This window comes from Nonomuraea sp. MTCD27 (assembly GCF_041950495.1).
Lineage (GTDB): Bacteria > Actinomycetota > Actinomycetes > Streptosporangiales > Streptosporangiaceae > Nonomuraea.
Genome location: NZ_JBGNUW010000025.1, coordinates 54,784 through 111,499, shown reverse-complemented (window position 1 = coordinate 111,499; position 56,716 = coordinate 54,784). Strand labels below are relative to the sequence as shown.

The window sequence follows — 56,716 nt, the reverse complement described above, 5'->3', positions numbered from 1 at the left end:
CCTGTTCGACTTCGCCAAGGGCGAGAGCGAGACGTTCGCCGACGGCGTCGGGGAGTTCGAGCTGGGCCGTGACCACAAGACGCTGCTGTACCGGGCGGGGAGCCGGCTGCGGGTGGTCAAGGCGGGCGAGGTGCCCGGCGACGAGGAGGGGCCGGGGCGCGAGAGCGGCTGGGTCGACCTGTCGCGCATCAAGGTGTCGGTCTGCCCGGAGGCGGAGTGGCGGCAGATGTTCCGCGAGGCGTGGCGGCTGCAGCGGGAGAATTTCTGGACCGAGGACATGGCGGGCGTGGACTGGCCGGCCGTCTACGACCGCTACCAGCCGCTGGTGGACCGGGTGACGACCCGGGGCGAGTTCTCCGACCTGCTGTGGGAGCTGCACGGCGAGCTGGCCACCAGCCACGCGTACGAGAGCGGCGGCGAATACCGTCCCGGCCCCGACTACAGCCAGGGCAAGCTGGGCGTGGACTGGCAGCTGCGCGACGGGGTCTACCACATCGGCGCCATCGTCACGGGTGACCCATGGGACCCGCGGGCGACCTCGCCGCTGAACCGGCTCGGGCTCGACGTCCGTACGGGTGACGCCGTCCTGGCCATCAACGGCGCGCCCATCGGCATGGGGGTGGCGACCCCGAACGAGCGGCTGGTCAACCAGGCGGGCGAGGAGGTGGAGCTGACGCTGCGCCGGGAGCAGCGGGTCTTCACCGTCACCGTGCGCGCCCTGGCCGACGAGCAGCCGGCCCGCTACCGCGACTGGGTCAACCTCAACCGCGCCCAGTGCCACCAGCGCTCCGGCGGCCGGGTCGGCTACCTGCACGTGCCGGACATGAGCGCGGACGGGTTCGGGGAGTTCCACCGGGGGTTCCTGGCCGAGTACGACCGGCACGCGCTGGTCGTGGACGTGCGCTTCAACGGCGGTGGCCACGTCTCGGCGCTGCTGCTGGAGAAGCTGGCCAGGCGGCGGCTCGGCTACGACTACCCGAGGTGGGGGGATCCGGAGCCGTACCCGCCGGAGTCGCCGCGCGGGCCGCTGGTGGCCATCACCAACGAGTGGGCGGGCTCCGACGGCGACATCTTCAGCCACACCTTCAAGCTGCTCAAGCTGGGCCCGCTGGTCGGCCGGCGCACGTGGGGCGGCGTGATCGGGATCTGGCCGCGCCACCAGCTCGCCGACGGGACGGTGACCACGCAGCCGGAGTTCTCCTTCGCCTTCGACGACGTCGGCTGGCAGGTGGAGAACTACGGCACCGATCCCGACATCGAGGTGGACATCACCCCGCAGGACTACGCCAGGGGTGTGGACACGCAGCTGGAGCGGGCCATCGACGTCGCGCTGGACCTGCTGGCCGAGCGCCCGCCGCACACTCCTGATCCCCGGCACCGGCCGCGCATGCAACCTTAGGCACCTGTCCGGCGTCTAAAGATCATAGGTGGGGATAGCGCACAGGGGATGAACACCGTGCACTCCATCGACCGCAGGACAATGGGCCGGTGGTGAGGCGACAACCCTCACCTCCGGCCACGTGTGTTGAGACTTCTTCCGCGACTAAGGGGGATCCGACAGGTGCGCGCACTGGCACGCAAGGGCAAGTCGGCGATGGTCCGGCTCTACCGGGGATACAACCGGCGCAAGGTACGGAACGCGCCGCCTCCCTCGACCCGGCAGGTACGCATCCTGCTGCTGCACGCCTACGGGATGGGCGGCACGATCAGGACGGTGTTCAACCTGGCCAGCTACCTGGCCGAGGAGCACGACGTGGAGATCGTGAGCATCCTGAAGGAGGCCGAGGAGCCGTTCTTCCCCATTGACCCCCGTGTGCGGTTCCGCTTCCTGGACGACCGGCTCAACCCCGGCCCCGACCCGGTGCGCGCGATGTTGTCGAAGCTGCCGAGCAGGCTCATCCCCAAGGAGGAGACGGCCTACCACCGCTTCAACATGTGGACCGACCTGAAGCTGGCCCGCTACATCCGCTCGCTCGACACCGGTGTGCTGATCGCCACCCGCCCGGGGCTCAACCTCGCGATGGCCCAGTTAGCCCTGCCCGGCGTCATCACCATCGGGCAGGAACACGTGGCCCTGCGCACGCAGGCCGAACCGATCCAGGAGCTGATCAAGTGGCGCTACCGGCGCCTGGACGCCCTGGTCACGCTGACGAAGGCCGACCTGGGCGACTACCGCGACACGCTGCCGAAGAAGCCGCGCAAGCTGGTCCGCATCCCCAACGCCGTGCCGCCGATGACCGGTGACGTCTCCAAGCTCGACGCCAAGGTGGCCGTCGCCGTCGGCCGGATGACCCGCATCAAGGGCTTCCACCGGCTGATCACCGCCTGGGAGACGGTCGCCGCCGCCCATCCCGACTGGAAGCTGCGCATCTACGGCGCCGGGCCGCAGGAGGAGAACCTCGCCCAGCAGATCGTGGACGCGGGCCTGGAGGGCAAGGTCGAGCTGCCGGGGCCGACCGCCGACGTGGGCGGCGAGCTGGAGAAGGCGTCGATCTACGTGCTCAGCTCCCGTCACGAGGGCTTCCCGATGACGATCCTGGAGGCCATGGCCAAGGGGCTGGCCATCGTCAGCTTCAACAGCCCGCACGGCCCCAAGGAGATGATCACGAACGAGGTGGACGGGCTGCTGGTCAAGCCGCGTACCAACGCCAACCTCGCCGCCTCCATCATCCGGGTCATCGAGGACGAGCAGCTGCGCCGCGACCTGGCCGCGGGCGCGCTGGAGACCGCGCACACCTACGACGTGGACGTCATCGGGCAGAAGTGGGACGCGCTGCTGGCCGACCTGCTGGCCAGGCGCGAGGGCAAGACCCGCCCGGCCGGCGCCCCGGCGGACCTCACACCCCCGTGCCCGTGAGCTCCACCGGCTCGGCGATGACGTCGACGAGCGCGCCGTTGCGGTAGACGGTGATCGGCAGCGGCTGCCCGATCGCGTCGGCGAACATCAGCCGCTGCAGGCTCTGCGCGTCGCCCACCGGGTTGCGGCCCGCGCTCAGCACCAGGTCGCCGGCGTGCAGCCCGGCCCGGTGCGCCGGCGAGCCGGGCACCACCTCGACCACCCGCAGCGCGCCGTCCTGCCCCGTGCGCCGGCGCAGCTGCTCGGGCAGCGGCGCCGGGGAGGTCACCAGGCCCAGGAACGCCCGCCTGACCCGGCCGTGCCTGATCAGCGCGGCGATGATGGACCGGGTCGTGCCGTTCATCGGCACGGCCAGCCCGACCCCGACCCCGGCCACGGCCGTGCTGATCCCGACCACCCGCGCCCGCGAGTCGGCCAGCGCCCCGCCGGAGTTGCCCGGGTTGAGCGCGGCGTCGGTCTGGATGACGTCCTCGATCAGCCGCATGTTGGCGCCGCTGCGCGCGGGCAGCGACCGGCCGAGCCCGGAGACCACCCCGGCGGTCACCGACCCGGTCAGCCCGAGCGGGTTGCCCACGGCCACCACGAGCTGCCCGACCACCAGCTCGTCGCTGTCGCCGAGCTCGGCGGGCGGGGGCGTGGCCGTCCGCGCCCTGATCACCGCCAGGTCCGACAGCGGGTCACGGCCGACCACCTCGAAGTCGCCGGAGGTGCCGTCGGCGAAGGCGACGGCACCTCCGCGGGAGGAGCCGACCACGTGGGCGTTGGTCAGCAGGAACCCGTCGGCGGTGAACACCACCGCGGACCCGCTGCCCCGGCCGGCCCGCACGGCGGCCACCTTCGGCAGTAACTCGGCCGCCACGGAAGACACGACGCTGGAGTAGGCGTCGAGGGGATCCGCCATTACGTGCCCTCCTTTGCTTACAGGATTACACGCTAGCTCCGTTGGCGGGGACTCGCGCGTCGAGCCCGGCGGGCAGCAGGTCGGCGGCCAGCAGGCCGCGCTGCATCAGCCAGCGGCCGAGCGCCACGTAGGCGTCCACGTCGCGGGCGCGCAGGAACTGGTTCACCGTCGAGTGGCACGGGAAGGCGCCCCGGTCGGCGGCCAGCGCGACCAGGTCGCTCGGCATGTCGTCGCTGATGTGGGTACGCACGAGGACCAGGTAGTTCGCCGGGCTGTCCGGCGTGTCGTCCGGGTAGGCGAAGCGGATCCGCTCCACCGGCTCCTTGGAGGTCAGCAGCCGGCCGTCGGCCTCGAACTCCACGCCCAGCTCGGTCCGGGCCAGCGAGATCACCCGCAGCAGGTTGCCCACCCGGTGCACGTCCACCGCCGCGTCCACGGCGAAGATCGTGCGGCAGCGCCGCCTCAGCAGCTCGACGACGCCCGAGTTGTCCCAGTGGCCGCCGTCGGAGACGAAGACGTAGCGGTGGCGTACCGACAGGTTGCCCAGCGCCTCGCGCCAGGTCGTGAGCGGGCCCGGCCGGTGCCAGCGGCGGACGAACCACTGCGGCGCGTGCGAGGTCAGCCGCCCGGGCGGGCGCCCGCCCACCGGGTTGGGCAGCCACAGGCCCAGCCGCAGGTTGATCAGGGCCAGCGCCATCCGGCTGGCCCGGTTGGTGTAGCGGCCCATGTTGGGCGCGACCGCGGCGCCCGAGGCGGCCACCAGCGAGGCCGCGTCCGGCACCGCCGCGCGCGCCTGCGGCGGCGCCTCGCCGATCGCGGCGCCGCCGACGTAGTCGGGCGCGAACACGAACGAGGCGCACCCCTCCCCCGCGGCGGACTCGTCCTCGCGCAGGTTCACCGACGCGCACAGCAGCAGGTACGGCAGCCCGTCGGCGTGCATGTCGGCCAGGTGCACCTGCGAAAGCCGCAGCATCCCCTCGTCGCCGCGCTCGCCGAGACCGGTGCGGACCACGTAGGCCCGGTTGAGCCGGCGCGAGTACGGGTCGTGCAGCGAGGTGTCGTTGGCGTGCACGGTCATGGCGAACACCCCCAGCACCGCCACCGCCGTCACCGCGATCACGGCCGTGGCCACCGGGCTGAGCTGGGTGACCTGCGCCGCCAGCAGCAGCGTCGGCAGGATCAGCACCGCCGCCATCGCGGTGGAGAACAGCAGCCGCAGCAGCCGGCGCAGCAGCTGGCGCGGGCCGCTGAAGGACAGCAGCCACTGGGAGCGGAAGACGTACACGGCGATGACCGCCAGCACCACCACCAGCCCGGCCAGGCGGGTGGTCGCCGAGAGGTCGAACATGCGGCTGTCCAGCACCCGGGTGCTGACGGCGATGACGTCGGGCAGCACCAGCGCGGTCACCGTGGCCAGCGCCAGGCGGCGGGTCAGCAGCTCGGCGGCGCGGCTGCGCACGCGCATCTCCAGCAGCACCGCGATCACCGCGACGGCGGCGGCCAGCGCCCACCGCTGCCCGATGAAGCGCCCCGCCAGCACGTCGTGGTCCACGGCCAGCACCCGCGTCACGCTGTAGGCGCCGCCCAGCACCGCCCCGGCCAGCGCGATCGCGGCCACGAACGGCACCAGGTTCACCAGCATCCCCAGCGCGTACCTGGCACCGGACAGGAAGATGTCCGACCAGTCCTCGCCGAGGTAGCGCAGGTTCCTGCGCAGGTGCGCCTCCTCCGGCGAGCCCTTGCTCCACGGCGGCACCGCGCCCGGCGGCAGCGGGCTGCGGCGCGTCTCGGCGCGGGCGGCCATGAACGCGGCGGCGGTGTAGCTGCCGCCGGACACGGCCGACACGTAGCGGGTACGGGCCAGCACGCCGGACTCCTCGGTCACCTGGAGCGCGCCCAGCCCGAGGCAGGCGGCCCGCACGCCGCCGCCGCTCAGCGCGAGGCCGATCTGGTCGAGCCCGGCCGGCTCGGCCAGGTAGCGGTAGCGGGAGGTGTGGGCGGTCATGACGGCTCCGGCGTTCCCGAGGGGTAGACGGGCTTGGACGCGGGCGAGGAGACCCTGCCGCGCGCGTTGTACTCGCGGACGAACAGGGGGTGCAGGCAGTACTCCTCGTCGGGCGAGAGGATCATCTGGCCCTCCGCCGCGTAGGCGAACTCGGCCTTCAGGTACCGCTCGCTCTCACCGGTGAGGCGGCCGATGATGCCCACGTCGGTGAACATCTCGCGCACCTCGCGGTAGTCGAGCCCGAACTCGCGCCGGATGCCCGCCTGGTTGCACATCCGGTGCAGGAAGGCGTCGTCGAAGCGGAAGGGCAGGTACGGGATCAGCCGCCGGGCCACGTCGTGGGCCTTGGGATGGCGGAAGTGGTGGGCCGAGAAGACCTCGGGGCACAGCGTGGCCTCGGCCTCGGTCACCGTCTCCAGGATGTGGTTGCCGTCCACGACGGGGCGGCCGGTCGTGGCGATGGCGCGGTGCAGGGCCTCGTTGAAGATGTACAGGACCTGGCGGGGCAGGAGCTGGGTGTGCCGCAGCACGTACGCGACCGACCGCTCGGGCAGGCCGGCCCGGTTCTTCAGCTCGGGCACGATCACCCGGTCGAGCAGCGTCAGGTAGCCGTCGTCCGGCAGGCCGCGCAGCAGCTCGGGATAGTGCCGGGTGAGGAACATGTGCAACCGCGCCCCGACCGTCCGCAGCAGGTCCTGCCAGGTCCAGCGCAGCACCATGCGCCCGCTGAAGTCCTTGATCGGGTTGGCCGAGACCCGGTCGAGCACCGGCCACAGCTCGCTGGGGAAGCAGCACTGGATGCGGAAGTAGGTCCGGTCGATGCGCAGGCCGAGCCGTCCGACCAGGTGGAACAGCCCGCGCAGGACGCCCTCGATGCGCTCGATGTGGTCGCCGATGTTCTCCAGCGAGTCGATCAGCACGAAGACCGGGGTGTCGCGGGCGTCGAGCACGCTCTTGGCCGCCTCGATCGTCTCCTTCCACGGGCGGCGCGACAGGCGGAAGTCGCGGCTCAGCTTCTCCAGGCTCACGACGTTGTCGAACTGGTCGACGTGCTCGATCAGGCGCGTGGTGACGAAGTCGAGCGCCGCGTCGTCCCGGCTGTCGGAACCGGCCACGTCCTGGCGCAGCGCGGCGGTCTCCTCCCACAGCACCTGGAAGGCCCGGTCGGGGTCGCAGTCGTGCCGCTCCGCGACCAGCCGGCCGATGATCGGCGCCCACAGCAGCGTCTCCCAGAGCTCCGCCACCCCCTCCACGCTGAGGACGAGCGGGATGGCGAGCAACTCGGTGGCCGCCTGCAGCCGCGAGAACACGCCGTGGGCGCTGAGCCGGACCACGAGGTTGCGCGGCTCGAACTCGCGCGACAGCAGCAGCGCCGTCTTCCCCGAGCCCCGCCGTCCGACGATGAACGTGGGCGGGTTGTCCTTCGATCGCAGGTGCAGGTGGACCCGCGTGTCGTAGATGGCCCTCAGCACCGGGATGCTCACCCGGTCGGACACGACACTGGGCCCGAGCGGGTTCCTCGGGGTGAACAGGGTCTCAGCGGGGTTTCTCGCGGCCTTCATGGGCGACTCTCGGGCACTCGGCGGGGATGTCACCGATATCGGAGCGGCATGCGGCTTTCCTGATACACCTCACGCCAGGGCTTGTGCGAGCGCCAGGCCGCAGTAGGCCGCTCCCAGCCCGGCCACCACGCTGGCCACGGCGTTGGCGGCCGCGTGGAAGCGCGCCCCCTCCTCCAGCAGCCGCACCGTCTCGTAGCCGAACGTCGAGTACGTCGTCAGCGCCCCGCAGAAACCGGTGCCCGCCAGCGCCATCACCCCGCCCTCGGCGGGCAGCGCGGCCAGGAAGCCCAGCAGCGCCGACCCGGCCACGTTGACCGCCAGCGTCCCCCAGGGGAACACCGTGTCGTGCCGCGCCTGCACCGCCCGGTCCGCCAGGTAGCGCAGCGGCGCCCCCACCGCCGCGCCCAGCACGATCAGCAGCACGGTCACCCGGTCACCCGCGCCCCGGCCAGCCGCCTGGTCAGCCACATGCCCCCGGCCACCGCCAGCAGCGCCGCCACCATCGTCGCGGCCAGATAGACCAGCCCAATCACCGGCGCCCCCGCCGCGACCGCCCGCTGCACGTCCACCGCGTACGCCGAGAACGTGGTGTAGCCGCCCAGCACCCCCACCCCGAGGAACGGCCGCACCAGCCGGTGGGCCGGCCGCACCTCCGTGATCACCACCATGAGCACCCCGATGAGCAGGCACCCCGACACGTTGACCAGGAAGGTCGCCCACGGGAAGCCGGCCGGCCCGTTGGGCAGCGCCACCTGCGCGCCGTGGCGGGCCAGCGCGCCCAGCGCCCCGCCGGCCGCGATCACCGCGAGGACCGGCCAGTGCAGCTCGGCGCGCTGCGCGGGGACATGGAGATCGACATCCGGATCGATCGGCCGATCAGTCACATAACCCTCCCCGTGTCGAAACTGACGATGCCGGGAATTTCTCTAGACAACCTGGAGTGCACGGAGGCCTGGTTGAGCACGAAGGACGCGGTCGCCCTTCTCGCAGGAGCCGTCATCGTCGTTTCCTTCATCGGCAACACCAAGATCCCGCCGGCCACGGCAGCCAGCCCGCTGGGCAACGTCAGCGGGACGCTGCCGGGTCTGGCCCCCATCATCTCCGACGCCGAGAAGTCGGAGGCACGCGGCCTCATCCAGCGCCTGCGCGTCAAGGGCTACGGACCCAACACCGGCTACCGGCGCACCCGGTACGGCGAGAACTGGGCCGACAGCGCCACCGGCGTGCCGTACGCGCGCAACGGCTGCCGCACCCGCGACGACCTGCTGGCCCGCGACGGGCAGAACGTGAAATACCGGGCGGGTTCGAGCTGCGAGGTCGTCTCGATGGAACTGACCGACCCCTACACCGGCCGGCTCATCCACTGGCACAAGGACAACGCCGACGAGGTGCAGGTCGATCACGTGGTGCCGCTCAACTACGGCTGGCGCATGGGGGCGCCGCGCTGGCCGATGTCCAAGCGGGTCGACTTCGCCAACGACCCGCTCAACCTGCTGCCCGTGGACGGCGAGGCCAACGAGCAGAAGGACGCCTCGGGCCCGGCGAGCTGGCTGCCGCCGCGGCGCGGCGTCCGCTGCGCCTACGTCACCCGCTTCGCGCAGGTCGCACTCAAGTACGACCTGCCCGTCACCGCGCCCGACAAGAAGGTCATGCTGGCCCAGTGCCGCTGACCGGTGCGGCCTACCGCGGGTCGATCCAGTCGAAGCCGCGCCGGAACGTCTGCTCGGCCAGCACCCGCTGCCCGGCCACGTTGGGGTGGAAGAAGTCCCACTTGCTGACGTGGTCGAGGGTGAACGGGAAGGAGAACACCGCTCCCCCGTCGGTGCGGCAGCCGGGACCGTACGCGGCGCACGCCTCGGCCGCGGCCCGGTTGTAGGCGATCACCCGCGCCCGCACCCGGTCCCGGCGCTCGGCGTCGGCCCGCCGGGTGGAGGTGGGCTTGGCCAGCATGGCCTGGCAGATGCGGCCCGCCGTCCAGAACGTTCGGGCCAGCGGGTTGCCCCTGCCGACCTGCCACAGCCGCCGCAGGTCGGGGATGCTCGCGATGAACACCCTGGCCCGCGGCATGCCGGCGCGCAGCTCGGTCAGCGCCGCGTCGAGCCGCCGCCGGTAGGTCTGGACGGGGGTCATCGCCTGCTCGGTGCGCACGCAGGCGTCCTGGGCGCCTATGAGAATCGTCACGTAGTCGGCCTTGGCCGCGACCGCCTTCTTCACCTGCCCGAGCAGGTCGGCGCTGGTCGAGCCGGGCACGGCGAAGTTGAGGTTGTGCTTCTGGAGCGTTCCAGAGAGCTTCGACAGGCGCAGGTAGTGGCTGCTCACCTCGCCGTGGTCGCCCGCCGACCAGGAGCGCGAGGTGCAGGAGACGTACCAGCCGCAGGCGTTGAAGCCGGTGGAGATGGAGTCGCCGAGCGCGGCCATGACCTCGGGCACCTGCTGGGCGGGCGCGGCCTGGGCCGGGCCCGAAGCGGACAGGACGACGACGGCGGCCAGGGCGGGCCCCAGGTGACGAGCGATCATGGGCACCAAGGTAAGGAGCCGATCACCGACTCACTATGGCCTGGCGGCAAGGTCTGTCAGTTCAGGACCGACTTCATATCACCGCTTGACAGGCCGGACCCAAACTGGTTGCACCCAATCCCTACGAGCATCCGGTTTTTTCCGGGTTCTTTGCCCGTAACCTTGCATTCACGGGGGTCCGAGTCGAACGTGTTCAGTTCCCGCATAGAGTGTCTTGGGTGAGTGTCGCGCTCGGAACAACCCGCCCGCTGCCGGTTCGCACCACCCCTGTTGGCGACCCCGGTGACCTGCTGGCTTCCCTTCCCAGGACGGCCCCTTACGCCTGGATCAGGAACGGAGAGGGCCTCGTCGGCTGGGGACAGGCCGCCCGGGTGGCCGTGCCCCCGGGGCCCGGCAGGTTCGCCTGGGCCCGCCAGTGGCTGGCCACCGTCCTCGGCGACGCGAACGTCGACGACGGCGTGCGCACCCCCGGCTCCGGCCCGGTCGCCTTCGGCAGCTTCACCTTCGACGAGGACGCCCACGGCTCGGTCCTCGTCGTCCCCCAGGCCGTGCTGGCCCGCCGCGGCGGCCGCGCCTGGCTGACGACGATCGGCGAGGCGCCGCTGGAGACGTTCACGCCGATCCGCGATCCCGGGCGGATCAGCTACGGCGACGGCAGCCTGACCGCCCCCGAGTGGGAGCACGTCGTGGCCCGCGCCGCTCGGCGCATCCGCGACGGCGAGCTGGAGAAGGTGGTGCTGGCCCGCGACCTGGTCGCCACCGCCGAGCGGCCGATCGACGTGCGGCTGCTGCTGTCCCGGCTGGCCAGGCGCTACCCGGAGTGCTACACGTTCTCGGTCGCGGGGCTGGTCGGCGCCACGCCCGAGCTGCTCATCCGGCGCACGGGCCAGGAGATCGAGTCGCTGGTGCTGGCCGGCACCACCGCGCGCGGCACCGGCCCGGCCGACGACCTCGCGCGGGGCGCGGCGCTGCTCGCCTCGGCGAAGGACCGCCACGAGCACGAGTGCGCGATCGCCTCCGTACGCCAGACGCTGGCCCCGCTGTGCTCCTCGCTCACCACTCCCGACGAGCCGGAGCTGCTGGTGCTGCCCAACGTGCAACACCTGGCCAGCCACGTCACCGGGCGGCTGGCCGACGGGGCCTCGGTGCTGGACGTGGTGGCGGCGATGCACCCGACGGCGGCCGTCGGCGGCACCCCCACCGCGACCGCGATCAAGGTCATCCGCGAGCTGGAGGGCATGGACCGGGCCGGGTACGCCGGTCCGGTCGGCTGGATCGACGCCCACGGCGACGGCGAGTGGGGCATCGCGCTGCGCTCGGGGCTGGTGGAGGGGCGGCGGGCCCGGCTGTTCGCGGGCGGCGGCATCATGGGCGACTCCGACCCGGCCGCCGAACTGGCCGAGGCCCAGGCGAAGTTCCGGGTCATGCAGTACGCCCTCGAAGGGTGACACCGAGGCTGAGGGTGGGGCGCGTGGCGGTCAGGCGGGGACGTGGAGGTCGCCGCCCATCGTGACGCGCGCCCGCCCGGCGGTCAGCGTGGCCACCCAGTCGGCGAACGCGGCCACCTCGTCGTCCCCCACCGCGACGCCGAAGGTGACCTCGCCCGCGTAGGCCACCTCGCGCACCGCGTGCCGGGAGGCGCGCAGGTCGTTCTCCACCCGGCCGGCCTGGTCGTGCGCGACCGCGACGCGCACGAGCTTGGCCGGGACCATGCGTACGGGCTCGGCCCGGTCGAGGGTCTCGGTCACCGCCGAGCCGTAGGCGCGCACCAGGCCGCCCGCGCCCAGCAGGGTGCCGCCGAAATAGCGCGTCACCACCGCCACGACGTCGCTGAACCCCCTGCCCACCAGCGCCTGCACCATCGGTGTGCCCGCCGTGCCGCCCGGCTCGCCGTCGTCGTCGCCCTTCTGAACGCGCTCGCCGATCACGTAGGCCGTGCAGTTGTGGCTGGCGCCGGGATGCTTCTGGCGGCGCTCGGCGATGAAGGCCGCCGCCTCCTCGACGGTGCGCGCCGGGGCCAGGGCACAGACGAAGCGCGAGCGCCGCGCCTCGGTCTCGTGCTCGACGACAGTGGTGAGAGTGAGATACGGCGCAGGCACATTCGACAGGGTATGCCCTTGCCGCGGGGACTCAGCGAGCTACCATCTCGTCATTCCATAAGGACCTACGGGAGGGTCTCATGGACACGGCGAACAACGTCATGCCCTTTGTCACGGCGGCGATCGACGCGTACGGCACCGGGGTGCTGGCCAAGACCAGCGAATTGGCCGCGGACACGGAGGTGGCCCGCGGCTCGCGCATCCTGCAGCGGGTCTTCGGCCGGGGCGACGCGCACTCCAGGCAGGTGATCGGGCAGGTGGCCGGGGCCAAACCGGACGACGAGCCGAGCAGGGCCGCGTTGAAGCTGGCGCTCATGGAGGCGTTCCGGACGGACCCGATCCTGGCCCGCGAGGTTGCCGCCATGCTGCCCCGGGTGGCGGTGACTGCCGCCGGGGAGCGGCCGGTGGCGGTGGGGGGCGGTAACAGCGGCGTGATCGTCACGGGGGACGGCGACCGGCTGGAGTCGCCCCGCTGACGCTGCGGGATGCCCTGCCGCCCGTCGGCTCCTGTGCGGCCCGCACAGGCGGGCGGGGCCCGGCGCACCATACGGTTGCGCCCATGAGCTATCGCGTCGCCATGGACATCGGCGGCACCTTCACCGACGTCGTCTGCTACGACGAGCGGTCGGGGGCCGTGACGGCCTCGAAGGCGCCCACCACGCCGGGAGACCTGGCCGAGGGCGTCTTCGCCGCGCTCGGGCGGGTGGTGGACGATCCCGCGGACATCTCGTTCTTCGTGCACGGCACCACGCAGGGCCTCAACGCGCTGCTGGAGCGCAAGGGCGCCCGCGTGCTGCTGCTGGCGAGCACGGGCGGCCGGGACGTCTACCAGATCGCCAGGGGCAACCGGGACCGCATGTTCGACCTGCGTTACCGCAAGCCCGCGCCGCTGGTGCCGCGCCAGGACGTCATGGAGGCGGGCGGGCGGCTGGACTATCTGGGGCGGGAGCTGGTGCCGCTCGACGAGGAGTCGGTGCGGGCGGCGGCGCGGCGGGCGCGCGAGGAGGGCTTCGACGCGGTCGCGGTGTGCCTGCTGTTCTCCTACGCCGACCCGGCGCACGAGGTCCGGGCGGGCGAGATCCTGCGGGCCGAGCTGGGCGAGGACGTGCTGGTGGTGCTCTCGCACGAGGTGGCGCGGGAGTGGCGGGAGTACGAGCGCAGCTCCTCGGCGGTGCTGGAGGCGTACACCGGGCCGGTGGTGCGCCGCTACCTGGCCAGGATCGAGCGGCGCTTCGCCGAGCGGGGGCTGGCCGTGCCGGTGCACGTGATGCAGTCGTCGGGCGGGCTGGTGAACGCCTCGTACGCGATGCGCCGGCCGCTGCAGACGCTGCTGTCCGGGCCGGTCGGCGGGACGATGGGCGGCGTCGCGGCCGCCAGGCTGCTGGGCGGCGGGGGCGGGGCCGCGGCGGGGAACGCGATCTGCATCGACATGGGCGGCACGTCGTTCGACGTGTCGCTCGTCGTGAACGGCCGCCCCGACGTCAGCGCCGAGGCGCGCATCGAGGGCTACCCGGTGCTGATGCCGATCGTGAACCTGCACACGATCGGCGCGGGCGGCGGCTCCATCGCCTACGCCGAGGCGGGCGCGCTGCGCGTCGGCCCCGAGTCGGCCGGGGCCGTGCCGGGGCCCGCCTGCTACGGCCGGGGCGGCACCCGGCCCACCGTCACGGACGCCAACGTGGTGCTCGGGCGGGTGGATCCGGCGTGGTTCGCGGGCGGGCTGATGGCGCTGGACGTCGACGCGGCCGGCGCCGCGGTGGCCGAGCTGGCCGGGGAGCTGGACCTCGATCCGCTGCTGCTGGCCGAGGGGATCTGCGACGTGGCCAACGCCAAGATGGCGCAGGCCATCCGCACGCTGACGGTGGAGCACGGGGTGGAGCCGCGGGAGTTCGCGCTGGTGGCGTTCGGGGGCGCGGGGGCGATGCACGCCGCGTTCATCGCGCGGGAGCTGGGGATCTCCGAGGTGGTGGTGCCGCGGTTCCCGGGGGCGTTCTCGGCCTGGGGGATGCTGGAGGCGGACGTGCGCCGGGATCTGACGTTCCCGTACTTCCGGGCGCAGGACACGCTCGACGGCGCCGACATGTCCGGAAATCTCATGATTTTGCAGGAGGAAGCGCTCGACGCGCTCGCCGGGCAGGGCGTGCCGGAGGAGCGGCGGCGGGTGGAGCACGCCGTGGACATGCGGTACGAGGGCCAGGACTACACGCTCACCATCCCGCTGCGCGACGCCGCCGAACCGGCGGAACCCGGCTTCCCTGCGCGCATCGCCGCCCGTTACGCCGAGGCGCACACCAGCCGGTACGGGCACGCCACGCCGGAGGCGCCGGTGGAGTTCGTCATGCTGCGCAGCACCGGGTTCGGCTCGTTCCCGCGTACCGCCGCCCCGGCCCCCGGCGCGCCCGGCCGCACGGCGCCGGACGTACGGGATGTGATCTTCGACGGGGCGGTGCACCGCACGCCCGTCCTGCGCCGCTCCGCCCTCGACGGCGAGCTGGCCGGGCCCGCGATCGTGGTGGAGGAGACCGCGACCACGGTCGTCCCGCCCGGCTGCCTGGCCACCGTGGACGACAACGGCTTCCTCATCGTGAAGGTGGACAAGTGATCGACCCCGTCACCACCGAGATCATCCGCTGCGCGCTGCTGCAGGCGGCGGAGGACATGAACACCACCCTCATCCGCAGCTCCTACACCCCCGTCATCTACGAGGCCAAGGACTGCGCGGTCGCGCTGCTCGACCGCGACCACAACGTGCTGGGCCAGTCGTCCGGCCTGCCGATCTTCCTGGGCAACCTGGAGGTGTGCACCCGCGAGACCGAGCGCCTGTACGGGCGGGAGGTGTGGCGGGAGGGCGACGTGTGGGTGCTCAACGACTCCTACATCGGCGGCACGCACCTCAACGACGTCACCGTCTACGGGCCGATCTTCGCCGGCGGGGAGCTGGCCGGGTTCGCGGCCTCACGGGCGCACTGGCTGGACGTCGGCTCCAAGGACCCCGGCGGCTCGATGGACTCCACGTCGATCTTCCAGGAGGGCCTGCGGATGGGCCCGGTGAAGGTGTACGCGGACGGCGCGCCCTGCCGCGACCTGCACGAGTTGATCGCCCGCAACGTACGTTTCCCGCACGCCACGCTCGGCGACATGCGGGCCCAGGTGAGCTGCGCCATGACCGGGCAGCGGCGGCTGAAGGAGATCGTCGACCGGTGGGGCCTGGAGACCGTGATGGCGGCCCGCGACCAGATCTTCGCCCAGACGGAGCGGATGGAGCGGGCGGCCATCGCGGAAATCCCCGACGGGGTCTACGAGGCGTCCGGGTTCCTCGACAACGACGGCATCGACCTGGACACCCCGCTGCCGGTGAACGTGACGATCTCGGTCTCGGGCGAGTCGATGCACGTGGACCTGACCGACTGCGCCGACCAGGCTCTCGGGCCGGTCAACTGCGGGGCGGCGCAGGCGGTGGCGGCGGTGCGGGTCGGGTACAAGCTGCTGGTCTCCGGTGACGTGCCGCTGAACGGGGGCTCGTTCCGGCCGCTGTCGGTGGAGACGCGGCCCGGGTCGATGCTGGCCGCCGAGTCGCCGGCCGCCTGCCAGTACTACTACTCGCACCTGGGGCTGCTCATCGACCTGGTGGTCAGGGCCCTGGCGCCGGTGCTGCCGGACAAGGCGGCCGCGGCGTCGTACGGGGACTCGATGATCGTGCAGTTCACCGGCACGGACCCGCGGACCGGCAAGCTGTACGTCTCCCAGGAGGCCACCGTCGGCGGCTGGGGCGCGTGGGAGGGCGGCGACGGCGAGACCTGCCTGATCAACAACGTCAACGGGTCGCTGCGGGACATGCCGATCGAGGTGCTGGAGACGCTCTTCCCAGTGCGCGTCACCCGCTACGAGGTGCGGCCGGACACCGGCGGGGCCGGGCGGTGGCGGGGCGGGAACGGGGTGGTGCGCGAGTACGAGTTCTGCGGCGACACCTCGCTGTCGCTGTGGTTCGAGCGCTCGGTCACCCCGGCGTGGGGGCTGGCGGGCGGCGCGGCCGGCGCTCCCCCGCGCGTCACGCTCAACCCCGGGACTGCCGGGGAGCGGGAGATGCTCAAGGTCAACGCGCTGCCGGTCAAGGCCGGGGACGTGCTGCGGTGCGAGTCGGGCGGGGGTGGCGGCTACGGCCCGCCCGAGCTCCGCGAGCCCCGGGCCACGGCCGCCGACCTGGCCCAGGGCATGATCACCCGCTGACCCCGCCCCCGCCACCGGCCCTGCCTTCGCATGGGGACCGCCCACCCCGTGAGAGCCGCCCGTCCCGTGGAGGCCGCCCGCCATGTGAGAGCCGCCCGCCCCCTGGAGGCCGCCCGCCATATGAGAGTCGTCCGCCCTGTGGGGGGCGACCGCCCTGTCGGGGGCGCCCGCCACGCGAGAGCCACCCGCTGCCCCGGGGGCTACCGCGGTCCCGGGGGCTTCCCCATCCCGGGGGCTACCGCGGTCCCGGGAGTCCTCGCAGTCCTGGAGTCTCCCGCCGTCCCGGCGCTTTCCCCTGGCGGCGGGGCGGCGGCGCGGTGGCGCGGGCGGTCCATCTCGCGCCACTCGGGGCGCACGGCGGCCAGGCCGGTGGTGAGGGCGTAGGCGGCGCCGCAGGCCAGCAGCACCGGCGCCAGCCCGGCCGCCGTCACCGCCAGCCCGGCCAGCAGCCCGCCCAGCGGGACCCCTGCCCAGGACAGCGAGGTCTGCAGCCCGCCCACCCGGCCCAGCAGGTGGCGCGGCACCCGCTCGTACGAGATCGCCCCCAGGATCGGGTTCAGGAACCCACCGCCGAACCCGCTCACCGCGAACACCGCCACGATCGCCCACACCGGCAGGTCGCCGGCCAGGATCAGGAACCTCGGCGGCCCGGCGACCAGGAACGCCGCGAAGAACACCACCCGGCGCGGCATCCGATGCCCCACCGCCGCCGCGACCAGCCCGCCGCCGACCGCCGTCAGCCCCATCACGCTGCTGTTCAGCCCGAGCAGGACGGTCCCGTGGCCGGACTCCTTGGCCCACACCGGCGCGAGCACCTGGTTGAAGGCGGTGTCGAGCAGGTTCGTGACGGCGACCACGGCCATCAGCGCGAGCAGCAGCGACTGCCCGCGCAGGAACGCCAGCCCCTGCCCCAGCCGCCGCCAGTAGCCCTCCTCCTCCCCCTCGGACGCCGCCGCGCGGTGCCCCATGCCGCGCGGCAGCGCCCACGCCACCGCCAGGGAGCCGAGCGCGAAGCAGCCGGCGCTGAGAACCAGGCTGGGCAGCGGCCCGATGACCGCGACCAGCGCGCCGCCGACGGCCGGCCCCACCATCTGCGCCAGCCGCTCCGTGACGCCCATCAGGCCGGTGGCCCGCTCCAGCGGCAGGCCGGCGTGCCCCGCCGCCTCGGGAACCATGGTCTCCTTGGCCAGGTCGCCCGGCCCGCGAGCGGCGCCGATCACCACGACCAGGGCGATCAGCGCGCCCATCGGCAGCGCGCCCAGCGCGTGCAGCAGGACGACGGCACCGGCGGCCGAGGCGCTCAGCACGTCGGCGGCCCACGAGATCCGGCGTGGCCCCGCCCGGTCGACCAGCGGCCCGGTCAGGGCCCTGACCACCACGTACGGGACCATCTCGGCGAACGCCACCACCCCCGTCCACATCGCGCTGTCCGTGCTGCCCAGCACGAACCAGGGCAGCGCGATGGCCGAAACCCGGGTCCCGGTCAGCGCCACCGCCATGGCCGCCAGCACCCCGGCCATCGGCCGTAAGGAGAGCCCGGTCACGGCTCCTCCTGCGGCTCCGGCAGGACCTGCGTGATGAGCGAGACCCGCGCCGCGCCGTCGGGCGCCGCCTCGCCGGGCACGTCCTGGCGGTAGCGCGCGATCACCTCGCCCAGCTCCTCACGCAACCGCCACGTCTCCTCCGGGGTCAGGCGCAACGCGAACGAGCTGAGGTCCAGCACCCGTCCCCACTCCCCCGGCATGGTCTGCATCTCGTTCACCGCCCGCTGGGTGCGCAGGTTGTACAGGGCGGCGATGGACTGCATGTACGCCAGCACCGCCTCGGGCTCCCGGTCGGCCAGCTCCGCGTCGTTGAGCCGGGTGGACAGGTGCACCGAGCGCCACCAGCGTTCGCGCGCGTTGCCCCGCTCGGCGTCCTCCTCCACGAACCCGGCCGCGCCGAGCCTGCGCAGGTGGTAGCTGGCGGTGCCGGAGTTCACGCCGAGGCGCTCGGCCAGGCGGGTGGCGGTGGACGGGCCGTGCTTGCGCAGCAGGTCCACGAGCTGCACCCGGATGGGGTGGGCCAGCGCCCGCAGCCCCTTGGCATCGAGGACGACGACGTTCTTGTCGGGGTCGGTCATGCCTCGAATCCTAGACCGCAAACAGTTCTTCGCAAAGACTTCTTCGCGAAGAACTGTTTGCAATCAGCCGTCCGCCTCAGAAGCCCGCGCTGAGGGAGCGAGCAGCCACACCGGCCGCCATGATCGGCACCCTCGGCGCTCTCCCTTTCGCATGATGAGGGCGGGACGAATATCAGCAGAGCGAAGGCCATATTTCGCGAAACGCGAGGCTCTTTCCCGTCTGCTACGCGAGGATGGGGAGGTGGTACTGCGACGTATGGTCTTATTGGTGACATGTCTGATCGTGGCCGGATTTGCGATCTTTCTTGTGCTTCTCACCTGGGAAGACGCCAACAAAATCGCGACAGCGGTGTCCGCTACGGCGGGACTCGCAGCGGTCGGTGTGGCCGTTTGGGCGGCATTGCCGAGTAGCGCCAAGAGAGTGCGCGTTTCTGGCACCGGAAAGGCGACGGCACGCGCGGGCGGCGTCGCCGTTTCCGGTCTTACCGGTCCCCTCACCGCCTCCGGCGGGGTTCTGGAGGTGAACCGGACCGGAGACGCCGAGGCGTCCGGCGGGAAGGCGACCAGCGGGGTCAGCTTGAGCTGACCGGCCGGCCGCTGACAACGGCGCGCGTGGTGACGACATGGACCGCCTCAACAGCACGACGAAACGTACCGGCGCGGCCACGGCGGGCCCCGGCGGCGTAGCCGTCACCGGATCGGTGCACGGCGGGATCAGCATGGGCGCCCCGCTGGTGGCACGGTCCGCCTACCGGCAGCAGGTCCGGCGCATCGCTCCCGAGCGGCTCCTGGACCGCGACGCGGAGCTCGCCGAGCTCGCGGAGTTCTGCCACTCCGGCGGAGGGTTGCCCTACCTGTGGTGGCAGGCTCCGGCGTGGGCCGGCAAGTCAGCGTTGATGTCCTGGTTCGCGCTCAACTCCCCGGACACCGTCACGGTCGTCTCCTTCTTCATCACCGCGCGGTTCGCCGGCCACAACGATCGCATGGCGTTCGTGGACGTGGTGCTCGAACAGCTCAGCGCGGTCGCGGGCGAGCCCCTGCCCGGCTTCCTGACCGAGGCCACGAAGGAGGCGCACCTGCTGGACATGCTGGACGCCGCGGCCGCGGCCTGCGCGCGGCAAGGCCGGCGGCTGGTGCTCGTCGTGGACGGCCTGGACGAGGATCTGGGGGTGACCGTCGGCCCCGACGCGTACAGCGTCGCCGCGCTCCTGCCCGTCCAGCCTCCGGCGAATGTCCGGATCGTGGTCACCGGGCGTCCTCATCCACCTGTTCCATCCGACGTACCGGACAACCACCCGCTGCGGGAGGCCGCCATCGTCCGCCGGCTGGAGATCTCCCCGCACGCCCAGGTGATCATGACGGACGCCGAACGCGAGCTGAAGCGCCTCCTGCACGGCCGGCCCGCGGAGCAGGACCTGCTCGGCCTCGTCGCAGCGGCCGGCGGCGGCCTCAGCGCCGAGGACCTGGCCCAGCTCACCGGCTGGGGCAAATGGGAGGTCGAGCAGCACATGCGGGCGGTGTCCGGCCGCACCTTCGCGCGCCGCGCCAACCGCTGGCAGCCGGGGACCGGCCCGGACGTGTACGTCCTGGCGCACGAGGAGCTGCAGAGCAAGGCCGTGGAGTGCCTCGGCCCGGCCCGGCTGACGGACTACCGGGAGCGCCTGCACAAGTGGGCCGATGGCTACCGGACGCACGCCTGGCCCGCCGACACCCCCGAGTACCTGCTCCGTGGCTACTTCCTGCTCCTGCAGGCCATCGGTGCCCACGACCTGATGCTCGCCTGCGCCCTGGACCAGGTACGCCACGACCGCATGCTGGACGTCACCGGCGGGGACGCCGCGGCGCTGGCCGAGATCGTCACCGTCCAGCACCTCATGCGCGACGCCGAGCCCGACCTGGCCGCGCTGCTCCGGCTGGCCGTGGCACGCGAGCGGCTGACCTCCCGCAACGCCCATCTCCCGGTCGGGCTGCCCGCCTTGTGGGCACGGCTCGGCGACCTCAGGCGCGCCGAGGCGCTGGCCCGCTCCATCGTCGAGCCGGGGCGGCAGGCGGAGGCGTTCAGCCTGCTGCTGCGGGCCGCCGCGGGCGGGCAGGACACCGCCCGGCTGGCCCAGCAGGGCGAGGCCGCGGCCCACCTGGTGACCGACCCCTACCGGCAGGCACAGGCGATGGTGCAGCTGGTGGGGGCGGTGGCCGCGAGCGGCGACTTCGACCGGGCGGAGCGGCTCGTCCATGCCATCGACGACTCCAGCCGGCGGCCCCAGGCCCTGCTGGCGCTCGTACGGGCCGTCGCCACCAGCGGGGACCTCGGCCGGGCGGAGAAGCTGGCCCGTTCCCTCTCCGATCCGGTCTGGCGGACGCGTGCCCTGGTCGACCTGGTGGCGAGCGCCGGCCGAAGCCGGCTGCCACTGATCGTCGAGGAGTCGGAGGCGGCCGTGGCCGCCCTCGGCGACGGCCGGCGGTTCGAGGAGTGGGTACGGCTCACGGCGGCGCTGTCCGCCACCGGTGACATCGAGGCGGCCGAGGCGTTCGCGCGGCGCGCCACCTCCCTCCACCTGCACGTGGCGAGCCTCGTCGCGGTGCTCCACGCCGCACCCGGCGACGACCGGGACCGGCTGGACGGGCTGGCGGACCGGGCCATGCGGCTGGCCGAGGTCGATCCCGGCGCGCAGTGGACGCAGCTGCCCGTGACCATCTCCAGCATGGATCGCTACGCGACGACGCCGGCCGTGAACGCGAACAGCGCGGAGTGGCGAGCCCGGGAGCTGGCCGATCTGGCCGTCGCGGCGGCCGGACGGTGCTCCGCCGACCTGGTACGGAAGATCGCCGGCAGCGCCGAGGCCGTCACCGCCGTCACCGGCACCCCGCTGCAGGAGGAGGAACGGGCCGACCTGGCGGTCGCGCTGGCCCGCATCGGAGACCACGATCGCGCGGCAGCGCTGCTGGGCTCCGTCCACGATCCCGGCACGCGGGCCGGCGTCCTGATGCGGCAGCTCATCGCCGGGGGGCAGGTGGACCCGCGCACAGTGGAGCGGGCGGAGGAGCTGATCGCCGGCGTCCCCGACGGGGCCCGGCAGGCGCGGCTGCTGGTCGAGCTCGCCGGCGCTGCGATCCTGGGCGGGCGGCGGGATCACGCGCGGCGGCTGGCCGAGCGGGCCGAGTCCGTCGCGCGTTCCATCGCGGTGACCGACTGGCACGCCAAGGAACGCGTCGAACGAGCCCTTGTCCGGGCCGCGCTGGCGACGAGGGACTTCCGCCGTGCGGCCGCGCTCGCCGGGTCCGCGTCGTCCGTCCGGCCCAGGGACGCGCTGCTCGCCGAAGTGGCGGCTGCCACGGCTCGCGGCGGAGATCTCGCCCTGGCCGAAGAGATCGCTCTGCGCATCGCGACCGCGCGGAGCCGCGGGCGCGCCCTCATCGAGCTGCTCAGGGCGGACACCGGCGACCGCCCCGCCGACGGTGCCGGGGCCGGCGACGGTGGCACGCCGGAGCGGCTGGCCGAGGAGGCCGAGAAGCTGGCCCGTTCCCTGGTCGACCCCCAGCAGCAGGCCGAGATGCTGAGCGCGCTCATGCAGGCGCTGGCGGAGAAGGGCGCGACCGAGCGGGCCCTCGCGGTCACGCGCTGGTTCGCCGATCCGCAGGCGCAGGCACAGGCGCTCACGGCGTTGCTGAACCTGGTGCTCGCCCGCGGCGACCAGCAGATCGTCCGCGCAGTGGTGTCGCACGGCGTGGCCGCCACCCGCTCCATCTCCTCGACGGAGCAGCGGGTCGACGCGCTGATCGAGATCGTACGCGCGGCGGTCCGCTCCGGGGACGCCTACTGGACGGGCGAACTCGCCTGGCAAGCCGAGCAAATGACGCGCTGGATCATCGAGCCCGACCAGCGGGCCAGGTCGCTGACGGCGCTCGTCCGGGTGGTCGCCACCAGCGGGGAGCACACGCTGACCGGCCGGTTGACGGCGCGGGTGGAAGCGGCCATAGAGCTCGTCGAAGGCCCGCCCCGCATGGCCCGCGCCCTGATCGAGCTGACGGCGGCGCTCGCCGCCTGCGGGAGCCCGCAGGAGGCGAACCGCCTCGCGGCGAGGGCCGAGTCGGCCCTCGGCTCCGTCGCCGACGCCTACCAGCGGGCCTGCCTGCAAGTCGACCTGATGGAGGCCCTCGCCACCACCACCTGTCAGGCGACGCTCCTCGCGCGGATCGGCCTCGACCCGGAGGGCGCGGCCGGGCCCGGTGCCGGTTCGGCGGTGGTGTCGCCGTGGCGGATCGTCCACCCCGATCAGCGGGCGCGGGCGCTGGCGGCGCTGGCGCGGGCCGCCGCCGCACGGGGACACACCGACGCCGCCGTGCGGATCGCCGGCGCCGTCACCGACCCGTACGAGCGGGACCGGGCGCTGACCGGCGCCGCCAGGGCCGCCGCGGCCGGCGGGGACCTCGAACGGGCCGCCGCCTTCACCCGCCACATCAGCGCCGAGAGCCGCGCCGCGCTGCTGCTCGACCTCATGCGGGACGACCCTGCCCGAGCCGGCCGCCTCGCGGGCCGGGCCATGGCCGCCATCCTCGACCTCGCCGACCCCGACCACCGGGCCGAGCTGCTCACGATGTACGCGCAGGCGCTGGCCGCGGCCGGCGACCACGACGGGGCCGAGGCGGCCGCCCGGACGATCCCCGATGTGCCCACCCGGGCGCGGGCGTTGGCCGGCATCGCCACGCGCGCGGAGCCGGCCGGCGCCCGCCGCCTGGCCGCCGAGATACTCGGCACCGAGGCGTGGACCACGTCCCTGGGCGTGCTCGCGCGGCTGGAGCCGACGATGCTGACCGGGGCCGCCGACGACCTCCTGCGCCCGCGTTGACCGCATGTCCCGCGCGCCGGCCGGGCTTGAGCCGGCACCGCACCGATCACTAGTCTCGTTCGCAGGACCTCGGTGCCGTCTCGCTCGGAGGTACGGTGACACCGGATTCGACCCCCGCCATCGATCGCATCTCAGCCGGATACCACCCGGATCCCGCGCTGTCGATGTCCCTGCACGCCGATGCCTACACGGATCCGGCGTGGTTCGGCGTCGACCAACGGGCGATCTTCGCGCGCACGTGGCAGTGGCTGTGCCACGTGGAGAAGCTGCGCGAGCCGGGAGGCTACGTGACCGGCACGGTGGCCGGCATGCCGATCGTCGCCATCCGGGACGAGGCCGGGACGCTGCGGGCGTTCTACAACGTGTGTAAGCACCGGGCGCATGAGCTGCTGTCCGGCTCCGGTGTCCGGCGCGGCATCGTGTGCCCGTACCACGCCTGGAGCTTCGACCTGACCGGCCGGTTGCGGCGGGCGCGCAACACCGGCGGCATGCCCGGCTTCGACGCCTCCGCCGTGTGCCTGGACCGGATCCAGGTCACCGAGTTCGGCGGCATGGTCTACGTCAACCTCGACCCCGCGGCGGCTCCGCTGTCCGCGCAGGCCGGGGGCCTGGAGGCGGAGATCGGGGCGCGGGCGCCGGACGTGGCCAAGCTGACCCTGGCTCGCCGGCTCACCTACGACATCGCCGCCAACTGGAAGAACGTCGTCGACAACTTCCTGGAGTGCTACCACTGCCACGTGGCCCACAAGGACTTCGTGTCGCTGGTCGACATGAGCACCTATCGCGTCACCACGTACGGGATCTACTCCAGCCACATGGCCCAGGCGGGCCGGGCGGAGAACTCCGCCTACGACGTGTCGGGCGCGACGGTCACCGAGCACGCGGTGTGGTGGCTGTGGCCCAACACCTGCCTGCTGCGCTATCCCGGCCGCGGGAACTTCATGGTGCTGCAGATCATCCCCGACGGTCCGGAGCGGACGCGCGAGACCTGGGACTTCTACCTGGAGACCGCGGAGCCCGACGCGGCCGAGCTCGACAGCATCCGCTACATCGACGAGGTGCTCCAGGTGGAGGACATCGCCCTGGTGGAGAGCGTGCAGCGCGGGATGCGCACCCCGGCGTTCACCCAGGGGAAGATCGTCTATGACCCCGAGGGGTCCGGGTTGTCGGAGCACGCGGTCCATCATTTCCACGGCCTCGTCCTGGACGCGTACCGGCACGAGCTCGAACGGTCATGATGGGCGTGGAGCCGCGGCTCAGCCGGCGGGCGGTGCTGCTGGCCGCGGGCGGGCTGCTCGCGGGTTGCTCCCGGCGGCCGGAGGTCGACCAGGTGCGGCTGCGGCTGGCCACCGGGCCGGCCGGGGCGGTGTACCGGCGCATCGGCGGTTCGCTGGCCGAGCACATCTCCGGGCAGGTGCCGGGCGCCACGGTGAGCACCGTGCCCAGCGGGGCGTCCACCGACAACATCCGGATGTTGCGGGCCGGTGAGGTGCATCTCGGGCTGACGAGCCTGGACGCGCTGATCACCACCGACGGCAGCGCGCCCGAGGGCCTCTCGGCGATCTGCCGGCTGTACGACAGCCACCTGCACCTCGTGGTCATGGCCGGTTCGGCGATCGACGAGTTACGGGACCTGGAGGGCAAGCGCATCTCCCTGGGCGCCCGCGACTCCGGCACCGAGTTCACCTCGATGCGGGTTCTTCAGCTCGGCGTCGTGGACGCCGACGGACGATACCTCAGCCAGGCCGCGTCGGCGGCGGCGCTGCGCGACGGCGAGATCGACGCGATGTTCTCCCTGACCGGCGTTCCGACGCCCGCCATCACGGAGCTGGCGCAGCGGCACCCGATCCGGCTGATCCCGCTGGAGGCGCAGGCGGACGCGCTCTTCGCCGCGTTCCCGGGCCCCTACACCCCGGCCATGATCCCCGCGACCGCCTACGCCGGCGCCCCGGCCACCCGCACCATCGCCGTGCCGAACGTGCTGCTCGCGCGCAACGACCTGCCCGACGACCTGGTCCACGCCATCACTGACACGATCTTCACGCACGCCGGCACGATCACCTCCGGCGGCCGTGACGAGGCCGAGGCCGGTCCCGAGGCCGTTCCCGAAGCGTGGCAGATCAACGTGCGTACCGGGATCGCCACCGCGTCGATCCCGCTCCACCCGGGCGCGGCCGCCTGGTTCCGCGACCGCAAGCGCTGACCCGGGCGCGGCCGCGTGGTTCCGTGACCGCAAGCGCTGACCCGGGCGCCGGAAGTCAGGACGGCGTCGGAGCCGGCGTGCCGGGCGACGACGTCACGTGGGGCACGACCGGCAGGGCGACGACCGCGGCGAATCCGTACCCGGACCCGTCCGGACGCGGCAGGCCCTCCTCCAGCCGCAGCTCGCCGCCGGCGGCCCCGACCAGGTCGGCGCAGATCGCCAGGCCCAGGCCGGTCCCGGACACGTTCTGGTGCCGCGGCGAGCGCCAGAACCGGCCCAGCGCCTGGGCCCGCTCGGACGCGTCGATCCCCTGGCCGTCGTCACGGACCGCGATCGTGACCACGCCCCCGGGAGCGGGCTCGGCCTCCGCGCCATGGGTGAGGACGCGGGCGGTCACCGCCACCACCTGCGCGTCCGACAGCCGTAACGCGTTGCTGATCAGCTCGTCCAGGATGCTGCCCAGCCCGCCCGTCGGCTCCAGCAGCCGCAACCCCGGCGGCACGTCGACCGTCAGCGTCTGCCCCGCCGTCGCCGTCAACGCCCGCCACCGGTCCACCCGCGTCGCCAGCACCGCGTCGAGGTCCACCGGCGACGCCGTGCGGATGCTCTCCATCCGCGCGCTGGCCTGCAGCGAGTTCAGCAACCGCTGCATCGCCTTCAGCTCGTCCACCGCCACGTCGAACACCTGCCGCCCGTTCCCCGCCGCGCGCAGATGCGGTTCCAGGCTCTCCACCGCGAGCCGGAGGCTGGTCAGCGGGTTGCGCAACTGGTGCGAGGCGTCGGACACGAAGGCCCGCTGCCGCTGCACGGCGTTCTCGACCGCGTCCATCATGGTGTTGAACGACTCCGCCAGCCGCCGCAGCTCGACCGGGCCGGCCTCGGCGTCCGCCCGGATGGTGAGGTCGCCCTGGGAGATCCGCGAGCTCGCCGCGTCCAGCTCCCGCACCGGTCGCAGCACCCACGCCGACACCGGCCAGGCGACGGCCACCAGCGCGACCAGCGGCAGCAGCCCCAGCCCGGCGAGCTGGGCCCACCGCAGGAGGATGCGGTGGCGCGTCTTCGACAGGTCGGAGATCGTCACGACGGCGCCGATGACCTCGCTGTCACGGCCCACCGGCTCGGCGACCACGAGCGCGGAGCCGTCCCACGGCGCCCATTCCCCGGACGGTTCGGGGCGCGCCCCGGCCAGCGCCGCCGTCACGATCCGGGGCAGCGCCGGCTCGCCGCGCGCCGCCTCCTGGTAGGCGCGCGTCGGCCCGAGCAGCACCGCGCCGGAGGTGTCGATCACCGCGACCGGGATGCCGTACAGGTCGTGGTAGCGCGCCAGCTCCTGCTGCAGCGCCTCGGTCCGCCCGGTCGTCAGCGCGGTCTCGGCCAGCGACGCGAACCGGCCCACGTCGTTGAGCCGGTCGACGTACGTCTCCTGCATCTCCCGCTCGGCCACGGTGACGCTGAGCGGCACCCCGAGCGCCGCGACGAGCAGCACCGCGAGGGGCACCAGGACGACGAGCAGGCGGCGGTGCACGGCGGGTCAGCCGATCAGCTCCGGCCGGTCGGCCAGGAGCCGATAGCCGACCCCGTGGATCGTGCGGATGAGCACGGCCGGTCCGATCTTGTTCCGTAACGCCGCGATGTGGGTGTCCAGGGTGCGGCTGGAGGACTCCCAGGTCGCGCCCCAGATCTGGTCGAGGATGACGTCGCGGCTGACGACGTTCGGCGCCCGCCGGGCCAGCAGCAGGAGCAGCTCGAACTCCTTGCGGGTGAGCGTCACGGGGGTGCCGTCGACGGTGACCTCGCGGGTGCCGACGCCGATCCGCATAGGGCCGAGGACTAGGGGCTCGTCGGGGTGGCTCAGGGCGCGGGCCACGCGGGTGCGCCGCAGGACGGCGTCGATCCGGGCCAGCAGCTCCGGGATGCCGAACGGCTTGACGATGTAGTCGTCGGCGCCGGCGCGTAGGCCGCGTACGCGCTCGTGCTCCTCCGAGCGGGCCGTCACGGCGATGACGGCGGTCTCCGGGCGGTCGCGCAGCCTGCGGATCACGTCGAGCCCGTCGCCGTCGGGCAGCCCCAGGTCGACGAGGACCACGTCGGAGGGCGCGGCCCGCACCGCCTCCGCGGCGGTGGCGAGGCGGTGGACCTCGAAACCCGCCTGTGCCAGGACGGTCACCAGACCCCGCGCCACGCGGTCGTCATCCTCGATGATGGTGATCCGCATACCGGATTGTACGGCCCGGACCGATCCTCGTGTTAGCCCTTCACTTCTTGGGATTTCTCTGACATCCGGCGCATTCCTTGGGATTCCTCTGACACCATCCGCGTCCCTGTCAGCCCAGACTGAGGCCGCGCACTCACCGACGAATGCGAATGTGATGACGAGGAGGCCGCGACATGACCACGACCAGCAGGTACCGGGCCGCTGCGCGGATGATCACCGCGATCGGCGTTGTTTCGCTCGCCGCCGCCTGTGCCGGCAACGGTGGCGGCGCCCCCGCAGGTGGCGGCACCCCGGCCGGCGGCGGCTATCCGGAGCAGAACATCACGTTCGTCGTGCCGTTCAGCGCGGGCGGCCCGACGGACACCGTCACCCGCATGATCGCCGAACCGATGGCCGCCAAGCTCGGCGGCAAGATCGTCGTCCAGAACGTCGAGGGCGCGGGCGGCACCGTCGGCGCCGGCGAGGTCGCGCGGGCCGAGCCCAACGGCTACACCGTGCTCATGCACCACATCGGCATGTCCACGGCGCCCGCCCTCTACCAGAACCTGGGCTACAAGCCGCTCGAGAGCTTCGACATGGTCGGGCTCGTCACCGAGGTGCCGATGACGATCGTCGCCCGCAAGGACTTCGAGCCCAAGACGCTCCAGGACCTCGTCACCTACGTGAAGGCGAACGCCGGCAAGGTCACGCTGGCCAACGCCGGCATCGGCGCCGCCTCCCACCTGTGCGGCCTGCTGTTCCAGACCGCCGCCGGCGTCAAGCTCCAGGAGGTCCCCTACGAAGGCACCGGCCCCGCGCTCACCGACCTCGTCGGCGGCCAGGTCGACTTCATGTGCGACCAGACCACCAACACCAGCGGCCAGATCGCCGCGGGCGAGGTGAAGGCGTACGCGGTCACCACGCCGGAGCGGGTGAAGAGCCTGCCCGACCTGCCCACCACGACCGAGGCCGGGCTGCCCAAGCTCCAGGTCAGCGTGTGGCACGGTCTCTACGTCCCGAAGGGCACGCCGCCGGACGTCGTCCAGAAGCTGACCGAGGCGCTGAAGACGGCGCTGGCCGACCAGAAGGTAATCGACCAGATGGCCAAGCTCGGCACCGCGCCGGTCCCGGCCGAGAGCGCGACCCCGCAGGCGCACCGGGCCAAGCTCGAGGAGCAGCTCGGCACCTGGGCGAAGGTCATCGCCGACGCCGGCGTCAAGGCCTCCTGAGGTGGAGCGCCGCCGGTCGTTCCCGGACGTCCTCGCCGGGGCGATCTTCATCCTGATCGGTGGCGCGTTCGTGGCGGGGTCGCTCGGCTACGAGCTGGGCACCCCGCTGCGGATGGGCCCCGGCGCCTTCCCGCTGCTGGTCGGCGCGATCGTGGCCGCCCTGGGCCTGGCGATCGTGGTCAAGGGGCTCATCGCGGGCGAGGTGATCGCGTTCGGGCCGATCCCCTGGCGCGCGGTCGCCGTCATCGTGCTCGCCGTCCTGTTCTTCGGATTCACCGTACGGGGCCTCGGGTTCGTACCGGCGTCGGCCGTGACCGCCCTGCTCACCACGCTGGCCAGCACGCGCGTCCGGCCGCTGGCGGCCGTGTCCGTGGCGGCCGGGCTGACCGTGGCCGCCACGCTCATCTTCGTCGTCGGACTTCAGCTGCGGATCCCGCTATGGGGCCCGTGGCTGGGGTTCTGACGCGGCATCCGGAATGAGGCATGGAACTTCTCGACAACCTCGCCCTGGGCTTCTCCACCGCCCTCCTGGTCCAGAACGTCCTCTACTGCTTCGTGGGAGTGCTGCTCGGCACGATGGTCGGCGTGCTGCCCGGCATCGGGCCGACGGCGACGGTGGCGATGCTGCTGCCGATCACGTTCAGCTTCGAGCCGGTGACGGCGCTGATCATGCTGGCCGGCATCTACTACGGCGCGCAGTACGGCGGCTCGACGACCGCCATCCTGATCAACCTGCCCGGTGAGTCGTCGGCGGCGGTCACCGCGCTGGACGGGCACGAGATGGCCCGGCAGGGCCGGGCCGGCGCGGCGCTGGCCGCCGCCGCGATCGGGTCCTTCATCGCCGGCACGGTGGCCACCGTCGCGCTGGCCGTCGCGGCCCCGCCGCTGGCCCGCATCGCGTTGCGGTTCGGCCCGGCCGAGTACTTCGCGCTGGTGCTGTTCGGCCTCATCGTGTCGATCGCGCTGGCCCGTGGCACGGCGCTCAAGGCCCTGGCGATGATCGCCCTCGGCGTGCTGCTCGGCACGGTCGGCCAGGACCTCTACACCGGCACTCCCCGGTTCGTGTTCGACCAGCGCGAGCTGTACGGCGGCATCGACTTCGTCTCGGTCGCCGTGGGCATGTTCGGGGTGGCCGAGATCCTGCGCAACCTGGAGAACGAGCACACCCGCACGGCGATCGTCGGCAGGGTGACGAACCTCTGGCCGACCCGCGAGGACCGGCGCCGGATGGTCGGCCCGATCCTGCGGGGCACCGGTCTGGGCGCCGCGCTCGGCGTGCTGCCCGGCGGCGGCCACGTGCTGGCCTCGTTCACCTCCTACGCCGTGGAGAAGCGGATCTCGAAGCGGCGGCAGGAGTTCGGGCACGGCGCGATCGAGGGCGTCGCCGGCCCCGAGTCGGCGAACAACGCCGCCGCGCAGACGTCGTTCATCCCGCTGCTCACCCTGGGCCTGCCCGCCCACCCGGTCATGGCGCTGATGGTCGGCGCGTTCATCGTCCACGGCATCACCCCCGGCCCGAACGTCCTCACCGACGAGCCGGAGCTGTTCTGGGGCCTGATCGCGTCGATGTGGATCGGGAACGTGCTGCTGGTGCTGCTGAACCTGCCGCTGATCGGGGTCTGGGTGCGCATGCTGCGGATCCCGTACCAGGTGCTGTTCCCGATGATCATCCTGTTCGCGTCGATCGGGACGTACTCGCTGGGGTTCAACGCGTACGACGTCTACGCGATCGTCTTCTTCGGGGTCCTGGGCTACATCCTGATCAAGTGCGGCTGCGAGCCGGCGCCGCTGCTGCTCGGCTTCGTCCTCGGGCCCCTGCTGGAGGAGAACCTGCGGCGGGCGCTCATCATCTCCCGCGGCGACCCGTCGGTCTTCCTGACCCGGCCGATCTCCGCGGCGCTCCTGGCCCTGGCCGTGGCGGCGCTCGTCGTCGCCGTCCTGCCGACGATCCGCCGGCGCCGTGAGGTGGTGTTCGCCGAGGACGAATAGGCGGCCCGGCGCCCGGCCCGCGCCGGGCGCCGTCGGCCCTGCAGTGTTCTCCTGCATGAGATCGCCCTCCCGCCGGTGGCCTTCGGGGAGGGGCTGGCGCGTACCCGGTCCAGGAACGCGTGGCGCTGGAGGAGTTCACCGCGCTTCTGCCCCGGAGACCGTGGTCATGGTGCGCGTGTGGCCGCCGGCCCCGAGTAGCGAAGGCAGGACGCGCTCCAGGTGAGCACGCGAGACCATGGGTCGTAGGACCAACGGCCGATCCGCGCGTACCCGCCGGTCAGGCACACTGCTCGGCGTGCGTTCCCCCTCTCCACCCCGCAACCCGGCCGTGCGGCCCTTCCTCGTCGGCATGTTCGTCGACGCCCTCGGCAATGGCCTGTACGTCCCGCTGACCCTGCTGTTCATCCAGCAGGTGACCGGACTGCCCGCCACCACGGTCGGACTCGGGGTGACCCTGGCGGCCACGCTCGGCCTGGCGGCGAACCCACTGGCCGGGGTGCTCATCGACCGGTTCGACGCGCGTACCGTGCTGGTCGGCACGTATGTGATCCGCGCGCTCGGCTTCGCCCTCTACCCCCTGGTGGACGCCTTCGGCCCGCTCGTCGCGATCGCCGCCGTCATCTCGGCCGGGGACCGTGCCTTCTACCCCGCCTCGGGCAGCTACGTGGCGGCGCTCACCGAGGGCGGCGGCCGGGACCGGCTGTACGCGATGCAGGCCACGGCCCGCAACGTCGCCTTCGGCCTGGGCGGCCTGCTGTCGGCCTCGGCCCTGTCACTGGCGGGCGGGATCGGGTTCACGCTGATCGCCGTGCTCAACGCGGCCAGCTTCGTCGTGTCCGCCGCCTGCCTGCTCCTGCCCGGCGGCCGGGTCGTGGGCGCGCGCCGCAAGGGGGACAGGCCGGGCGGTTACCGGCAGGTCCTGACCGACCGGCCGTTCATGGGCCTGGTGGCGGTCGAGCAGGCGTTCACCCTGACCCGCCTGATCCTCTCGGTGGGGCTCCCGCTGTACGCCGTCTCGGCGCTCGGCGCCCCGCCTGCCCTGCTGGGCATCCTCTACACGATCAACACGCTGCTCGTGGCGGCCGGGCAACTCCCGGTGCGCCGCATGCAGCGGCACGCCCGCCGGACCCACGCGATGGCACTGGCCGGCGGCGTGTTCGTCCTCGCCTGCGCCCTGTACGCCGCCGCCGCGTTCCTCCCCGCCGGCATCCCCATGATCGCCGCCCTGGTGACCGCCACCCTCGTCTTCACCCTCGCCGAGCTGCTCCACGCGACCCCGAGTGCCTCCCTGGCCGCCGGCACCGCTCCCGCCGCGCTGCGCGGGCGCTACCTGGCCGTCCACCAGATGACCTGGTCGGTGGGCCAGGTCATCGCCCCGGCCGGCTTCGCCGGTCTGATCGCCGTCTCCCCGGCCCTGTTGTGGGTAGCGCTGGCCGCCCTGCTGGGCCTGGCCGGCGTGGGCATGCTGCGCCTGTCCGCCCACCTGCCCGCTTCGGCCGTCACCGCGCCCGAGCCCAACCCCGACCACCAGCGGCTGCCCGACAATGACCGGGCATGACCGGGCATGACCGGGCATGATGGCCGGCCGGCCGGCTACAGGTCCAGGCGGGCGGGCCGCCAGATCCGTCCCGAGCGCGGCGAGCTGCTCCTCCGCCACCACCCTGGCCTCGTGGGAGTGCCCGTCACCGGGACGACGACCTCCCGGCGGAACCACCCTGCTGTCCATCCTGGCCGGCTACCTCGGCTGCACGCGGATCACCCGGCGCTCCAGAACACATCGATGCCCTCGCCGAGCGCTGTCGCGGACGGGAGTCCATCCCTTGGTCACGATCAGGGGCGCGGGAACAGCGCGGCGGGCTCACCGAGGCGCTGCGGGACGGGAGCCGGCGGCGGCAGCCGCGGGGCGAGGACGGGCAGCCAGGTGTGCTCATTGCGCAGCAGCTCGTCTGGGGATCGCGTCGCCCAGGGTAACTGGACGGCGAGGTCGTCGCCGAGCCGCCACAGCTGGTTGTTGCGCTCCGCGTGCCCGTGAGAGCACCGGCTACGGCAGGCGGGCGTGCTCGGCGCGGCTGGCGGAGATGCGCCGGACGGCGAGCGCGCGGGCCTGCTCAGTGTCGTGGCCGGTGAGCCGGGCGAGGATCGACGCGAGCGGCCTGACCTGGCCGTGCCCTCCCCAGTGGCCCTCGGGGATCTCGGTGGGGAACACCCAGATCCGGCCGGCATCGCGCGGCCAGGCGCCGTTCTCGGCGTCCAGGATGGCCTCGGTGACGTCGGCGATGACGCCCGCCCGCGCCTTCTCGTCGAGCTGCCCCTCGGGGACAGAAGGGACGACCTTGTAGCGCGGTGCGTCCGCGGGCGATCCACCGACGTAGACGGCGGCAGGCCGGTGCAGGAAAAGCCAGGAGACGCCGCGGGTCACCGGGTCGGCGGGGTCGAATCCCTCGTAGCGGATCAGGATCTCGGTGATCCGGTTCAGCAGCGCTGCCTCAGCGTCAGGCTGGAGCGCGCCGTCGGGGATGTACACGTCGAGCATGGGCATGGCCCGCCTCCTGAATCCATTTCTCAACTCAGCGCCGGGGAGCCTACGAACGCTGGATGGAGATTGTCAACCCAGGTGGATACGATCGGCCCGTGGAGATACGGCGGATCGACCCGGTGAACTGTTCGGTGGCCCGCGCCCTCGCGGTGGTGGGCGAACGCTGGTCGCTGCTGATCGTGCGCGAGGCGCTGGACGGCGCACGCCGGTTCGGGGAGTTCCGGGCCCGCCTCGGCATAGCAAGCAACCTTCTGGCCGCCAGGCTCGACACCCTCGTGACCGCCGGAGTGATGCGACGCGTCCCCTACCAGGACCCCGGCGACCGGCAGCGCTTCGAATACCACCTCACTGAGCAGGGCCATGCCCTGCGGCCCACGCTGGTTGCCTTGCTGGAATGGGGTGACAGGTACCTCGCGGACCCACAGGGGCCGTCGGTCATCGTCCGGCACAAGCTCGCCGACGATGGCACCGCGTGCGAGGAGCCGGTGCGGGTCGTTCTCGAATGCGCTGCGGGGCACACCCGACTACCATCGCAAGGCGTCTACCGCGCGCCCGGACCAGGCGCCCGCTTCCTGGACCCCGCCGGCCCCGGTACCGCCAAGGGATCCGCTGTCGCTGAGCCGCTTCCCGGCCGTGGCGCGCCATGAGCACATCAGCACGGGCAGCCGGAGAGCTCCGCGCCGCCCGGCCCTCGATCAGCCGAGCCATCGCGCGGCTCCAGGCCGGCCTGCGGTACGGCGGCCAGGGCAGGGCTGGCCAGGATGTGCGCGCTCCAGGTGCCGCCGGCGCTGCCTGACAAGTTATCCAGGGTCGTCAGGCACGTTGGTTACCTGCGAAAGCCCCTCACAAGGATCTCGCTCAGGCCCGGCTTGTACCAAGTGGATGCTGCGCCAGCACGCGGGAGACCATTGTCTCGGCGGGCCTGCCGAGCACCTGTTCCAAGGCGGGAGTCTGCTTCTCCATGGCGCCGGCTCTCACCTGCGCATTGAGCCGGCTCATGGGTCCAGGGGTGATGTCCGGCACTTCGCGGTAGGTCACGCCGAGGGCCTCGGCCACCTCCGGGTGACTCCACAGCGGGCCGGTGAAATCGTAGGCCTGGCCTAGATGTTCCTCGCCGGTCAGCACGTTGGCCGCCGCCTCGGCCAGATCGGACCGAAAGGCGGTGTTCAGTCCTCGGCCCCCGGTGCTACCGGTCAGCTCTCCGCCGGAGATCCGCGGGACGAAAGCTTCGCCGTAGAAGGGGTGACGCAGGATCGTGTACGGCAGTCCGCTGCGGAGTATGGCCTGCTCTGTGGCGTGGTGGGCCTCCGTCATCCCGGTGGCGACAGTGTCGGCCTCCAGAAAGCTGGTGTAGACGATCGCGCCGACGCCCGCCTTCGCGGCGGCGGCGACCGCGGCCAGGTGGTGGCCGATCCGACGGGCGGGGTCGAGTTCTGGAGAGGAGATCAGGAGCAGGCGGGTGGCACCGTCGAAGGCTTCAAGCAGACTCGCCGGGTCGTCGTAGTCGCCCCGCCTGACCGCGACACCTTCAGGGGCCCGTCCGGGGTCACGTACCGCGGCCACCACCTCTGCCCGGGTTCGCAGCTGGTCAACGACGAGGCGGCCGAGTGCACCCGACGCGGCCGAGATAACGATCATGGGACTCCCTCCAAAGACAGCTCACAGTGAAGCGCCGATGAGCAGCCAGAGGCCACTCGTTTTCCTCCCTCGGCGGTGAACTGGTGATAGGCGGCGATGACGACACCGCGGGTGATCCGGAGGTCCGCGGCGAGTGCCCGGGACAACGGCAGCCGGACGCCGGGGCGCAACCGGCCCGCCCTGATGGCATCCCGCAGGCTCCGCTCCAGCTCAAATGACGGGCTCGGACGCGACCGTCTTCGGTGGCGGTGAAACGCATGAGCAGTCCGCCCAGGCTGCGGGAAGTGCGCAGACGGGTGACGGGGAGGTGAACGTCGGGGCGCAGCACGCGGGCGGCCCCAGCGACGGCTGTGCGCCAGTCGCCGACGTGGTGCGGCATGCCGCAGGACAGGACCAGGTCGAAGCGCTGGCCCTCGAACGGCAGTGCGGTGGCGTCGGCCTGACAGGCGCTCGCCCGGCCGTCGAAGTTTCCCGCCCCGATCCCGAGCATTTCACCGGTTACCGGTGCGCCGTTCAGCACCCAGGTCACCATCCAGCTTGTCGACGCTGAGGGTCTTGAGTGTCGCGGACATGGTGGGGATGGGCGTGGTTTCATTCCTGGGGGTGGTCGGAAGGTCGCCGGTATTCCTGCATCGTGTCTTTGAGCAGGTCCAGTGTCCACAGCAGGTGGGCGCGGAGGATGTCTGGCGGCTCGCCGGCCGCCATGGTGCGTACGGCCACCGCGACGAGCGCGCCGGTGACAGCGGTCGCCTGGTATTCGCTCAGTTCGTCGGGGAATGCGGCGTGCAGTGCCGTGGCCATTTCGCGTTCGGCGGTGCTGATCCGTAGCATGCAGCGGGCCTGCAGGTCGGGCCTGACCAGGAGCGCCTGGAGCCGGACGTGGCGATGCCGGCCCATGAGTTCGTCGGCCGTGCGAGGCAGCACCTCCAGGGCAACTCTGCGTAGCGCGTCGAGCGCCCGTTCGCCGTCGGGGCGGGCGGCGAAGGCGGTGTGCAGCCGCTCCAGGTGGTCGTCGGCGTCGGCAAACAGCAGGTCGTCCTTGCTGTTGAAGTAGCTGAAGAAGGTCCGTCTGGACACGTCGGCGGCGGCGGCGATGTCGGCGATCGTGGTCTGGTCGTATCCGCGTTCGATGAACAGCCGCAGCGCTTGGTCGACCAGCAGGCGCCGGGTGCGGAGTTTCTTGCGCTGGCGTAGCCCGTCTTCCACTTCCACGGGAAGAGCGTACAGCGATATCTGCACCAGTGTGTATATGCACTGTTGCAAATTTACCCTCAGTGCAGTTTGATGTGGCGTCATGGTGAAGATGCTGGAAGGAATCGGCTCGTTCGCAGTGCGCCGCCGATACCTCGTCATGGTGGGATGGCTGGTCCTGTTCGCTGCGCTGTTGGGACTCGGCAGGCTCGCTGGTGGGGCCTTCGTCGACGACTTCCGCGTGCCGGGCTCCGGCTCCGAGCGAGCGCTGGACGTGATGCGCGGGCATTTCCCCGCAGCGGGCGAGGTCAGCGCCGACGTGGTGTTTCACATCCCTGGCGGACAGCTGCGGGACCCCGCGCCGGCGAAGGCCGTCGCGGCCATGATCGCCGAAGTGGCCCGCCAGCCGTATGTCACAGCGGCCGCGGACCCGATCACCACCGGGATGGTCAGCGCGGACGGCGCGACCGCGCTGACCAGCGTCCAGTACACGGGCCCGACCGGCGAACTCGGCGCCACCGCGCTGAACCGTCTCGAGCAGGCCGCCGCACCGGTCAGGACGGCCGGGGTGCAGGTCGAGTTCCGCGGCTGGGTCGTCGACGCGGCCAGCAGGCCCGAGACCGGGATCGCCGAACTCGTCGGACTCCTCGCCGCCGCCATCGTGCTGTTACTCGCCTTCGGATCACTGGTCGCGGCGGGCCTGCCGATCGTGACCGCGCTGATCGGGCTGGGGACGGGCTCGGTCCTGGTGCTCCTGGTCGCCTCAGTGGTCGACATCCCCAGCTCGGCACCGATCGTCGCGGTCATGCTGGGGCTGGGCGCCGGCATCGACTATGCGCTGTTCCTCGTCACCCGGTTCCGCCAGCACCTGGCCGCCGGCAAGGACGTGCGCGCGGCGGTCATCAAGGCGAACGCGACGGCGGGACGGGCCGTGCTGTTCGCCGGCGGGACGGTTGTCGTGGCCATCCTCGGCCTGTATGCGGCCGGTATCCCGTTCGTCGGGTCGATGGGGCTGGCCTCGGCCTTGATCGTCTTGGTGATGGCGGCCGCCGCGCTCACCTTGGTGCCCGCCCTGCTCGCGGCGCTGGGCAGGCGGGTCAACGCGCTTGCCCTGCCCAGGCTCAGCCGTACCCGGCCATCCGCGCGAGCGGCCGGGGGTGGGTGGATGCGGTGGAGTGAGCACGTACGCAGGAGGCGGTGGTTGTATGCGATCGGCACCACCCTGCTGCTCCTGCTGCTGGCCGCGCCCCTGGCGTCGTTGCGGCTGGGCATGCCCGACGATCGGGTCCAGCCCGTCTCCACCACACAGCGGCAGGCCTACGACCTCATCGCCCGCGCCTTCGGGCCCGGCTACAACGGGCCACTCCTGGTCGCCGTCGAACTGCCCCCGACCGGCCGCACCGCGCTCGACCGCATCGCATCGATCGTCAAGAACGACCCGGGCGTCGCCGTGCTCGCCCCACCCCAGGTCAGCGACGACCAGCGAGCAGGCATCGTCACGATCATCCCCAAGACCGCGCCACAGGACGAGGCAACCACCGACCTCGTGCATCGCCTCCGGCACGACGTCCTTCCCTCAAGCCTGGCCGGCACCGGCGCGCGGGCGTACGTAGGCGGGCTGACCGCACTCATGATCGACATGGCGGACCGAGTCACAGACCGGATGCCATGGGTGATCGGCGGAGTGGTGACGCTCTCCTTCTTCCTGCTGATCGCCATGTTCAGGTCGGTACTGGTTCCGATCAAGGCGGCGCTGCTCACGCTACTGTCCATCGGCGCCGCGTACGGGGTGATCGTCGCGGTCTTCCAATGGGGTTGGGGACTGAGCCTGCTGGGCGTGGACCAGCCGGTCCCGATCATGTCCGTGGTGCCGATGTTCCTGTTCGCGGTGTTGTTCGGCCTGTCCATGGACTACGAGGTGTTCTTGATGTCCAAGGTCAAAGAGGACTATCTGTCCTCCGGCGAGCCCTACCACAGCATGGTCACCGGATTGGCGGCGACCGGCCGGGTGATCACCTCAGCCGCAGCGATCATGGCCGTGGTCTTCCTGAGCTTCGCCGGGATCGACAACCCGTTGGTGCAGATGGTGGGCATCGGTCTGGCAGCCGCGGTGATCGTGGACGCCACGATCATTCGGATGATGCTCGTACCTGCCCTGATGAGCCTGCTCGGCCCCGCCGCATGGTGGTTCCCCCAGCGAAAGAGACGACCTGCGCTCTCCGATCAACAGTCTTGATCGCGAGGTATGCAAGACTGCTGTTGCTTGTTATCAGAAGTTTCGACAGTCGGAACTTCTGACATCAGCGGGTGGGGCGACGCCTGGAGGTACCCGCCGCGTTCACCGCGGCGCACGACGACTACACCGCGGCCCTCGAACGCGCGCCGCTGGACGCCGACACCCGCCGCACTTACGCCTCCCGAATCCGCGCCTTCCTCGCCTGGCTCGATGCCGCCGACCTCGACAAGGGCCGACCACCTCCGACACGTCGCGACCCAGTGCGGCGGGCTCAAGGTACGGCATGCGCGAGCGTGGCGGGGGTAAGAGCGGGGTCACCGTGGCCGAGGAGATCTTCGCCCACTACGGGAGGCAACCTCGTGCTGCGGATCCCGTTCAACCAGGAAGGCGGCAAGGTGACGCCGCAGATCCGCGAAGAGGTCGCCGAGGTGCTCAACCGCCTGCCCGCACACTGACCGGAAGACAGCCACCTCGGCAGATCACCCGGCAGCGGACCTCGGCCGGTGATCGTCGGCTGGGATCTGCGTGTGCAGCCTGGGTCAGGCGGTGGCGAGGGTGGCGGTAAGGCCGAGAGCTTCGAGTTGCCGGACGTGGTTGCGGATCTTCCGGCCGATGTCAGGTCAAGCCGTCAGGAGCTCCCAATCACTCACTCAGCGCTACTTTGCGGCTGGTGGCCTCTACCCGAGCGCCGGGCCAGGTAGGTTTCCACCTCCGGCACGTCGGCCAGATCCTCCGGCAACCGGATGCCGAACACCACCCCCCCTTGCGCCTGTCTTGCCAAGGATCCGTCGCATGACAGTCAGCCTTCTTGATGGTTCCGGGCGCCGGGAGCCGGGCCGGCGAGGAGTTCGGCCGCGCGTTCGGCGATGGTGTAGACGGTCGCGATGGTGTTGGCCGAGGGGATGGCGGGGATCACCGAGGCGTCGGCCACCCGGAGTCCGCTGAGGCCGTGCACCCGTTAACGGCGCGGTCGGGAGCACCCACCACGTCGAGCGCGGCGTCCGCAGGTCTGGCGGGCTGACAGCTTCGGGAGCGCGGGAGAAGACCCATAACCCGTTCCACCTCGCCCTGCGACGCTTGCCGAGGCGAACACTCGTACCGTTATCCGACATGAAATGGCGGCTGGTGACAGGCGCGTCAACAGCAACCCGACTCGGAGGTGTCTCCCGGCCGATGACCGAAGATCACGCGAGTGACGCCCTGCTGCGCCGCCGCTCCTGGTACACCGCCGCTGAGCCGGCTGCCGTCCAGGTGGTGCCGACCGGGCTGGAGGACGGCCGGTACCTCGTGGTCGTCGCCGGAGACCTGCTCGGCACGGTCGGCCCGGCGCGGGCGGGTGGCGGGCCCGGCGCCGCTCCCCTCTGGCACCTCGAGCCGCGTAGGCGGTAGATCTGCCGCTCTTGACGGTGTAGGCAGCTATGCGTCAATTCCTTGGCCAGACGGTGGTCCAGGCAGCGAACGGTCTGTGATCGGGGCACGGCCTCGTGGACACCTTGTCCACGTCTACGAACTGGCCGTAGTAGCGGAATTCGGTTGAGGGATCGTCGGGGTTCGTTCTGCAATCGACTACCACCCGGTGGGTGCCCGTTCCTGATGTGCACAGCGACCACGCTACGTCGATGGCACCGTTCCTAACCCCATGGGAGCAGTTGCTTGGCACGGCCTGAGCGGGCATGGCGTTCACGCCCAGGGCCAGCACGCCCGAAAATACCGCAGCGACGGCCGAGAGTTTCCGCATGTCATTCCCTTCCGTGGATGATCTTGCGGAACCAATGTCGCAGATTGCGGTATGTCCGGGGTATGTCCGCCCTCTCATGGACATCACTACGACGAGTAGGGGCGCAGAGAGTTTGGAACGGAACCCGGCGTCAACGTGATTTCCGCTGGTCATGTAGCTGATTCGGTCGTCCTGCTCGGCGGTGGCAAACGCCGGATTCCGTTCCGTTGCACTACCCTCTGCGGCAGGACCGTGTACTGCTGGGTGGCGCGGTCGTCGAGGCGCTGCACGAGATCCGCTACGGTCCGGGGGACGGCCGATCCGGAGCGGGACCGCTGCAGGCGAGCGGTTGAACCCCCGCCGTACCCGATGCGGGGCGCTGGAGGCCAAGTGGTGGTCCGGTGGCGGTCAGGGCGTGCTCCCAGCACGGCACCGCAGCCGATTCCTCGGCGGGCCAGCGCAGGTAGATGAGCGCCCCGTCGAGCGAAAGGCCGGTGTAGAAGTCGAAGTCGTCGAGATCGGCGGCGATGGTCTTGACGTGTTCCTCCGCGAAACGCCTGAACTCCTCACGCCGCGCCGCGGGGAGCTGGTCCCGGATCCGGCGCATGATGGGCTTGATCTCGGCGATGAAGGCGTGTCTGTCCATCGTTGCCGTCTGATGCAGGCCGAATTCCGGCACGAGGTCGAGCATGCGCACGCCGCCGGGGCCGGTGACGAGAGTGGCGGTGGCCGCCGATGAGTCGGTGTCGTGGGTGGTGGTCGATGAGGACTTGGGGTTGCCTGTCGAGGCGTGCGCGTATCTGACCGGGGTTGCGCGTGGCGGGCCGGGCGTTCGGCACCGGCAGGTCGGCCGCGTCGAGCTGGTGCTGGAAAAGATGTCGACCGGCTGCCCTCGGCAGCGGTAGCGTCCGGGATTGATGTGGAGCGAAATACGACCGCCGACGACGACTCAGGTCCGCGACGCCTTCGGTGTCGAGGTGGGCGAATGGCGGCCGCATCCGGGCGGGTTCGAAGCGGATGTGTTCACCGACGGGCGCTGGTTGCTGAAACTGTGGCGTCAGCAGCCCGACAGTGACGCCGCTCTTGCGCTGACCGCTGAGTTGGCAGCTCGGGGCATCCCCGTTCCGGCGGCGGCGCGAGCACGTGACGGCTCGTACACCGCCGAGCACCATGGTCGGCGCTACGCGCTGTTCCCGTTCGTCGACGGCCGCCAGGGAACGTGGAACGACGCCGAGGCGATCGCGCGGGCGATGCGCGCCGTGCACGAGGTCACCGGCCTCGCCCTGCCCCGCACCGATATGGACGAGTGGTGCATCGAGGTGCTGCGCGACCGGCACGACCACCCGTGGATCGGAGACCGCCGCGACGAGGTCCTGGCCAACGTCGACCGGCTCGAAGCGGTGATCGAACGGGCACGCGCGATCGACGTGCCCCACGTCGTGTGCCACCACGACCTGTTCCCGCACAACGTCCTGGTCGACCGCGACGGCCGCATCGCAACCCTGCTCGACTGGGGTCATACGATGCTGGCGCCGCGCGAGCACGATGTGTTCGCCGCCCTGTGCGGGCCCGACCCGGTGCGCTTCCTGCGCGCCTACGGCGCGCAGGGACTCGACCCCACCCATCTCGAGTACGCCCGGCTCGCCCGCTCGCTGCGCGACCTTGCGGTGCGCATCTCCAACGAGGTGGACCTGGAGGGCGTCAACACCTGGGGTTTCGACGGGTTGCGCCGGGTGGACGCCGATCTCGAACTCTCCCGGCCTTTTTGCGATCGCTGAGGTCACCCCATGCGTCCGATCGACGAGAGTGCGGCGCGATCGGCGCCGGATCACGGTTCTGGGCCGGCCCATTCCGGTGGCGGGTGTTCGAGTTCGTCGCTGAGCAGGTCGGGCCATCAGGTCAGCGCCATCGGCGCGGGACGGCGTCCCGACGTAGCAGACCAGGTTCACCACCGATCGCGGGCTTCGATCACCCGGTCCGGTTTCCTCCGGCCAGGTGATGTCTCCGGACAGGGTGTGCCCTTCACAGTGCTGTGGCGACATCTGTCACGCGGGTTCGGTGCGGCCCCGCCGCACCGGTGGGCGGAGGGGTCGTGACCTGCTGGAAATCGATCTATCCGAGCACCGGGTAGTTCGCGCGGAACACGTTGTGCGGGTCACGGGCCTGCTTGATCTCCCGCAGCCGCGCGAGCGCGCTGCCGGAGAAGGCCTTCGCCGCCGTGTCACCGGGGGACAGCAGGGTGTACGGCTTGCGGCCGCTGATGTAGGCCTCCAGGTCGGCCACGATCTCGGCCTGCTTGGCGCGGGTCGCATCGGCCGTGTGCGGCAGGCCGAGACCCAGCAGGCCGAGCAGGTACGGCTCGGCCACCGCGCCGCTCGCACCGGCCCCGCCGCCCGGCTCGGCGAGCGCCCCGCCCAGGTGCCTGATCTGCACGTTGATGAGCGGTTCGACCGGCTTGGCCAGCAGGAGCTCCACCGCGTCCGCGTCCAGGCCGGTGAGCAGCTCCGCACGAGCGATGGACGGGGCCGGATCGGTGGGCTCGGCGGTGATGTCACCCAGGTCGGCAACCGGGACGACGCCGCGGCTGTCGGAGATCGCGCCGCCGATCTTGTCGATGCGCGCCAGCAGGTCCTCCCCCTGAGCCGCCTCCCCCAGGTAGGCCAGGTCCAGCGTCACCATCGGCGGCGCGCCGGGCGGCTGCAGCCGGTTGATCCAGACACTCAGTTCACGCGGCGCCTCGGCGGTGATCTCCAGGAACGCGTCGTACACCTCCCCCGTCCGGTGCTCCGGCCAGATCACGCGCCCGCCGTACAGGACCGGCGCGGGATACAGCTCGAGTTCGAGGGCCGTCACGACCGCGAAGTCCCCGCCACCGCCGCGCAGCGCCCAGAACAGCTCGGGATCGGACTCGGCGGTCACCCGGCCCGGCTCGCCGTCGGCGTCCACGATGTCGATTGCCCGCACGCTGTCGGAGGCGAAGCCGTACTTGCGGCTGAACCAGCCGACCCCACCCCCCAGGGTGTAGCCGGTCACGCTCACCCCCGGCGCGCTGCCGGACAAGCCGGTCAGACCCAGCGGACCGGCCGCCGCCAGCACCTGCCCCCACTTCACACCCGCGCCCACCCGGACCACGCGCCCCTGCGCGCGTACCTCCACTTTGTTCAGCAGGCCGGTACGCAACAGGATCAGGCCGTCCACATCACCCGAGGCGCCATGCCCGCTCGGCTGCGCGGCCACCGTCATACCCGCCCGCCGCGCGTAACGCACGAGCGCCGCCACGTCATCGGCATCCGCGGCCTCCGCCACGGCCGCCACCGGCTGCCGGACGGTCAGATTCCACGCGGTGGCCGCCTGTTCGAAGCCGTCGTCATCGGCCAATAGCACGCGCCCTTTGAGGACACCGCGCAGATCGTTGATCGTCATCGTCGTCTCCCTTTTCGAGTTCTCAGAAAATGCGAAGGAATACCGTGCTGCGCTACGAAAAGGCGGCGCCCTGACCAGACCGGACCAGGATCACGCCCGAAACCTCGATCACACCAGGATGAGAATGGCCGCGACCCCCACCATCACCGCGGCGGTGAGGCCGTGAACGCCGAACGCCACCGCCCGCGGACCCCCGTTCCTGAGCACGACGACCATGTCGCCCAGCGGGGCGAACACGCTGGCGAGAATCAGCCAACCGAGCATGTGCTGGTCTCCCGTCACGAGGGCCGGGAGCACGACGAGCCCGGCCGTGATGTCCCGTACGCCCTTGACAGTCAGGTACGCGTTCATGGACACGGGAACCCCGTAGCCCGCCGCCGACGCGACCGGCTGCAGCAGGAAGCGGATGCCGATGAGGATGATCCCGATGGCGATCAGTCCGGCGAGCCAGGTGGCGATGGTGACCATGTCGTCCCCTTAGATCGTTGCTAGAAGTGTTAGCGACGCTAGACTATCGGCGCTCATCTGTCTAGCAGTGCTAGGATTTGGGAGGTGTCCACACAGCAGCGCAAAGAACGCGAACGCGCCCAGCGCCACGACCTGATCGTCAAGACCGCCCGCAGGCTGGCGGAGTCCGAGGGCTGGGACGCCGTGACCACCCGCCGCCTGGCCGAGGAGATCGAGTACAGCCAGCCGGTCCTGTACAGCCACTTCGCCGGCAAGGACGCCATCGTCGCGGCGGTGGCGCTGGAGGGCTTCACGGAACTGGCCGTACGCCTGCGCGCCGCGACCCGGACGGGCGAGCCGCGGGCCGCGCTGGAGGGGCTGGCCAGGGCCTACATGGCGTTCGCCGAGGAGAACCCCGCGCTGTACGACGCCATGTTCACGATGGCCGTGGACCTGCCGTTCGGCCAGGACGACACCCCCGAGCCGCTCCGGGACGGCTTCCAGGCGCTTTTGACCGGGGTCGCGCAGTTCGCCGGCGACCGCGACCCGGCGATCCTGACGGAGGTCGCCTGGAGCGCCCTGCACGGGCTGATCGTCCTGTCCCGCGGCGGCCGACTACCCGCCTCAGGCCGCGAGGCCCGCCTGACGCTGCTGCTCGACCAGCTCAGCGCCACCCGCTGACCCACCCACGTACGGTCAGCCGTTCCACACGGCGGCGACCTGGGACGCGACCTCCAGGCCGGGCCGGCGACCCGCTCGGGCGGCCGGAGCGCGGCGGGCGGGGTCCACAAGATCAACACCGTTGGGGGCTCATGACGCGATTCCTACCGGCACCCCTACTCGTCGGCGTAGGGCTTGAAGAGCACGTCGCGTTCCATCCACGACTCGTTGAGCAGCTCACTGCGCACCTCGCCCTGGATGATTCCCAGGAGAAGGTCGGTGGTGAGCAGGTCGTACCTCTCCCACACGTCGCCGTTCCGGTCCGAGACCCGGATCGGGTACGAATCGGCCGCGGCCTCGGGTGAGACCTGCCAATAGAGGGTGACCCCCGTGCCGGTCGAGGCCCAGGGCAGCAGCCTGGAACCAGGGTCGAGATCGTCGGGCGCTCCCACGACCTCGTCCTCGAACAGGTCGTGGAGCTGCTCGAACTCCAGCCCCGACCGCTCGAGATCGACGTGCTTGAGACCGGGGCCGGGCGCCGGAACGTAGAGCTTCAAGTAGCCCAGCCAGAGTCCGCCACCCCCTGCGTCGAGAAGCTTGCGGTAGTCCTGCGGCACGGGCGCCCCGAGCCGGTGCTCGACCTGTTCCCAGTCGAACGGGCCGGCCAGCGGTACGAGACGTGCCGTTTCGATCAGCTGCTGAACACTGCTTGTCATGCCGGATGTACTCCTCGGGGTTGCTGGTCCAGGTCCGATCTGTCCGAACCGGATCCCGCCCGCGCCCGGCCAGGAACGGCGCGAGCGGAGCAGGCCCTGGAGAGCTGAAGGTCACCGGGCGGCACCGGCACGAGATCGCCCACGCGCTGACCAAGCGGCCGAGAACATAAGCCGCAATCTACTCAAATCAAATGCCCTCTGAGGGCAACGGGGTGGTGCGGGCCGACGGTCGCGATCAGCCGGGCCAAGGTGCGGGTGTCGCCGGCGTGGATGGTGGCGGTGCCGAGTGAGTCGAGGACCGTCTCGACGGCGCCGGTGACGACCTGCACGCCGGTGGGGTGGCCGGAGGGCGCGGCCGAACCGGACGCGCCGCTGGGGAAGGTGACGACCGGCATGACCACCTCCACAGAGCCGATGTGACATCATCAAGTCGGCCCGGCCGGGGCGAGGGGCGAGCTGGCCGGACGCGGCCCGCAAGTACCCAGGTGTGCAGGCGATGGAAATTCCCTGTCGCCGGTCTTCATGGGTCCGCCTCCGACTTGGAGAGCGCATGCTCCCCTAACCGGCTCTATTCGGTAGACAGCGTCATCTCCGGTAGGTATCTTCTCCGGGTCCCGCCCGTGCCCTGTCCGAAGCCGGAACCGGCGCAGCCTTCGCCTCCGGAAGTGGTGCCTCAGGTCAGGTGACCGCGCCCCGCATCCACGGAAGACGCTTCGTGACCGACATCGTCCCGCTGCGCAAGAACGTGCGCTTTCAACTGCTGTGGGTCGGCAGCGCGGTCTCCCAGTTGGGGTCGGAGCTCACCAGGCTTGCCATGCCTCTGCTGGTGCTCGCGCTCACCGGCTCGCCTGGGTTGGCGGGCATCGTCGCTGGAGCCCGCACCGTCGCCTTGCTCGCGGTCCAGATGCCGGCCGGCGTCTGGGTGGACCGGTGGGACCGCCGCCGCACGATCATCACGGCTCAGGGCCTTCAGGCGGTTGTCTCCGCGCTGCTGACGGCGCTCATCATCACCGGTCATGTACAGGTCTGGCAGTTCATCACGCTGGCAGTGCTGGACGGGCTGTGCGCCGCGTTCATCGGTCCCGTCCAGGACACGGCGATCCGCGGCATCGTCCCCTCGGGCCAACTGCACAGTGCCTACGCGCAGGAGGAGGCCCGTACCCACGCGGCCGGGCTGATCGGCCCTCCGCTCGGTGGCCTGCTGTACGGCCTGGGGCGGGCAGTGCCCTTCGTCGTCGACACCATCACTTTCCTGGCCGCCACGCTTTTCTACGCGTGTGCGAAGGTGCCGCGCCGCCCGGCGGACGAGCCGCGAGCCTCTGCACGAGATGACGGCGAGGAGCGGCGGCCGATCCGGCGTAGCATGCGCCGGGAAGCGGCCGAGGCCGTCGTATGGCTGTGGCGCCAGCCTGGCCTGCGGGAGGTCTCCGCAGCGGTGATGGTCCTCAACCTGCTGGGCGGGGCGTTCCTGATCCCGCTGATCGTGCTCGTCGGCGAACGCGGCGGTGACGCGCGCGTCACCGGCACGGTTCTGGCCGGTCTCGGTATCGGCGGACTGACCGGTGCGCTGTTGTCGGGCCGCATCAGCAGGCTCCTGCCTCCCGGCAGACTGCTGCCGGCCGTCGTGACGGTCTTCGGTGCCGCGCTGGCGGCCACGGCACTGCCCTGGGGGGCGTGGTGGCCGATGATTCCGTTGGTGTTCATCACCTTGTCGACGCCCTCGCTGAACGTGGTGATGAACGTGGTGGTCGCACGAATGGTGCCGGAAGCGATGCTCGGCCGGATGGGCGCGGTCCTGGGCGTGGGCGGGATGGCGCTCAAGCCTCTCGGGCCAGTCCTCGGCGGGGCGTTGGCCGCGGCACTGGGCGGCGCGGCGGCGCTCGTCGTGCTGGGCGGGCTGCTCGGCCTGACCGCAGCTGTAGCCGCGCTCAGCCCGGAGTTGCGCCGCTTCACCGGAGAAGCCTCCGCGGCCGGAGACGACACTTCAACCGATGGCAAGGCGCCGCGCGCCCCCGCCTAGTGCCACATTGATGACGGTTACTCTCCGGTCATACTGGCTCGTAGCGGTCGGGGCGTCGTCGTCGTGCGAGGTCCTCACCTGCGCCGCTCCAAGGCATTTCGGGAGTTCCGCGGCCTCTTGCCGTCGCGCTCGTCGCTCGCCATCAAGTTCACGAGCCAGCGCACGCACCGTGGCAGAGATGGAGCTGTTGCCGCGGCTCAGCCCGCCCGGCCGCGCCGACACCGGGATGAGGCTGTCAACACACGAAATGATCTTGACGTGCCGTGCGGACTTTTTTCAGCGCGTCATTTGGCCGCGGTGTCGGTGGGCGGCGCGGATCGCGGCATCGGTGACCTTGTCGTCCAGCAACGCGTACAGCTGGGTGGTTTCGGTGGAGGCGTGGCCCAGGCGGCGGCGCACGGCCTCGATGGGTTCGGTGGCGTGGGCGTGTCGCAGCTGGCGGACGTCGATCTCGACCAAGCGAAGTGCTGCGGTCATGCTGCCAGGCGGGTGCCCCGGCGCCAGACGGCACGGGTGTTGAGGGTGTCGCTGATGTTGCTGACCGGGTCGCCGTCGACCAGCAGAAGGTCGGCGCGGAGTCCCTCGGCGATGCGGCCCCGGTCGCTGAGGCGGAAGCGGCGGGCTGTGGTCGCGGTGGCCGCGCGCAGGGCCCGTGGGGGCGTGAGGCCGGCTGCCACAAGGTATTGCAGTTCGTGGTGCAGGCTCGCTCCGTGGGCCAGGCCCCCGAAGAACGTCTCGGGCATGGAGACGTCGGTGCCGGCCAGCACGTCGATGCCGGCGGCATCCAGGGCGCGCACGGTGTCGTACACGTCATCGAGCTTGCCCTGCGGGTAGCGGTTGTAGCTGGAGCGCAGGGTCTGGTCCCACTTGCTGTCGAGGCGTGCGGCGACCCGGGGGTCGTCGGCGAGTTCGCTGCCGGTGTTTCCCATCATCGAGGCATTGAGAGTGATGCAGGGAATGACGAACATGCCCGCATCCTTGATGAGGCTGATGATCTCGGCGGTGTGCGGCTGGTCCATGAACACGTGGGTGACGCCGTCGACGCCGGCTTCGGCGGCCATCCTGGTGGCCTCCACGGTCAGCGCGTGGGCCACGGTAAGGGCGCCGTACTTCTTGGCCTCGGCCACACCGGCGTTCACGGTGGCCTGGTCGAGCGAGGGCAGCCCGGGGTGTCCCTCCACGCTGCCGTCGTCGATCATGAACTTGATGAAGTCGGATCCCCGGGCGAGGAGCTGGGGCACGAAAGCGGCCGCTTCCTCGGGAGTGGTGGAGAACGGCATCAGGGGCATCACCGGGGGGAGATCCCACTTCGGCCGGAAGCCTTCGGGCATCAGCTCGCTCGGGTGACCACCGGGCGGTGTGATGGCAAAGCCGGAAGAGCGCACGTCAGCCAGGGTGTCGTCGTCGGTGATGAGCCCCCGGTTCTCCCGGGTGTTCATCCCCTGCATCTCCAGTTCGGTCGTCACCCCGAACCGCAGGGCGAGCGCCAGAGAACCCGGGGCGGAGTGAACATGGGCGTCGATGAGCCCCGGCAGCAGTGTGGCGCCGCTGCCGTCGACGATCTCGCTGTCTTGAGGGGCGTCGCCACCGATGCGGGCGATCCTCCCGCCGTCGATGACCACGGTCCGCACGCCGACCGCCTTCTCTCCGTCGAAGATCTGCGCGTTGGTGATCGCGGTGAGCGCCATGGCAGTCCGCCTCGTTTCCTCGCTCGCTCAAATTTACATACCTGATGCTATGTACTTGTCTAATGCTATGCAAATGCGCGAACCCGGCCTAGAATCGGTCACATGAGCAGCGCGTCCTTGTCTGAGCAGCCCTCCGACGACCTGGCGCTCGACCAGATCGGCCCGGCGCTGTCACGTCTGCGACGACGCGCACCGGCATCGAGCAAGGATCTCTCCCGCAACCTTGTACTCAACGTGATCGCCGACGCGCCGGGCGAGACAACCGTCGGTGGCCTCGCTGCCGAGATGGGCGTCGCCCAGCCGGTGGCCAGCCGGACCGTCGCCGCCTGCATAGAGGACGGGCTGCTGCGCCGGGCGGCGTCCCAGTCCGACGGACGCCGCACCGTGCTCGAGCTCACCGAGCACGGCGAGGCCGAACGCAACCGCTTCGCCGCTGAACAGCGCAAGGCGTTCGAAGAGATCACTGCCGCCTGGTCGCCGGAGGAGCGGATCCAGTTCGCACGCCTGCTGGCTCGATACGGAGCTGACGCCACCGCATGGTCCAGGAAACAGGCCACAAGCCGTGACTGAACGAGCGGCGCCCCGCCACCAAGTCATGGCAAGCTCGACGCCGTCGCCGCTGGATCGAACGCCAGGCCACGGAAGACGCTCGACTGGGACACCCCCGGCCAAGCGCCTCGCGGAGCTCTTGGCAGCCTGCGGCTGACCTGCATGTAGGCCCGGCGTTCGGGTCGGCATGCTCTCCCGATGCGGCCCGTCGTCGCCCCCGAGCACTACAGCTTGTAGTTTCTAAGCTCACCTCCGACACGGCTGAAACCATGACCAGGAAGCGCACCCCACGTGAACCCTCTGACCGAAGTCGTCCTCACCCGATTCGGCGACGCCCCGCTACGGATCGGCACCCGTACCTCCACCATGGCCATGATTCAGAGCCGCCATGTTGCTGAACTGATCACAAAGCTCGTCCCCGGCATCTCCGTCGAGATCGTGCCGACGCAGGTCAGCGCCGACCTGTGGCCTGGTGACCTGGCGGGGATCGGCGGCAAGGGCGCCTTCAGCAAGGAAATCGACCGCGCCTTGACCAGCGCACGGATCGACATCGCCGTTCATTGCATGAAAGACGTTCCCGGCGACGTCCCCCTCGCGGAAGGAACCGCGTTCGGCGCCTACCTGCCGCGCGACGACGTCCACGACGTCGTGGTCACCCGCGGCGATGTCCCCTTCGCGGATCTCCCACCCGGGTCGCTCATCGGCACCAGCTCCGTACGCCGCCACGCCCAGCTCAGCATCCACCGGCCCGACCTCAGGGCCGAACGCATCCGGGGCAATGTCGACACGCGCCTGAACCACCTGGACAAAGAGGACGGCAAGTATGCCGCCCTCATCCTGGCCCGCACCAGCCTGATCCGCCTCGGCCTGCTCGACCGCTACCACGAGACACTGCCCCTGGAGTTCCACAGCGCCGAGGACGGCATCGTCTCCATGGTGCCGCCCGTGGGCGCGGGCGTCATCGGCCTACAGGCCCGCACCTCCGACACCCCGGTCATGCGGCTCCTGGACGAGCTCAACCACCCGCTGACCGCGCGCCACATCCTGGCCGAGCGCACCATGCTGCACATGCTGTCCGGTCACTGCAACAGCCCCATCGCAGGGCACGCCTCCACCACCCCAGACGGACAGATGGGCCTGTTCGGGATGGTGTTCAACAGTGACGGCAGCGCCTTCGTCCGTTCCCACGCCTGGGGGGAGCACTCCGACCCGGCCACTCTGGGAGCATCCGTCGCGGCCGACCTGCTCCGCCAGGGCGCGCGTAACCTGATCACCGCCACCCGGAAATGACCTGCGGGGCTGACGTACGGCCCGGTCTCGCGGACGACTCGCACAGTTGTGCTATCGCCTCCCACCTGCTCGTGCTCGACGAGGTGGGCGCGCCGCCTGCGACAGCCGAGGCACCGGCCACCACCCCGGGCTCGGCAGCGACGGGCGTGACGGGTTCACCCTCCGAGATCGATTACCGGGTCGACATTCAGAGACGAGCCGCTAGCGAGTCGAATCGGGTACGTCGGGCAATCCGCACCCGAGCTGGCAGTACAGCTCCAGTTGGTCGAAGTACTCCCGATGCGTGGCGATCTTCCCGTGGGCCACGTGAGCCATGCAGGAACCGCGAATGGCAACGCGGCGGCCGGTCGCCTCCAGCTCGCTCCCGTTCGGCAGGAGGAAGGGGCCCTGATGCGTGCCGGTGAGCGTCCACTCGGTGACGGCAGGATCGTCACAGGCGACCTCCAACCAGGGCGTCTGCTGAAGGTCGGGAAAGGCCTTGAAGAGCTGCTCCCAGAACCAGGCGATCTGCTCATGGCCCTCCAGCACGCCGGAAGGCGCTACGAACACGGCCTCGGGCAGGTAATTGTCGAGGACGGCGGACACATCATGAGCGTTGATCGCCCGATACAGCCGATGCTTGATCTCCCAGCCAGTAACCATCCCAGCTATCCCTTCCCCCTAGGGCGACCTACCTTCTACCCGCCCGGGAGCCGACGAGTACGGGTTGTTCTCCTTTTGACCTGGTGTTTTTGACCTGGAGTGCCCCAGCCATTCACTGGCTGCTCTCGGAGGGTTGACCAGGCCGCCTCGGCGCCCCCCGCGCCCGGCATCCCGGACCGCCGGAGACTCGCGCCGCACCGGCGAAGCCGGAGCGGAGTGCTCTCCCGACCCGACCGCGCGCACTGCCGGACCGGCACCCGGCCGGCCCCCCGAATCTGACTTTGGGCCTTGCGCGGTGGCAGCCGATCCGTTAATCCTTAGGAAACTTTCTTAAGCATTAACCTCGAGGAGTGGTCACGTGCTGCGAAGAATCCTGGCCCCGCTGGTCGCGCTGTTACTGGCCACGGGGGTGCTCGCGGTGCTCCTGCCGGCCGCGGCGAACGCGGCCGCCTGCGCGACCGCGTGGAGCACCTCCGCCGTCTACACCGGCGGGGCGGTCGTGTCGCACAACGGGCACAACTGGTCCGCCCGGTGGTGGACCCAGAACGAGGCCCCCGGCAGCGCCGACGTCTGGGCCGACCAGGGGTCCTGCACCGGCGGCAGCGGCGGCGGGGGAACGGCCTGCTCCTACCCGAACTGGGTGGCCGGTCAGTGGTACGGCGTGGGCAGCATCGTCCGCTACACCGACGGCAACCACTACATCGCCGTACACGAGAACCCCGGGTACGACCCGGTCATCAGCCACTGGTACTGGGACCCGCACACCTGCTCCGGCGGCCCCACCGACCCGCCGGACCCGTCGGGGTTCGTCGTGACCCAGGCCCAGTTCAACCAGATGTTCCCGAGCCGGAACTCCTTCTACACCTACAGCGGCCTGGTCGCGGCCATGAGTGCCTACCCCGCCTTCGCCAGGACGGGCAGTGACACGATCAGGAAGCAGGAGGCCGCCGCCTTCCTCGCCAACGTCAACCACGAGACCGGCGGCCTGGTCCACATCGTCGAGCAGAACACCGCCAACTATCCCCACTACTGCGACCCGAACCAGCCGTACGGGTGCCCGGCCGGGCAGGCCGCCTACTACGGCCGCGGCCCCATCCAGCTGAGCTGGAACTTCAACTACAAGGCCGCCGGCGACGCGCTCGGCCTGCCCCTCCTGACGAACCCCTGGCTGGTGCAGCAGGACGCGGCCGTGGCCTGGAAGACCGCCCTGTGGTACTGGATGACCCAGAACGGCCCCGGCACCATGACGGCCCACAACGCGATGGTCAACAGCCGCGGCTTCGGCGAGACCATCCGCAGCATCAACGGCAGCCTGGAGTGCGGCGGCCGCAACCCCGCCCAGGTGCAGAGCCGGGTCAGCGCCTACCAGCGCTTCACCCAGATCCTCGGGGTCTCCCCCGGCGGCAACCTCACCTGCTGACGGCCTGACATCCGGAACCCGCGCGCCCGCCCCCTCTTCGCCGGCGGGCGCGCGGCGTTCCGACCAGGAAAATCCCATGCCCCAAGTTGAACAGGACGTTATTCACGATCTACCCCAAAGCGGGCACGTATAGGGCCTTCAGACCTGGGAGCCGACATGTGTGGCATCTGCGGATGGGTGGACTTCGAGCACGACCTGCGGCAGGAGCGGCAGATCGCGCAGGACATGACCGACACGATGGCGTGCCGTGGTCCCGACGACGAGGGGCTCTGGACCGCTCCCCACGCCGCCATCGGGCACCGCAGGCTCGCCATCATCGACCTCGAGGGCGGACGCCAGCCGATGGTGGCCGACGGCGAGGGGCGCGAGCCCGCCGTCCTCACCTACAGCGGGGAGGTCTACAACTTCGGCGAGCTGCGCGCGGAACTCACCGCCCGCGGCCACCGCTTCCGCACCCGCAGCGACACCGAGGTCGTGCTGCGCGCCTACCTCGAATGGGGCGCGGACCTGGCCGAGCACCTCAACGGCATGTACGCCTTCGCCGTCTGGGACGCCCGCTCCGAGCAGCTGCTCCTCGTCCGCGACCGCATGGGCATCAAACCCCTGTACTACTACCCCACCCCCCACGGCGTGCTGTTCGGCTCGGAGCCCAAGGCCATCCTCGCCAACCCGCGGGCCCGCCGCGAGCTCGACGCCGACGGGCTGCGCGAGCTGATGTCGTTCATCAAGACGCCCGAGCACGCCATCTTCACCGGCATGTACGAGGTGCGCCCCGGCCAGGTCGTCACCGTCAGCCGCGACGGGATCCGCAAACGCCGTTACTGGCAGCTGGACTCGCACGAGCACTCCGACGACGTCGGCGAGACCGTCAAGACCGTGCGCACGCTGCTCGACGACATCGTCGCCCGCCAGCTCATCAGCGACGTGCCCCTGTGCGCCCTGCTGTCCGGCGGCCTGGACTCCAGCGCGATCACCGCCCTGGCCGCCAGGCACCTGCGCGAGCAGCACTTGGGCACCGTACGCTCGTTCTCCGTCGACTTCGCCGGCTACACCGAGAACTTCAAGCCCGACCTCACCCGTTCGACGCCCGACACCCCCTACGTCCACGAGCTGGTCCGCCACGCCCGTACCGACCACACCGACATCGTGCTCGACTCGGCCGAGCTGATGAACCCCGGCGTGCGCTCGGCCGTGCTGCGGGCGCGCGACCTGCCGACCGGCATCGGCGACATGGACAGCTCGCTGTACCTGCTGTTCAAGGCCATCCGCGGCCACTCCACGGTGGCGCTGTCGGGAGAGTCGGCCGACGAGGTGTTCGGCGGCTACCGGTGGTTCCACGAGCGCGAGGCGGTCGAGGCCGACACCTTCCCGTGGCTCGCCATCCCCGGCGCCGCCCCGCACACCGGCGTGGAGCGGCTGCTCAGGGACGACCTGGCGGACGAGCTGGACCTGCCGGGCTACAGCGAGGAGCGCTACCGCCAGGCCCTCGCCGAGGTGCCCCGGCTCCCGGGCGAGACGGGCCACGAGCGCCGCATGCGCGAGATCTCCTACCTGCACCTGACCCGCTTCGTCCAGCTCCTGCTCGACCGCAAGGACCGGATGAGCATGGCCGTGGGCCTGGAGGTACGGGTGCCGTTCTGCGACCACCGCCTGGTCGAGTACGTCTTCAACGTGCCCTGGGCGCTCAAGACGTTCGACGGCCGCGAGAAGAGCCTGCTCCGCGCGGCCGCGTCGGACCTGCTGCCCGCGGGCATCCTCCAGCGCGTCAAGAGCCCGTACCCGACCACCCAGGACCCCTCCTACGACCAGGCCCTGCACGAACGGGCCCGTGTCCTGCTCCAGCGGGAGGACTCACCCGCGGCCCGGCTGATCGACTGGGACCGGGCCCGCGCGACCGTCGACCAGCCACCCGCCCCGGGGAACCGGGCGGCTCTGGAGCGGTTCCTGCAGCTCGACGAGTGGATGCGGAACTACGGGGTCGAGCTCGCGCTCTGAACCGCACCAGCCTCCGACTGGAGAAAATGTCCAACCTGGACATATCATCCAACGTGTGACGCAGACAGATCCCCGCGTGCGGATGTGGTCGCCGGTGTGCGAGGCCATCGCCGCGCTGCTGGCACCGCACGCCGAAGTGGTGCTGCACGACGCCGCGAACGACCGCGTGCTGGCCGTGTGGAACCCCATGTCCAGGCGCGGCGCCGGTGACCCGTCGCTGCTCGGCGAGCTGGAGCGGCTCGACCCGGCGGGCAACGACGTCTACGGCCCGTACGAGAAGCTGCTGTCCGACGGGCGGCGGCTGTCCTCGGTCAGCGCCGTGCTGCGCGACGACGGCGGCGAGCCGTCGGCCGTGCTCTGCGTGAACCTCGACCGCACCCCGATGGAGCAGGCGGCGGCGCTGCTGGCCGCGTTCGCCGCGCCGACCGCGCCGCGCCCCGAGGCGCTGTTCGAGCAGGACTGGACCGAGCGCGTCCACCGGATCGTCGGCGCCTACGTCCGCGAGCACGGGCGGGGGGTCGAGCGCCTGACCCGCGCCGACCGCCTCGCCGTGCTGGCCGAGCTCGACCAGGCCGGCGTCTTCGCCGTCCGCCGCGCCGTCCCCGTCGTCGCCGGCGCGCTGAAGACCTCCCGATCCACCCTGTACGCGCTGCTCGCCGAACTCAGAAGGAGCCGCCCATGAGCCGACTGCCCGACTTCCGGCTGGAGGTCTACTTCTCCCGCTGGGAGTTCACCGCCCGGCACCACCTGACGGCGTCCGACGCCCAGACCATGACCATGGCCGAGCTGCTCTCCCTCGCCGCCCCCGAGGACGTCCACGCCTGGGAGACGCTCTCCCTCGGCTACACCGAGACCTACGGCGCCCTCGAGCTGCGCCAGGCCGTCGCCGACACGTACGACACGGTCGGCGCGGACGACGTGATCTGCTTCGCCGGCGCCGAAGAGGCCCTCTACCTGGCCATGCAGGTGCTGCTCGGCCCGGACGACCACGCCGTGGTGCTCACCCCCAACTACCAGGCCGCCGAGACCGTGCCCCTGTCGCTGTGCGAGGTCACCGGCGTGGCCCTGGACCCCGAGCGCGACTGGGCGCTCGACCTGGACGCCGTCGCCGCGGCCATGCGCCCGAACACCCGCGTGGTGTCGGTCAACTTCCCCAACAACCCCACCGGCACGCTCATCCCCGCCGCCGACCTCGCCCGCCTGGCCGCGATGTGCGACGAACGCGGCATCCACCTGTTCAGCGACGAGGTCTACCGCGGCCTCGAACTCGACCCGGCCCGCACGCTCCCGCAGGCCGCCGACCTGTCACCCACCGCGCTCTCGCTGAACGTCACCTCCAAGTCGCTCGGCCTGCCCGGACTGCGGATCGGGTGGATCGCCTGCCGCGACCGCGAGCTGCGCTCCCGGCTCGAACGCGCCAAGCACTACACCACCATCTGCAACTCCGCGCCCAGCGAGGTGCTCGCCCGGATCGCGATCAAGGCCAGGGACCGGATCCTGGAGCGCAACCGGGGCATCATCGCCACGAACCTGCCGCTGTTCGAGGAGTTCTTCACCCGCTACGGCGACCTGTTCGAGTGGCGGGCACCCGACGGCGGCTGCGTGGCCTTCCCCCGCTACCTGGGGCGCGACGGCGTGGAGTCGTTCTGCACCGAGCTGGTCGAGACGGCCGGCGTGCTGCTGCTGCCGGCCGGCATCTACCGCTCGGAGCTGACGGCCACGCCCGGCGACCGGTTCCGGGTCGGGGTCGGGCGCAACGATCCCGGGCCCGCCCTGGACGCCCTCGCCTCGTTCCT

The 56,716-nt window shown here is 71.4% G+C and carries 53 protein-coding genes and 2 pseudogenes (2 of these 55 running past the window's edge); 29 read left to right on the top strand and 26 right to left on the bottom strand.

Annotated features, from left to right (window positions below):
- Positions 1–1,399, top strand: the 3' end of a protein-coding gene (locus ACBJ59_RS50605) for a S41 family peptidase (RefSeq protein ID WP_375117159.1). It extends 1,712 nt beyond the left edge of the window; 1,399 of the gene's 3,111 nt are visible here — the last part of the coding sequence; its start codon lies off the left edge, out of view; its stop codon occupies positions 1,397–1,399.
- Between the two features lie 162 nt (positions 1,400–1,561).
- Positions 1,562–2,857, top strand: a complete 1,296-nt coding sequence (locus ACBJ59_RS50600) for a glycosyltransferase family 4 protein (protein ID WP_375117158.1) — start codon at positions 1,562–1,564, stop codon at positions 2,855–2,857.
- On the opposite strand, the gene ACBJ59_RS50595 is transcribed toward ACBJ59_RS50600, so the two are convergent.
- From ACBJ59_RS50595 to ACBJ59_RS50575, 5 genes are all read right to left on the bottom strand, one after another.
- Positions 2,838–3,758, bottom strand: a complete 921-nt coding sequence (locus tag ACBJ59_RS50595) for a S1C family serine protease (RefSeq protein WP_375117157.1) — start codon at positions 3,756–3,758, stop codon at positions 2,838–2,840. The genes ACBJ59_RS50600 and ACBJ59_RS50595 overlap by 20 nt on opposite strands.
- Positions 3,759–3,783: 25 nt before the next feature.
- Positions 3,784–5,763, bottom strand: coding sequence for a hypothetical protein (locus ACBJ59_RS50590; RefSeq protein WP_375117156.1), 1,980 nt, complete (start codon positions 5,761–5,763; stop codon positions 3,784–3,786).
- Positions 5,760–7,325 (bottom strand): P-loop ATPase, Sll1717 family, encoded by a 1,566-nt coding sequence (locus tag ACBJ59_RS50585; protein WP_364128731.1) that lies wholly within the window; start codon positions 7,323–7,325, stop codon positions 5,760–5,762. Before ACBJ59_RS50585 ends, ACBJ59_RS50590 begins: the two co-directional genes overlap by 4 nt.
- Positions 7,326–7,394: 69 nt before the next feature.
- Positions 7,395–7,754, bottom strand: a complete 360-nt coding sequence (crcB, locus tag ACBJ59_RS50580) for a fluoride efflux transporter CrcB (protein WP_375117155.1) — start codon at positions 7,752–7,754, stop codon at positions 7,395–7,397.
- Complete coding sequence (locus tag ACBJ59_RS50575) at positions 7,751–8,209, bottom strand: fluoride efflux transporter FluC (RefSeq protein WP_375117154.1); 459 nt, start codon at positions 8,207–8,209, stop codon at positions 7,751–7,753. Before ACBJ59_RS50575 ends, crcB begins: the two co-directional genes overlap by 4 nt.
- A 72-nt stretch (positions 8,210–8,281) precedes the next feature.
- On the opposite strand from ACBJ59_RS50575, the gene ACBJ59_RS50570 reads away from it, so the two are divergent.
- The gene (locus ACBJ59_RS50570; RefSeq protein WP_375117153.1) at positions 8,282–8,995 is read left to right on the top strand and encodes an HNH endonuclease family protein; all 714 of its coding nucleotides are present in this window, start codon (positions 8,282–8,284) and stop codon (positions 8,993–8,995) included.
- 10 nt (positions 8,996–9,005) lie between these two features.
- Here ACBJ59_RS50570 and ACBJ59_RS50565 read toward each other — a convergent pair whose 3' ends face one another.
- Positions 9,006–9,842 (bottom strand): GDSL-type esterase/lipase family protein, encoded by an 837-nt coding sequence (locus ACBJ59_RS50565; protein ID WP_375117152.1) that lies wholly within the window; start codon positions 9,840–9,842, stop codon positions 9,006–9,008.
- A 218-nt stretch (positions 9,843–10,060) separates the two neighbouring features.
- On the opposite strand from ACBJ59_RS50565, the gene ACBJ59_RS50560 reads away from it, so the two are divergent.
- Positions 10,061–11,290, top strand: coding sequence for an isochorismate synthase MenF (locus ACBJ59_RS50560; RefSeq protein WP_375117151.1), 1,230 nt, complete (start codon positions 10,061–10,063; stop codon positions 11,288–11,290).
- Positions 11,291–11,320: 30 nt separating this feature from the next.
- On the opposite strand, the gene ACBJ59_RS50555 is transcribed toward ACBJ59_RS50560, so the two are convergent.
- Complete coding sequence (locus ACBJ59_RS50555) at positions 11,321–11,941, bottom strand: YigZ family protein (protein WP_375117150.1); 621 nt, start codon at positions 11,939–11,941, stop codon at positions 11,321–11,323.
- Between the two features lie 80 nt (positions 11,942–12,021).
- Here ACBJ59_RS50555 and ACBJ59_RS50550 point away from each other — a divergent pair, with 80 nt between their 5' ends.
- The 3 genes from ACBJ59_RS50550 (at position 12,022) to ACBJ59_RS50540 (ending at position 16,168) form a co-directional block, all read left to right on the top strand.
- Positions 12,022–12,417, top strand: coding sequence for a hypothetical protein (locus tag ACBJ59_RS50550; protein WP_375117149.1), 396 nt, complete (start codon positions 12,022–12,024; stop codon positions 12,415–12,417).
- 83 nt (positions 12,418–12,500) lie between these two features.
- The gene (locus ACBJ59_RS50545; protein WP_375117148.1) at positions 12,501–14,543 is read left to right on the top strand and encodes a hydantoinase/oxoprolinase family protein; all 2,043 of its coding nucleotides are present in this window, start codon (positions 12,501–12,503) and stop codon (positions 14,541–14,543) included.
- Positions 14,540–16,168: a hydantoinase B/oxoprolinase family protein gene (locus ACBJ59_RS50540; protein ID WP_375117147.1), complete on the top strand. Its 1,629-nt coding sequence runs from the start codon at positions 14,540–14,542 to the stop codon at positions 16,166–16,168. The genes ACBJ59_RS50545 and ACBJ59_RS50540 overlap by 4 nt, the downstream gene beginning before the upstream one ends.
- 200 nt (positions 16,169–16,368) lie before the next feature.
- On the opposite strand, the gene ACBJ59_RS50535 is transcribed toward ACBJ59_RS50540, so the two are convergent.
- Both ACBJ59_RS50535 and ACBJ59_RS50530 read right to left on the bottom strand, forming a co-directional pair.
- The gene (locus ACBJ59_RS50535) at positions 16,369–17,712 is read right to left on the bottom strand and encodes an MFS transporter (protein WP_375117146.1); all 1,344 of its coding nucleotides are present in this window, start codon (positions 17,710–17,712) and stop codon (positions 16,369–16,371) included.
- The gene (locus ACBJ59_RS50530; RefSeq protein WP_375117145.1) at positions 17,709–18,290 is read right to left on the bottom strand and encodes an ArsR/SmtB family transcription factor; all 582 of its coding nucleotides are present in this window, start codon (positions 18,288–18,290) and stop codon (positions 17,709–17,711) included. Before ACBJ59_RS50530 ends, ACBJ59_RS50535 begins: the two co-directional genes overlap by 4 nt.
- Before the next feature lie 268 nt (positions 18,291–18,558).
- Here ACBJ59_RS50530 and ACBJ59_RS50525 point away from each other — a divergent pair, with 268 nt between their 5' ends.
- From ACBJ59_RS50525 to ACBJ59_RS50510, 4 genes are all read left to right on the top strand, one after another.
- Entirely contained in the window at positions 18,559–18,876 is a 318-nt protein-coding gene (locus ACBJ59_RS50525; protein ID WP_375117144.1) for a hypothetical protein, read from the top strand.
- 37 nt (positions 18,877–18,913) lie between these two features.
- Positions 18,914–23,137: a hypothetical protein gene (locus ACBJ59_RS50520; RefSeq protein WP_375117143.1), complete on the top strand. Its 4,224-nt coding sequence runs from the start codon at positions 18,914–18,916 to the stop codon at positions 23,135–23,137.
- A 95-nt stretch (positions 23,138–23,232) separates the two neighbouring features.
- Complete coding sequence (locus ACBJ59_RS50515) at positions 23,233–24,375, top strand: SRPBCC family protein (protein ID WP_375117142.1); 1,143 nt, start codon at positions 23,233–23,235, stop codon at positions 24,373–24,375.
- Positions 24,372–25,340, top strand: coding sequence for a TAXI family TRAP transporter solute-binding subunit (locus ACBJ59_RS50510; RefSeq protein ID WP_375117141.1), 969 nt, complete (start codon positions 24,372–24,374; stop codon positions 25,338–25,340). The genes ACBJ59_RS50515 and ACBJ59_RS50510 overlap by 4 nt, the downstream gene beginning before the upstream one ends.
- Before the next feature lie 55 nt (positions 25,341–25,395).
- On the opposite strand, the gene ACBJ59_RS50505 is transcribed toward ACBJ59_RS50510, so the two are convergent.
- Together ACBJ59_RS50505 and ACBJ59_RS50500 are read right to left on the bottom strand one after the other, a co-directional pair.
- Positions 25,396–26,865 carry an ATP-binding protein gene (locus ACBJ59_RS50505; protein WP_375117140.1) on the bottom strand — a complete coding sequence of 490 codons (1,470 nt, stop codon included), beginning with the start codon at positions 26,863–26,865 and terminating at the stop codon, positions 25,396–25,398.
- Positions 26,866–26,871: 6 nt separating this feature from the next.
- Positions 26,872–27,555, bottom strand: a complete 684-nt coding sequence (locus ACBJ59_RS50500) for a response regulator transcription factor (RefSeq protein ID WP_375117139.1) — start codon at positions 27,553–27,555, stop codon at positions 26,872–26,874.
- A gap of 173 nt (positions 27,556–27,728) precedes the next feature.
- On the opposite strand from ACBJ59_RS50500, the gene ACBJ59_RS50495 reads away from it, so the two are divergent.
- From ACBJ59_RS50495 to ACBJ59_RS50480, 4 genes are all read left to right on the top strand, one after another.
- The gene (locus ACBJ59_RS50495; RefSeq protein ID WP_375117138.1) at positions 27,729–28,763 is read left to right on the top strand and encodes a tripartite tricarboxylate transporter substrate-binding protein; all 1,035 of its coding nucleotides are present in this window, start codon (positions 27,729–27,731) and stop codon (positions 28,761–28,763) included.
- Position 28,764: 1 nt separating this feature from the next.
- Positions 28,765–29,226, top strand: coding sequence for a tripartite tricarboxylate transporter TctB family protein (locus ACBJ59_RS50490; RefSeq protein WP_375117137.1), 462 nt, complete (start codon positions 28,765–28,767; stop codon positions 29,224–29,226).
- A 20-nt stretch (positions 29,227–29,246) separates the two neighbouring features.
- Entirely contained in the window at positions 29,247–30,752 is a 1,506-nt protein-coding gene (locus tag ACBJ59_RS50485; protein WP_375117136.1) for a tripartite tricarboxylate transporter permease, read from the top strand.
- Between the two features lie 295 nt (positions 30,753–31,047).
- Positions 31,048–32,310, top strand: a complete 1,263-nt coding sequence (locus ACBJ59_RS50480) for an MFS transporter (protein WP_375117135.1) — start codon at positions 31,048–31,050, stop codon at positions 32,308–32,310.
- A gap of 483 nt (positions 32,311–32,793) precedes the next feature.
- Here the strand turns inward: ACBJ59_RS50480 and ACBJ59_RS50475 are convergent, their stop codons facing one another.
- Positions 32,794–33,291, bottom strand: coding sequence for a hypothetical protein (locus ACBJ59_RS50475; protein ID WP_375117134.1), 498 nt, complete (start codon positions 33,289–33,291; stop codon positions 32,794–32,796).
- Positions 33,292–33,383: 92 nt separating this feature from the next.
- Here ACBJ59_RS50475 and ACBJ59_RS50470 point away from each other — a divergent pair, with 92 nt between their 5' ends.
- Positions 33,384–33,935 carry a winged helix-turn-helix transcriptional regulator gene (locus tag ACBJ59_RS50470; protein WP_375117133.1) on the top strand — a complete coding sequence of 184 codons (552 nt, stop codon included), beginning with the start codon at positions 33,384–33,386 and terminating at the stop codon, positions 33,933–33,935.
- 5 nt (positions 33,936–33,940) lie between these two features.
- Here the strand turns inward: ACBJ59_RS50470 and ACBJ59_RS50465 are convergent, their stop codons facing one another.
- The 5 genes and pseudogenes from ACBJ59_RS50465 to ACBJ59_RS50445 form a co-directional block, all read right to left on the bottom strand.
- The gene (locus ACBJ59_RS50465; protein ID WP_375117132.1) at positions 33,941–34,087 is read right to left on the bottom strand and encodes a hypothetical protein; all 147 of its coding nucleotides are present in this window, start codon (positions 34,085–34,087) and stop codon (positions 33,941–33,943) included.
- 59 nt (positions 34,088–34,146) lie between these two features.
- Complete coding sequence (locus tag ACBJ59_RS50460) at positions 34,147–34,926, bottom strand: NAD(P)H-binding protein (protein ID WP_375117131.1); 780 nt, start codon at positions 34,924–34,926, stop codon at positions 34,147–34,149.
- Positions 34,923–35,123 (bottom strand): GntR family transcriptional regulator, encoded by a 201-nt coding sequence (locus ACBJ59_RS50455; protein ID WP_375117225.1) that lies wholly within the window; start codon positions 35,121–35,123, stop codon positions 34,923–34,925. The genes ACBJ59_RS50460 and ACBJ59_RS50455 overlap by 4 nt, the downstream gene beginning before the upstream one ends.
- A 125-nt stretch (positions 35,124–35,248) precedes the next feature.
- Positions 35,249–35,416, bottom strand: a pseudogene (locus ACBJ59_RS50450) (class I SAM-dependent methyltransferase); the annotation flags it as partial.
- 101 nt (positions 35,417–35,517) lie between these two features.
- Positions 35,518–36,138 (bottom strand): TetR/AcrR family transcriptional regulator, encoded by a 621-nt coding sequence (locus tag ACBJ59_RS50445; RefSeq protein ID WP_375117130.1) that lies wholly within the window; start codon positions 36,136–36,138, stop codon positions 35,518–35,520.
- A 91-nt stretch (positions 36,139–36,229) separates the two neighbouring features.
- Between ACBJ59_RS50445 and ACBJ59_RS50440 the strand changes: the two genes are divergently transcribed.
- Both ACBJ59_RS50440 and ACBJ59_RS50435 read left to right on the top strand, forming a co-directional pair.
- Positions 36,230–38,353 carry an MMPL family transporter gene (locus ACBJ59_RS50440; RefSeq protein ID WP_375117129.1) on the top strand — a complete coding sequence of 708 codons (2,124 nt, stop codon included), beginning with the start codon at positions 36,230–36,232 and terminating at the stop codon, positions 38,351–38,353.
- Positions 38,354–38,424: 71 nt separating this feature from the next.
- Positions 38,425–38,808 (top strand): hypothetical protein, encoded by a 384-nt coding sequence (locus ACBJ59_RS50435; RefSeq protein WP_375117128.1) that lies wholly within the window; start codon positions 38,425–38,427, stop codon positions 38,806–38,808.
- A 344-nt stretch (positions 38,809–39,152) separates the two neighbouring features.
- Here the strand turns inward: ACBJ59_RS50435 and ACBJ59_RS50430 are convergent, their stop codons facing one another.
- Positions 39,153–39,308 (bottom strand): GMC oxidoreductase, encoded by a 156-nt coding sequence (locus ACBJ59_RS50430; RefSeq protein ID WP_375117127.1) that lies wholly within the window; start codon positions 39,306–39,308, stop codon positions 39,153–39,155.
- A gap of 218 nt (positions 39,309–39,526) precedes the next feature.
- Here ACBJ59_RS50430 and ACBJ59_RS50425 point away from each other — a divergent pair, with 218 nt between their 5' ends.
- Positions 39,527–39,742, top strand: coding sequence for a hypothetical protein (locus ACBJ59_RS50425; protein ID WP_375117126.1), 216 nt, complete (start codon positions 39,527–39,529; stop codon positions 39,740–39,742).
- Positions 39,743–40,368: 626 nt separating this feature from the next.
- Here ACBJ59_RS50425 and ACBJ59_RS50420 read toward each other — a convergent pair.
- A pseudogene (locus ACBJ59_RS50420) lies at positions 40,369–40,770 on the bottom strand (hypothetical protein); the annotation flags it as partial.
- A 25-nt stretch (positions 40,771–40,795) separates the two neighbouring features.
- Here ACBJ59_RS50420 and ACBJ59_RS50415 point away from each other — a divergent pair.
- Positions 40,796–40,975, top strand: coding sequence for a hypothetical protein (locus ACBJ59_RS50415; RefSeq protein ID WP_375117125.1), 180 nt, complete (start codon positions 40,796–40,798; stop codon positions 40,973–40,975).
- 12 nt (positions 40,976–40,987) lie between these two features.
- Complete coding sequence (locus ACBJ59_RS50410) at positions 40,988–41,848, top strand: phosphotransferase enzyme family protein (RefSeq protein WP_375117224.1); 861 nt, start codon at positions 40,988–40,990, stop codon at positions 41,846–41,848.
- Positions 41,849–42,182: 334 nt separating this feature from the next.
- On the opposite strand, the gene ACBJ59_RS50405 is transcribed toward ACBJ59_RS50410, so the two are convergent.
- Complete coding sequence (locus ACBJ59_RS50405; protein WP_375117124.1) at positions 42,183–43,493, bottom strand: FAD-binding oxidoreductase; 1,311 nt, start codon at positions 43,491–43,493, stop codon at positions 42,183–42,185.
- Positions 43,494–43,601: 108 nt separating this feature from the next.
- Positions 43,602–43,961, bottom strand: a complete 360-nt coding sequence (locus tag ACBJ59_RS50400; RefSeq protein WP_375117123.1) for a DUF4267 domain-containing protein — start codon at positions 43,959–43,961, stop codon at positions 43,602–43,604.
- An 84-nt stretch (positions 43,962–44,045) separates the two neighbouring features.
- Here ACBJ59_RS50400 and ACBJ59_RS50395 point away from each other — a divergent pair, with 84 nt between their 5' ends.
- Positions 44,046–44,621, top strand: a complete 576-nt coding sequence (locus tag ACBJ59_RS50395) for a TetR/AcrR family transcriptional regulator (RefSeq protein ID WP_375117122.1) — start codon at positions 44,046–44,048, stop codon at positions 44,619–44,621.
- Between the two features lie 155 nt (positions 44,622–44,776).
- Here ACBJ59_RS50395 and ACBJ59_RS50390 read toward each other — a convergent pair whose 3' ends face one another.
- Together ACBJ59_RS50390 and ACBJ59_RS50385 are read right to left on the bottom strand one after the other, a co-directional pair.
- Positions 44,777–45,316: a hypothetical protein gene (locus ACBJ59_RS50390; RefSeq protein ID WP_375117121.1), complete on the bottom strand. Its 540-nt coding sequence runs from the start codon at positions 45,314–45,316 to the stop codon at positions 44,777–44,779.
- Positions 45,317–45,498: 182 nt separating this feature from the next.
- Complete coding sequence (locus tag ACBJ59_RS50385) at positions 45,499–45,711, bottom strand: hypothetical protein (RefSeq protein WP_375117120.1); 213 nt, start codon at positions 45,709–45,711, stop codon at positions 45,499–45,501.
- Between the two features lie 320 nt (positions 45,712–46,031).
- Between ACBJ59_RS50385 and ACBJ59_RS50380 the strand changes: the two genes are divergently transcribed.
- Positions 46,032–47,336, top strand: a complete 1,305-nt coding sequence (locus ACBJ59_RS50380) for an MFS transporter (protein ID WP_375117119.1) — start codon at positions 46,032–46,034, stop codon at positions 47,334–47,336.
- 276 nt (positions 47,337–47,612) lie between these two features.
- Here the strand turns inward: ACBJ59_RS50380 and ACBJ59_RS50375 are convergent, their stop codons facing one another.
- Positions 47,613–47,813: a hypothetical protein gene (locus ACBJ59_RS50375; protein ID WP_375117118.1), complete on the bottom strand. Its 201-nt coding sequence runs from the start codon at positions 47,811–47,813 to the stop codon at positions 47,613–47,615.
- Positions 47,810–49,024, bottom strand: coding sequence for an amidohydrolase family protein (locus ACBJ59_RS50370; protein ID WP_375117117.1), 1,215 nt, complete (start codon positions 49,022–49,024; stop codon positions 47,810–47,812). Before ACBJ59_RS50370 ends, ACBJ59_RS50375 begins: the two co-directional genes overlap by 4 nt.
- Positions 49,025–49,126: 102 nt before the next feature.
- On the opposite strand from ACBJ59_RS50370, the gene ACBJ59_RS50365 reads away from it, so the two are divergent.
- Positions 49,127–49,594, top strand: a complete 468-nt coding sequence (locus ACBJ59_RS50365) for a MarR family winged helix-turn-helix transcriptional regulator (protein WP_375117116.1) — start codon at positions 49,127–49,129, stop codon at positions 49,592–49,594.
- Positions 49,595–49,864: 270 nt separating this feature from the next.
- Positions 49,865–50,863 carry a hydroxymethylbilane synthase gene (gene hemC, locus ACBJ59_RS50360; RefSeq protein ID WP_375117115.1) on the top strand — a complete coding sequence of 333 codons (999 nt, stop codon included), beginning with the start codon at positions 49,865–49,867 and terminating at the stop codon, positions 50,861–50,863.
- Between the two features lie 201 nt (positions 50,864–51,064).
- Here the strand turns inward: hemC and ACBJ59_RS50355 are convergent, their stop codons facing one another.
- On the bottom strand, positions 51,065–51,505 hold the full coding sequence (locus ACBJ59_RS50355; RefSeq protein WP_375117114.1) for an ester cyclase: 441 nt from the start codon (positions 51,503–51,505) through the stop codon (positions 51,065–51,067).
- Between the two features lie 358 nt (positions 51,506–51,863).
- Between ACBJ59_RS50355 and ACBJ59_RS50350 the strand changes: the two genes are divergently transcribed.
- From ACBJ59_RS50350 to ACBJ59_RS50335, 4 genes are all read left to right on the top strand, one after another.
- Positions 51,864–52,925, top strand: coding sequence for a glycoside hydrolase family 19 protein (locus ACBJ59_RS50350; protein ID WP_375117113.1), 1,062 nt, complete (start codon positions 51,864–51,866; stop codon positions 52,923–52,925).
- 156 nt (positions 52,926–53,081) lie between these two features.
- Positions 53,082–54,920: an asparagine synthase (glutamine-hydrolyzing) gene (asnB, locus tag ACBJ59_RS50345; protein ID WP_375117112.1), complete on the top strand. Its 1,839-nt coding sequence runs from the start codon at positions 53,082–53,084 to the stop codon at positions 54,918–54,920.
- A gap of 55 nt (positions 54,921–54,975) precedes the next feature.
- Positions 54,976–55,602: a transcriptional regulator gene (locus ACBJ59_RS50340; protein WP_375117111.1), complete on the top strand. Its 627-nt coding sequence runs from the start codon at positions 54,976–54,978 to the stop codon at positions 55,600–55,602.
- Positions 55,599–56,716: the 5' portion of an aminotransferase class I/II-fold pyridoxal phosphate-dependent enzyme gene (locus ACBJ59_RS50335; RefSeq protein ID WP_375117110.1), read on the top strand. It continues 16 nt past the right edge of the window; only the first 1,118 of its 1,134 coding nucleotides appear in the window; the start codon lies at positions 55,599–55,601; the stop codon falls past the right edge of the window. The genes ACBJ59_RS50340 and ACBJ59_RS50335 overlap by 4 nt, the downstream gene beginning before the upstream one ends.

Bases quoted from the DNA above. Each gene is read 5' to 3' on its own strand.
- ACBJ59_RS50495 (WP_375117138.1), top strand. From the start codon at position 27,729: ATGACCACGACCAGCAGGTACCGGGCCGCTGCGCGGATGATCACCGCG.
- ACBJ59_RS50355 (WP_375117114.1), bottom strand. From the start codon at position 51,505: ATGGTTACTGGCTGGGAGATCAAGCATCGGCTGTATCGGGCGATCAAC.
- ACBJ59_RS50390 (WP_375117121.1), bottom strand. From the start codon at position 45,316: ATGACAAGCAGTGTTCAGCAGCTGATCGAAACGGCACGTCTCGTACCG.
- ACBJ59_RS50595 (WP_375117157.1), bottom strand. From the start codon at position 3,758: ATGGCGGATCCCCTCGACGCCTACTCCAGCGTCGTGTCTTCCGTGGCG.
- ACBJ59_RS50365 (WP_375117116.1), top strand. From the start codon at position 49,127: ATGAGCAGCGCGTCCTTGTCTGAGCAGCCCTCCGACGACCTGGCGCTC.
- ACBJ59_RS50400 (WP_375117123.1), bottom strand. From the start codon at position 43,961: ATGGTCACCATCGCCACCTGGCTCGCCGGACTGATCGCCATCGGGATC.
- ACBJ59_RS50440 (WP_375117129.1), top strand. From the start codon at position 36,230: ATGCTGGAAGGAATCGGCTCGTTCGCAGTGCGCCGCCGATACCTCGTC.
- ACBJ59_RS50385 (WP_375117120.1), bottom strand. From the start codon at position 45,711: ATGCCGGTCGTCACCTTCCCCAGCGGCGCGTCCGGTTCGGCCGCGCCC.
- ACBJ59_RS50550 (WP_375117149.1), top strand. From the start codon at position 12,022: ATGGACACGGCGAACAACGTCATGCCCTTTGTCACGGCGGCGATCGAC.
- ACBJ59_RS50565 (WP_375117152.1), bottom strand. From the start codon at position 9,842: ATGATCGCTCGTCACCTGGGGCCCGCCCTGGCCGCCGTCGTCGTCCTG.
- ACBJ59_RS50485 (WP_375117136.1), top strand. From the start codon at position 29,247: ATGGAACTTCTCGACAACCTCGCCCTGGGCTTCTCCACCGCCCTCCTG.
- ACBJ59_RS50510 (WP_375117141.1), top strand. From the start codon at position 24,372: ATGATGGGCGTGGAGCCGCGGCTCAGCCGGCGGGCGGTGCTGCTGGCC.
- ACBJ59_RS50475 (WP_375117134.1), bottom strand. From the start codon at position 33,291: ATGCCCATGCTCGACGTGTACATCCCCGACGGCGCGCTCCAGCCTGAC.
- ACBJ59_RS50585 (WP_364128731.1), bottom strand. From the start codon at position 7,325: ATGAAGGCCGCGAGAAACCCCGCTGAGACCCTGTTCACCCCGAGGAAC.
- ACBJ59_RS50425 (WP_375117126.1), top strand. From the start codon at position 39,527: ATGACCGAAGATCACGCGAGTGACGCCCTGCTGCGCCGCCGCTCCTGG.
- ACBJ59_RS50370 (WP_375117117.1), bottom strand. From the start codon at position 49,024: ATGGCGCTCACCGCGATCACCAACGCGCAGATCTTCGACGGAGAGAAG.
- ACBJ59_RS50530 (WP_375117145.1), bottom strand. From the start codon at position 18,290: ATGACCGACCCCGACAAGAACGTCGTCGTCCTCGATGCCAAGGGGCTG.
- ACBJ59_RS50500 (WP_375117139.1), bottom strand. From the start codon at position 27,555: ATGCGGATCACCATCATCGAGGATGACGACCGCGTGGCGCGGGGTCTG.
- ACBJ59_RS50410 (WP_375117224.1), top strand. From the start codon at position 40,988: ATGTGGAGCGAAATACGACCGCCGACGACGACTCAGGTCCGCGACGCC.
- ACBJ59_RS50405 (WP_375117124.1), bottom strand. From the start codon at position 43,493: ATGACGATCAACGATCTGCGCGGTGTCCTCAAAGGGCGCGTGCTATTG.
- ACBJ59_RS50590 (WP_375117156.1), bottom strand. From the start codon at position 5,763: ATGACCGCCCACACCTCCCGCTACCGCTACCTGGCCGAGCCGGCCGGG.
- ACBJ59_RS50375 (WP_375117118.1), bottom strand. From the start codon at position 47,813: ATGACCGCAGCACTTCGCTTGGTCGAGATCGACGTCCGCCAGCTGCGA.
- asnB (WP_375117112.1), top strand. From the start codon at position 53,082: ATGTGTGGCATCTGCGGATGGGTGGACTTCGAGCACGACCTGCGGCAG.
- ACBJ59_RS50460 (WP_375117131.1), bottom strand. From the start codon at position 34,926: ATGATCGTTATCTCGGCCGCGTCGGGTGCACTCGGCCGCCTCGTCGTT.
- ACBJ59_RS50545 (WP_375117148.1), top strand. From the start codon at position 12,501: ATGAGCTATCGCGTCGCCATGGACATCGGCGGCACCTTCACCGACGTC.
- ACBJ59_RS50520 (WP_375117143.1), top strand. From the start codon at position 18,914: ATGGACCGCCTCAACAGCACGACGAAACGTACCGGCGCGGCCACGGCG.